General features: G+C 72.4%; 54 protein-coding genes, 2 tRNA genes, 1 other RNA gene and 1 pseudogene (1 of these 58 running past the window's edge). 24 read left to right on the top strand and 34 right to left on the bottom strand.

Annotated elements, in window-relative coordinates; genetic code table 11:
* Positions 1 to 485, top strand: the final stretch of a protein-coding gene (locus ACFV1W_RS17545) for an alpha/beta fold hydrolase (RefSeq protein WP_380417451.1). The gene continues 508 nt to the left of window position 1, outside the view; 485 of the gene's 993 nt are visible here — the last part of the coding sequence; the start codon falls outside the window, past its left edge; it ends in the stop codon at positions 483 to 485.
* 143 nt (positions 486 to 628) lie between these two features.
* Positions 629 to 838, top strand: a complete 210-nt coding sequence (locus ACFV1W_RS17540) for a hypothetical protein (RefSeq protein ID WP_380417449.1) — start codon at positions 629 to 631, stop codon at positions 836 to 838.
* A 94-nt stretch (positions 839 to 932) separates the two neighbouring features.
* Here ACFV1W_RS17540 and ACFV1W_RS17535 read toward each other — a convergent pair whose 3' ends face one another.
* From ACFV1W_RS17535 to ACFV1W_RS17505, 7 genes are all read right to left on the bottom strand, one after another.
* The gene (locus ACFV1W_RS17535) at positions 933 to 1,631 is read right to left on the bottom strand and encodes a metal-dependent hydrolase (protein ID WP_380417508.1); all 699 of its coding nucleotides are present in this window, start codon (positions 1,629 to 1,631) and stop codon (positions 933 to 935) included.
* Between the two features lie 141 nt (positions 1,632 to 1,772).
* A complete protein-coding gene (locus tag ACFV1W_RS17530) occupies positions 1,773 to 2,957 on the bottom strand; it encodes a MarP family serine protease (protein WP_380417447.1) in 1,185 nt (394 codons plus the stop codon).
* 46 nt (positions 2,958 to 3,003) lie between these two features.
* Complete coding sequence (locus tag ACFV1W_RS17525) at positions 3,004 to 3,735, bottom strand: NUDIX hydrolase (protein ID WP_380417506.1); 732 nt, start codon at positions 3,733 to 3,735, stop codon at positions 3,004 to 3,006.
* On the bottom strand, positions 3,735 to 4,700 hold the full coding sequence (gene nth / locus ACFV1W_RS17520; protein WP_380417445.1) for an endonuclease III: 966 nt from the start codon (positions 4,698 to 4,700) through the stop codon (positions 3,735 to 3,737). Before nth ends, ACFV1W_RS17525 begins: the two co-directional genes overlap by 1 nt.
* 9 nt (positions 4,701 to 4,709) lie before the next feature.
* A complete protein-coding gene (locus ACFV1W_RS17515) occupies positions 4,710 to 5,042 on the bottom strand; it encodes a hypothetical protein (RefSeq protein ID WP_380417443.1) in 333 nt (110 codons plus the stop codon).
* Complete coding sequence (locus ACFV1W_RS17510; protein ID WP_380417441.1) at positions 5,039 to 5,539, bottom strand: MarR family winged helix-turn-helix transcriptional regulator; 501 nt, start codon at positions 5,537 to 5,539, stop codon at positions 5,039 to 5,041. The genes ACFV1W_RS17515 and ACFV1W_RS17510 overlap by 4 nt, the downstream gene beginning before the upstream one ends.
* A gap of 39 nt (positions 5,540 to 5,578) precedes the next feature.
* Positions 5,579 to 7,264: an FUSC family protein gene (locus ACFV1W_RS17505; RefSeq protein ID WP_380417440.1), complete on the bottom strand. Its 1,686-nt coding sequence runs from the start codon at positions 7,262 to 7,264 to the stop codon at positions 5,579 to 5,581.
* 141 nt (positions 7,265 to 7,405) lie between these two features.
* Here ACFV1W_RS17505 and ACFV1W_RS17500 point away from each other — a divergent pair, with 141 nt between their 5' ends.
* Both ACFV1W_RS17500 and ACFV1W_RS17495 read left to right on the top strand, forming a co-directional pair.
* On the top strand, positions 7,406 to 8,194 hold the full coding sequence (locus tag ACFV1W_RS17500) for an alpha/beta fold hydrolase (RefSeq protein ID WP_380417438.1): 789 nt from the start codon (positions 7,406 to 7,408) through the stop codon (positions 8,192 to 8,194).
* A gap of 116 nt (positions 8,195 to 8,310) precedes the next feature.
* Positions 8,311 to 8,937, top strand: a complete 627-nt coding sequence (locus tag ACFV1W_RS17495; RefSeq protein ID WP_380417436.1) for an RraA family protein — start codon at positions 8,311 to 8,313, stop codon at positions 8,935 to 8,937.
* Positions 8,938 to 8,956: 19 nt separating this feature from the next.
* Here ACFV1W_RS17495 and ACFV1W_RS17490 read toward each other — a convergent pair whose 3' ends face one another.
* Complete coding sequence (locus tag ACFV1W_RS17490; protein WP_380417434.1) at positions 8,957 to 9,775, bottom strand: isocitrate lyase/phosphoenolpyruvate mutase family protein; 819 nt, start codon at positions 9,773 to 9,775, stop codon at positions 8,957 to 8,959.
* A 113-nt stretch (positions 9,776 to 9,888) separates the two neighbouring features.
* Here ACFV1W_RS17490 and ACFV1W_RS17485 point away from each other — a divergent pair, with 113 nt between their 5' ends.
* Both ACFV1W_RS17485 and ACFV1W_RS17480 read left to right on the top strand, forming a co-directional pair.
* Positions 9,889 to 10,926, top strand: a complete 1,038-nt coding sequence (locus ACFV1W_RS17485) for a DUF5937 family protein (RefSeq protein ID WP_380417432.1) — start codon at positions 9,889 to 9,891, stop codon at positions 10,924 to 10,926.
* Positions 10,927 to 11,078: 152 nt separating this feature from the next.
* Entirely contained in the window at positions 11,079 to 11,753 is a 675-nt protein-coding gene (locus ACFV1W_RS17480; RefSeq protein WP_030288117.1) for a Crp/Fnr family transcriptional regulator, read from the top strand.
* Between the two features lie 161 nt (positions 11,754 to 11,914).
* On the opposite strand, the gene ACFV1W_RS17475 is transcribed toward ACFV1W_RS17480, so the two are convergent.
* The 5 genes from ACFV1W_RS17475 to ACFV1W_RS17455 form a co-directional block, all read right to left on the bottom strand.
* A complete protein-coding gene (locus tag ACFV1W_RS17475) occupies positions 11,915 to 12,748 on the bottom strand; it encodes an MBL fold metallo-hydrolase (RefSeq protein ID WP_380417430.1) in 834 nt (277 codons plus the stop codon).
* A gap of 37 nt (positions 12,749 to 12,785) precedes the next feature.
* Entirely contained in the window at positions 12,786 to 12,959 is a 174-nt protein-coding gene (locus ACFV1W_RS17470) for a hypothetical protein (protein ID WP_380417428.1), read from the bottom strand.
* A gap of 109 nt (positions 12,960 to 13,068) precedes the next feature.
* Positions 13,069 to 13,935 (bottom strand): NUDIX hydrolase, encoded by an 867-nt coding sequence (locus tag ACFV1W_RS17465; protein WP_380417426.1) that lies wholly within the window; start codon positions 13,933 to 13,935, stop codon positions 13,069 to 13,071.
* 63 nt (positions 13,936 to 13,998) lie between these two features.
* Complete coding sequence (locus ACFV1W_RS17460) at positions 13,999 to 14,466, bottom strand: RidA family protein (protein WP_380417424.1); 468 nt, start codon at positions 14,464 to 14,466, stop codon at positions 13,999 to 14,001.
* Positions 14,463 to 14,621 (bottom strand): DUF4177 domain-containing protein, encoded by a 159-nt coding sequence (locus ACFV1W_RS17455; RefSeq protein WP_094743074.1) that lies wholly within the window; start codon positions 14,619 to 14,621, stop codon positions 14,463 to 14,465. The genes ACFV1W_RS17460 and ACFV1W_RS17455 overlap by 4 nt, the downstream gene beginning before the upstream one ends.
* Before the next feature lie 245 nt (positions 14,622 to 14,866).
* Here ACFV1W_RS17455 and ACFV1W_RS17450 point away from each other — a divergent pair, with 245 nt between their 5' ends.
* Entirely contained in the window at positions 14,867 to 15,955 is a 1,089-nt protein-coding gene (locus ACFV1W_RS17450) for an ArsA-related P-loop ATPase (RefSeq protein ID WP_380417422.1), read from the top strand.
* Positions 15,956 to 15,972: 17 nt separating this feature from the next.
* Positions 15,973 to 17,127 carry an ArsA family ATPase gene (locus tag ACFV1W_RS17445; protein WP_380417505.1) on the top strand — a complete coding sequence of 385 codons (1,155 nt, stop codon included), beginning with the start codon at positions 15,973 to 15,975 and terminating at the stop codon, positions 17,125 to 17,127.
* A gap of 168 nt (positions 17,128 to 17,295) precedes the next feature.
* Here ACFV1W_RS17445 and ACFV1W_RS17440 read toward each other — a convergent pair whose 3' ends face one another.
* Positions 17,296 to 17,619: a WhiB family transcriptional regulator gene (locus ACFV1W_RS17440; RefSeq protein ID WP_030240986.1), complete on the bottom strand. Its 324-nt coding sequence runs from the start codon at positions 17,617 to 17,619 to the stop codon at positions 17,296 to 17,298.
* A gap of 504 nt (positions 17,620 to 18,123) precedes the next feature.
* On the opposite strand from ACFV1W_RS17440, the gene ACFV1W_RS17435 reads away from it, so the two are divergent.
* Complete coding sequence (locus tag ACFV1W_RS17435) at positions 18,124 to 20,388, top strand: transglycosylase domain-containing protein (RefSeq protein WP_380417420.1); 2,265 nt, start codon at positions 18,124 to 18,126, stop codon at positions 20,386 to 20,388.
* Positions 20,389 to 20,488: 100 nt separating this feature from the next.
* Here the strand turns inward: ACFV1W_RS17435 and ACFV1W_RS17430 are convergent, their stop codons facing one another.
* On the bottom strand, positions 20,489 to 20,941 hold the full coding sequence (locus ACFV1W_RS17430) for a GatB/YqeY domain-containing protein (RefSeq protein ID WP_380417418.1): 453 nt from the start codon (positions 20,939 to 20,941) through the stop codon (positions 20,489 to 20,491).
* 98 nt (positions 20,942 to 21,039) lie between these two features.
* On the opposite strand from ACFV1W_RS17430, the gene ACFV1W_RS17425 reads away from it, so the two are divergent.
* The 4 genes from ACFV1W_RS17425 (at position 21,040) to ACFV1W_RS17410 (ending at position 23,448) form a co-directional block, all read left to right on the top strand.
* The gene (locus ACFV1W_RS17425) at positions 21,040 to 21,708 is read left to right on the top strand and encodes a CGNR zinc finger domain-containing protein (protein ID WP_380417416.1); all 669 of its coding nucleotides are present in this window, start codon (positions 21,040 to 21,042) and stop codon (positions 21,706 to 21,708) included.
* A 24-nt stretch (positions 21,709 to 21,732) separates the two neighbouring features.
* Positions 21,733 to 22,677 (top strand): metallophosphoesterase, encoded by a 945-nt coding sequence (locus tag ACFV1W_RS17420; RefSeq protein WP_380417415.1) that lies wholly within the window; start codon positions 21,733 to 21,735, stop codon positions 22,675 to 22,677.
* A 99-nt stretch (positions 22,678 to 22,776) separates the two neighbouring features.
* A tRNA-Pro gene (locus ACFV1W_RS17415) sits at positions 22,777 to 22,850 on the top strand.
* Between the two features lie 124 nt (positions 22,851 to 22,974).
* Positions 22,975 to 23,448: a YDG/SRA domain-containing protein gene (locus tag ACFV1W_RS17410; protein ID WP_380417413.1), complete on the top strand. Its 474-nt coding sequence runs from the start codon at positions 22,975 to 22,977 to the stop codon at positions 23,446 to 23,448.
* Positions 23,449 to 23,452: 4 nt separating this feature from the next.
* Here ACFV1W_RS17410 and ACFV1W_RS17405 read toward each other — a convergent pair whose 3' ends face one another.
* Complete coding sequence (locus tag ACFV1W_RS17405) at positions 23,453 to 26,224, bottom strand: AAA family ATPase (protein ID WP_380417411.1); 2,772 nt, start codon at positions 26,222 to 26,224, stop codon at positions 23,453 to 23,455.
* 155 nt (positions 26,225 to 26,379) lie between these two features.
* On the opposite strand from ACFV1W_RS17405, the gene ACFV1W_RS17400 reads away from it, so the two are divergent.
* The 4 genes from ACFV1W_RS17400 to ACFV1W_RS17385 all read left to right on the top strand — a co-directional run bounded on the left by ACFV1W_RS17400 (position 26,380) and on the right by ACFV1W_RS17385 (position 30,918).
* Entirely contained in the window at positions 26,380 to 26,757 is a 378-nt protein-coding gene (locus ACFV1W_RS17400; protein ID WP_380417409.1) for a nuclear transport factor 2 family protein, read from the top strand.
* A gap of 125 nt (positions 26,758 to 26,882) precedes the next feature.
* Positions 26,883 to 28,319, top strand: a complete 1,437-nt coding sequence (locus ACFV1W_RS17395) for an MFS transporter (RefSeq protein ID WP_380417407.1) — start codon at positions 26,883 to 26,885, stop codon at positions 28,317 to 28,319.
* 95 nt (positions 28,320 to 28,414) lie between these two features.
* Positions 28,415 to 30,265, top strand: coding sequence for a S9 family peptidase (locus ACFV1W_RS17390; protein WP_380417405.1), 1,851 nt, complete (start codon positions 28,415 to 28,417; stop codon positions 30,263 to 30,265).
* A complete protein-coding gene (locus tag ACFV1W_RS17385; RefSeq protein ID WP_380417404.1) occupies positions 30,262 to 30,918 on the top strand; it encodes a hypothetical protein in 657 nt (218 codons plus the stop codon). The genes ACFV1W_RS17390 and ACFV1W_RS17385 overlap by 4 nt, the downstream gene beginning before the upstream one ends.
* 5 nt (positions 30,919 to 30,923) lie before the next feature.
* On the opposite strand, the gene ACFV1W_RS17380 is transcribed toward ACFV1W_RS17385, so the two are convergent.
* The 10 genes from ACFV1W_RS17380 to ffs all read right to left on the bottom strand — a co-directional run bounded on the left by ACFV1W_RS17380 (position 30,924) and on the right by ffs (position 40,907).
* Entirely contained in the window at positions 30,924 to 31,715 is a 792-nt protein-coding gene (locus ACFV1W_RS17380) for an SURF1 family protein (protein WP_380417402.1), read from the bottom strand.
* Between the two features lie 129 nt (positions 31,716 to 31,844).
* Positions 31,845 to 32,999, bottom strand: a complete 1,155-nt coding sequence (locus ACFV1W_RS17375; RefSeq protein ID WP_380417401.1) for a hypothetical protein — start codon at positions 32,997 to 32,999, stop codon at positions 31,845 to 31,847.
* A complete protein-coding gene (locus tag ACFV1W_RS17370) occupies positions 32,992 to 33,537 on the bottom strand; it encodes a SigE family RNA polymerase sigma factor (protein WP_380417399.1) in 546 nt (181 codons plus the stop codon). The genes ACFV1W_RS17375 and ACFV1W_RS17370 overlap by 8 nt, the downstream gene beginning before the upstream one ends.
* 336 nt (positions 33,538 to 33,873) lie before the next feature.
* Complete coding sequence (locus ACFV1W_RS17365; protein WP_380417397.1) at positions 33,874 to 34,935, bottom strand: aspartate-semialdehyde dehydrogenase; 1,062 nt, start codon at positions 34,933 to 34,935, stop codon at positions 33,874 to 33,876.
* 28 nt (positions 34,936 to 34,963) lie between these two features.
* Positions 34,964 to 36,244, bottom strand: coding sequence for an aspartate kinase (locus ACFV1W_RS17360; protein WP_380417395.1), 1,281 nt, complete (start codon positions 36,242 to 36,244; stop codon positions 34,964 to 34,966).
* Between the two features lie 361 nt (positions 36,245 to 36,605).
* Positions 36,606 to 37,343, bottom strand: a complete 738-nt coding sequence (locus ACFV1W_RS17355; RefSeq protein ID WP_380417393.1) for a DUF5063 domain-containing protein — start codon at positions 37,341 to 37,343, stop codon at positions 36,606 to 36,608.
* Positions 37,336 to 37,935, bottom strand: coding sequence for a recombination mediator RecR (recR, locus tag ACFV1W_RS17350; RefSeq protein ID WP_380417391.1), 600 nt, complete (start codon positions 37,933 to 37,935; stop codon positions 37,336 to 37,338). The genes ACFV1W_RS17355 and recR overlap by 8 nt, the downstream gene beginning before the upstream one ends.
* Before the next feature lie 170 nt (positions 37,936 to 38,105).
* The gene (locus ACFV1W_RS17345) at positions 38,106 to 38,447 is read right to left on the bottom strand and encodes a YbaB/EbfC family nucleoid-associated protein (protein ID WP_380417389.1); all 342 of its coding nucleotides are present in this window, start codon (positions 38,445 to 38,447) and stop codon (positions 38,106 to 38,108) included.
* A gap of 120 nt (positions 38,448 to 38,567) precedes the next feature.
* A complete protein-coding gene (locus ACFV1W_RS17340; RefSeq protein ID WP_380417387.1) occupies positions 38,568 to 40,736 on the bottom strand; it encodes a DNA polymerase III subunit gamma and tau in 2,169 nt (722 codons plus the stop codon).
* 80 nt (positions 40,737 to 40,816) lie between these two features.
* Positions 40,817 to 40,907: signal recognition particle sRNA small type (gene ffs / locus ACFV1W_RS17335), an RNA gene on the bottom strand.
* Between the two features lie 111 nt (positions 40,908 to 41,018).
* Between ffs and ACFV1W_RS17330 the strand changes: the two genes are divergently transcribed.
* Positions 41,019 to 41,103, top strand: a tRNA-Ser gene (locus ACFV1W_RS17330).
* 184 nt (positions 41,104 to 41,287) lie between these two features.
* Here the strand turns inward: ACFV1W_RS17330 and ACFV1W_RS17325 are convergent.
* The 5 genes from ACFV1W_RS17325 to ACFV1W_RS17305 all read right to left on the bottom strand — a co-directional run bounded on the left by ACFV1W_RS17325 (position 41,288) and on the right by ACFV1W_RS17305 (position 44,873).
* Positions 41,288 to 41,473, bottom strand: a complete 186-nt coding sequence (locus tag ACFV1W_RS17325; protein ID WP_380417386.1) for a hypothetical protein — start codon at positions 41,471 to 41,473, stop codon at positions 41,288 to 41,290.
* Positions 41,474 to 41,561: 88 nt separating this feature from the next.
* A complete protein-coding gene (locus tag ACFV1W_RS17320) occupies positions 41,562 to 42,305 on the bottom strand; it encodes an HNH endonuclease (RefSeq protein ID WP_380417384.1) in 744 nt (247 codons plus the stop codon).
* 175 nt (positions 42,306 to 42,480) lie between these two features.
* The gene (locus ACFV1W_RS17315; protein ID WP_380417382.1) at positions 42,481 to 43,707 is read right to left on the bottom strand and encodes a tyrosine-type recombinase/integrase; all 1,227 of its coding nucleotides are present in this window, start codon (positions 43,705 to 43,707) and stop codon (positions 42,481 to 42,483) included.
* A 10-nt stretch (positions 43,708 to 43,717) separates the two neighbouring features.
* Positions 43,718 to 44,017: a helix-turn-helix domain-containing protein gene (locus ACFV1W_RS17310; protein WP_380417380.1), complete on the bottom strand. Its 300-nt coding sequence runs from the start codon at positions 44,015 to 44,017 to the stop codon at positions 43,718 to 43,720.
* 334 nt (positions 44,018 to 44,351) lie between these two features.
* Positions 44,352 to 44,873, bottom strand: a complete 522-nt coding sequence (locus ACFV1W_RS17305; RefSeq protein WP_380417378.1) for a helix-turn-helix domain-containing protein — start codon at positions 44,871 to 44,873, stop codon at positions 44,352 to 44,354.
* Between the two features lie 408 nt (positions 44,874 to 45,281).
* Between ACFV1W_RS17305 and ACFV1W_RS17300 the strand changes: the two are divergent.
* Positions 45,282 to 46,387 (top strand): annotated as a pseudogene (locus ACFV1W_RS17300) (DnaB-like helicase N-terminal domain-containing protein); the annotation flags it as partial.
* Between the two features lie 619 nt (positions 46,388 to 47,006).
* On the opposite strand, the gene ACFV1W_RS17295 reads toward ACFV1W_RS17300, so the two are convergent.
* Positions 47,007 to 47,582: a GNAT family N-acetyltransferase gene (locus tag ACFV1W_RS17295; protein WP_380417376.1), complete on the bottom strand. Its 576-nt coding sequence runs from the start codon at positions 47,580 to 47,582 to the stop codon at positions 47,007 to 47,009.
* Positions 47,583 to 47,605: 23 nt separating this feature from the next.
* On the bottom strand, positions 47,606 to 49,012 hold the full coding sequence (locus tag ACFV1W_RS17290) for a hypothetical protein (RefSeq protein WP_380417374.1): 1,407 nt from the start codon (positions 49,010 to 49,012) through the stop codon (positions 47,606 to 47,608).
* A gap of 370 nt (positions 49,013 to 49,382) precedes the next feature.
* Between ACFV1W_RS17290 and ACFV1W_RS17285 the strand changes: the two genes are divergently transcribed.
* Positions 49,383 to 49,640, top strand: a complete 258-nt coding sequence (locus ACFV1W_RS17285; protein ID WP_380417372.1) for a hypothetical protein — start codon at positions 49,383 to 49,385, stop codon at positions 49,638 to 49,640.
* Positions 49,641 to 49,680: 40 nt separating this feature from the next.
* On the top strand, positions 49,681 to 50,688 hold the full coding sequence (locus ACFV1W_RS17280) for an NAD-dependent epimerase/dehydratase family protein (protein WP_380417371.1): 1,008 nt from the start codon (positions 49,681 to 49,683) through the stop codon (positions 50,686 to 50,688).
* Here ACFV1W_RS17280 and ACFV1W_RS17275 read toward each other — a convergent pair.
* On the bottom strand, positions 50,685 to 51,557 hold the full coding sequence (locus ACFV1W_RS17275) for a glycosyltransferase family 2 protein (protein WP_380417369.1): 873 nt from the start codon (positions 51,555 to 51,557) through the stop codon (positions 50,685 to 50,687). The two genes, ACFV1W_RS17280 and ACFV1W_RS17275, sit on opposite strands and share 4 nt — an antisense overlap.
* Before the next feature lie 18 nt (positions 51,558 to 51,575).
* Here ACFV1W_RS17275 and ACFV1W_RS17270 point away from each other — a divergent pair, with 18 nt between their 5' ends.
* The 3 genes from ACFV1W_RS17270 to ACFV1W_RS17260 all read left to right on the top strand — a co-directional run bounded on the left by ACFV1W_RS17270 (position 51,576) and on the right by ACFV1W_RS17260 (position 54,873).
* The gene (locus tag ACFV1W_RS17270; protein ID WP_380417367.1) at positions 51,576 to 52,337 is read left to right on the top strand and encodes a hypothetical protein; all 762 of its coding nucleotides are present in this window, start codon (positions 51,576 to 51,578) and stop codon (positions 52,335 to 52,337) included.
* Positions 52,338 to 52,348: 11 nt separating this feature from the next.
* Positions 52,349 to 53,683 (top strand): hypothetical protein, encoded by a 1,335-nt coding sequence (locus tag ACFV1W_RS17265; RefSeq protein ID WP_380417365.1) that lies wholly within the window; start codon positions 52,349 to 52,351, stop codon positions 53,681 to 53,683.
* 305 nt (positions 53,684 to 53,988) lie between these two features.
* Complete coding sequence (locus tag ACFV1W_RS17260; protein WP_380417363.1) at positions 53,989 to 54,873, top strand: DUF4231 domain-containing protein; 885 nt, start codon at positions 53,989 to 53,991, stop codon at positions 54,871 to 54,873.
* The last annotated feature ends 557 nt before the right edge of the window (positions 54,874 to 55,430 follow it).

The following is a 55,430-nucleotide window of genomic DNA, read 5'->3' as shown; positions in this document are numbered from 1 at the left end:
CGCTGCTGACGGACCGCAAGCAGGTGGCCGCCTTCGACCACGTGCTGGGCTTCCAGCGGCCGTGGATACCGGAACGCCGCCTGGTCGCCGACGACGCCGCGCTGGTCGGCCGCTACCTCGACGAGTGGACCGGGCCGAAGAAGCTGGACGAGGCGGCCGTGCACGCGTACCGGCAGGCCATCCAGATCCCCAGCACCGCGCACTGCTCGATCGAGCCGTACCGCTGGCTGCTGCGCTCGATGGCGCGCCCGGACGGCATCCAGTTCGCCCGGCGGATGAAGAAGCCGATCACCGCGCCGACCCTGCACGTCCAGGGCGCCTTGGACCCGGTGCTGCTGTCGCGCACCGCGCTGGGCGGAGGCGAGTACGTGGCGGCGCCGTACCGCTGGCGGCTGATGCCGGGGGTGGGGCACTTTCCGCACGAGGAGGCGCCGGAGGAGTTCACCGCCGAGCTGCTGGACTGGGTCGGCCGCCACAAGGAGTGACGACCGGATAGCCCTTCGGAGGATCGAGGGGAAGGGCCGAACGACCCAACTCCCTTGAAGTTGCACTCATATGACAAGCGCATAGGACAGTTTCGGCAAGTCCGGGCGGTTACTCCCACCGGCCCAGGGGCATCCATTCCGGTATGACCTGGATGCCCGATCGCGACGACGCCCCGCGCGGCCGACGCCACAGCAGTCCCCAGCGCTCCGCACACCGCCCGGACCGGGGGGAGGACCTCGGCTTCGACGGCCTCGACCGCCGTCAGCGCGGGATGCAACGGCAGATGGGCATCCGGCGCATCCTCGGCCGGCGCGCCCGGTGGGTGGGCGCACGACTGCGGCGCGAGACCTGAGGCCCCGCGCCGCTCCGGCGGGCTCCCGCCCGGACGGCACCCCCGAAAGGGGCGGCCCGGTCGAGCCCGTCGCGGGCGACGGCCGCTCAGCCGGTCAGTTCACGATCTGCGGCGACAGCGCCGTGAACCAGAGCAGGACGAAGGTCGCCACCGACATGATCGGCACCAGCACCTTGGTCTCGACGTTGTTGCCGCTGCGCTTGATCAGCACGATCTCGTAGCGCTCCTTGTGCGGCCACAGCAGCGGCGCGCCCTTCTTGGTCAGGCAGTCGCCCAGCAGGTGTGCCAACGTGCCCAGCCCGACCGCGTACGGCAGCCAGCCGGGCGAGTTGGGCATCCAGGTGTTCATCCCGAAGGTGCCGAGCGCGGCCAGGCCTATGACGGTGATCCACGCCTCCGGCCCGTTGCTCGGCGGGCAGAGCCGCAGCGCGCGGATCGCCAGCGCCAGGAGGAAGAACGTCACCGAGAGGGTGAAGTAGCGGCCCAGGAAGGTGACGCCCGCCCAGGTGCCGCCGCCCATCACTGCGACGAACAGCAGCGAGTGGGTGGCGTGCCGGTGCCCGCCGGAGGCCCAGGCCACGAAGCGGCAGAGCGCCTTGGAGACCGGGCCGAGGAAGTTGGCGATCGAGCCGTCGTGGTGGTCGAGGTCCGGCAGCAGCGCCGCGCCCGCGCACAGCACCGTGCCCATCAGTATGTCCGCCGGCTGCAGCGTGGTGTGCAGCAGCAGCGGAGGCAGGAACGGAGCCGAGGCCGCGTACAGCATCGCCCCGCTCACCGCGTGTGAATGACCCATCATCGGACTGCCACGACCTCCCGTTGACTCACTCCGGGACGGCAACCCGGTTGAGCCGAACGGGTGAGCGCGGCCGAGGCTACCAGGGCGGACTGACGGTTCGACGGATCCCGCACCGGCCGCCCGCGAAAGGACGGGAGGTCAGAGCGCGCAGCCCTGGGTGTCCACCCTGGTGGTCGCGCCGCCGCCCGCCGCCGCGTCCTCGCGCACCTCGGCGGAGGTCAGCACGTACCCGGTGTCGGCGCTGTCCAGGGACTTCGCGAACACCACGCCGTACACCTGGCCGTCCGGGGTGAGCAGCGGGCCTCCGCTGTTGCCCTGGCGGACCAGCGAGCGCACCGAGTACACGTCGCGCACCACCTGGCCGCGGTGGTAGATGTCGGGACCGTTGGCCTGGATCCGGCCGCGGATGCGGGCGGGCTGGACGTTGAAGGCGCCGTTCTCGGGGAAGCCCGCGACGATCGCGCTGTCGTTGGTCCGCGCCTCGCCCGCGAAGGTCAGCGGGGGCGCGTTCAGCTTGGGCACGTCCAGGACGGCGATGTCCCGCTGCCAGTCGTAGCGGACCACCGTGGCGTCGTAGAGCTGGCCGACGCCGCCGATCTGCACGGTCGGCTCGTCGACGCCGCCCACCACGTGGGCGTTGGTCATCACCCGGTGCGGGGCGAAGACGAAGCCGCTGCCCTCCAGGGTCTTGCCGCAGGAGGTCGCGGTGCCGACCACCTTGACCAGGCTCTGCCGGGCCTTGGCCACCGCCGGACTGTTGGCCAGCGCTGGGTCGGGGGTGTCGACCTGGGTGATCGGCTCGTGCTCGAAGGGGTTGAAGACCTGCGGGAAGCCGTTGCGGGCGAGCACCTTGGAGAAGTCGGAGAACCAGTTCGGCGCGTCACCGGGCAGCGCGTCCTGGACTCCGCCGAGGATCGCCGAGGTCCGGACCTGCTTGGAGACCGTCGGCAGGGACGTCCCGGCCAGCGCGGAGCCGATCAGCCAGGCCACCAGCAGCATCGAGATCACGTTGACCACCGCGCCGCCGGAAGCGTCCAGCAGCCGGGCCGGGCGGCGGTCGATGTGTCCGCGCAGCTTCCAGCCGAAGTGGGCGGTGACCGCCTGGCCGATCGCGGCACAGAGGATCACCACCACGACGGCCACCACCGAGGCGGTGGTGCCGGGGCTGAGGTGGTCGAGCAGCAGCGGCAGCAGCTGGACGGCCAGCAGGCCGCCGCCGAGGAAGCCGACGAGTGAGAGGACGCCCACCACGAAGCCCTGCCGGTAGCCCGAAACGGCGAATCCGGCAGCGGCGAGGATCAGCAGCACATCCAGGACGTTCACCCGGACACCCTCCCACGCTTCGCGACCGTGCCGCGCCGACGGCCCGTCACGAGCTGCCGGCGTCGCCGCCCGGCAGGGCGCGGGAGTGTTCGAGGTCACCCTGGACGAGCGCGAGCGCGTCGTCCGAGAGGTCGACGATCCTGGACGGGTCCCAGGGCAGCTCCAGCCCGCTGTGGTGCAGCACCCGGTCGATCACCCCGGCGGTGAACCCCCAGACCAGCCGTCCGGCGACCGCGAAGGCCGGCCCGATGTGCCCGGACGGGTGCCGCAGCCGGACCCGGTTCGCCGGGTCGGCGAGGTCGGCGATCGTCACCCGGAACACCGCGCCGGTCTCACCCTGGTCCACCGGCCGCACCGGCGACTCCTCGCGCCACCAGCCCAGCACCGGGGTCACCACGAAGCTGCTCACCGGGATGTACAGCCGGGGCAGCGCGGCGAAGACCTGCACCCCTGCCGGGTCCAGCCCGGTCTCCTCCCAGGCTTCGCGCAGCGCCGCCGCGATCGGGCCGGGACCGTCCGGGTCGCCGTCCTCCGGGTCCAGCGCACCGCCCGGGAACGACGGCTGGCCGGCGTGCGAGCGCAGCGAGCGGGCCCGCTCGATCAGCAGCAGGTCCGGTCCGTCCGGGCCCTCGCCGAACAGCATCAGCACGGCCGCCGCCCGGCCGCCCTCGCGCGGCGGCAGGAAGCGGCTCAGCTGCTCCGGCAGCACCCGCTCGGCCGCGTCCCGGACCGGCTCCAGCCAGCCCGGCAGGCCGCTCCGCTCGATGGCTCCCCTGATCACGCATCCACCCCCAGGTCCGCGACCCGGCCCTGGTGGGCGGCCGCATCGGCACGGGCGGCGGCCTCGCCGGGGAAGTCCGACGGCGGCTTCAACCGCTGGCCGGGCTGACCGCCCATCTCGTACTTGAGCAGCTTGCGGGCCTTCTCCGGGTCCAGTTCACCCTCCCCGTAGGCGGGGCAGAGCGGGGCGATCGGGCAGGCGCCGCAGGCGGGCTTCTGGGAGTGGCAGATCCGGCGGCCGTGGAAGACCACGCGGTGCGAGAGCATCGTCCACTCCGACTTCGGGAAGATCTCCGCGACGGCCAGCTCGACCTTCACCGGGTCCTCCTCGGTGGTCCAGCCGAACCGCCGGGCCAGCCGTCCGAAGTGGGTGTCCACGGTGATGCCCGGGACGCCGAAGGCGTTGCCGAGCACGACGTTGGCGGTCTTGCGGCCGACACCGGGCAGGGTCACCAGGTCGGCCAGCCGGCCGGGGACCTCACCGCCGAACTCGTCGCGCAGCGCGGTGGAGAGACCGATCAGCGCCTTCGCCTTGTTCCGGAAGAAACCGGTCGGGCGGATGACCTCCTCCAGCTCCTCCGGGTTCGCCGCCGCCATGTCCTCGGGCGTCGGGTACTTCGCGAACAGCGCCGGCGTGGTCTGGTTCACCCGCAGGTCGGTGGTCTGAGCCGACAGCACGGTGGCCACCAGCAGTTGGAACGGGTTCTCGAAGTCCAGCTCCGGGTGCGCGTAGGGGTACAGCTCCGCCAGCTCGCGGTTGATCCGCCGGGCCCGCCGCACCATCGCCAGGTGCGACTCCGGCTTCCTCGGCTTCACGGTCGGCTTCGCAGCCTTCGCAGCCCGCTTCACGGGAGGCTTCGCTGCCTGCTTCACGTCCGGCGCCGCGGCCGGCTCCACGGTCGACTTCACGACCTGCTCCGCGGCCGGCTCGGTCGCGGTCTTCCGGGCCTTGCTCTCTGCCATGCACGAAGGCTACGCCGAGCGGCGGACCGCTTGGGGCCGATCAAGGACGGAAGAAGCGGCTGCCGGGGCGGCTGTTGTGCAGTAGGGGCGGTCCAGCTGGGGGAAGAACGGACGATCAGGGTCCTGCCAGCCGAGGACCCGACCGTCGGGCGGCAGGGGCTGATCACCGCACTTCGGCGCCGCCGCCGAGAGGCTGTGGCCGAGCAGGCCGTGCGGCCGGCGGCGCGGCGGTTCGACGGTCAGCGGCACCGAACCGGCGAACGAGCCGGGGATGCCGACCGCCACCAGCGGGACGATGCCCCGGGTGAGGCGGGTCGTCGGATCCGGCCGGGAGGCGTTCACCGCAGCGGGCGGCCGATGGTGCCCTCAAGGGTGTTGAGCAGGCCGGCCAGGGCCTCGGCGAGGCGGTCCTGCTCGGCGGGGGTGAGTCCGGAGAGCAGCGCGCGGTCGTAGGCGACGAGCTCCTGGATCAGGCCGTCGACCAGCTCCCGCCCGGCGTCGGTGAGCGAGAGGTGGACGACCCGGCGGTCACGGTCGTCGGTGCGGCGGCTGACCAGTCCGCGCTCCTCCAACAGCCGCAGGCGCTTGGTGACGGCGGCGCCGGAGGCGAAGCTCTCACGGGCCAGCTGGGTGGGCGTCAGCTCGGCCTCGACCCGGCGCAGGGCGCCGAGGATGTCGAACTCGGCGCGGGTGAGGCCGGCCCGGGTGAGCGGGTCGGGCGTCTGCTGGAGCAGCGCGGCGCAGCGGTTGATCCGGCCGAGGACGGCGATCGGGCCGGTGTCCAGGCCCGGGTAGGCGCGCTCCCACTGGCGCAGCACACCTGCGACGACGTCCTCCACGTGCGCTGCTCCCGTTCTGCGGCCGACCGTCCGTCGATCCTAGACGGCGCGCACTCCGGCGCCGCGCCGCTCCAGGAGGGCCGCCAGCAGGTGGTGGGCGTACCGCTCGGTGTCGGCGGTGCGCTGGTGCGGGAGGGCGGGGCGGCGCCACTCGCCGGCGGCGGTGTCGGCGGCCTCGCGCAGTTCCAGCAGGGCGGTGGCCAGTCCGGTCCGGGCCACCGAGGGTCCGGGGCCGACGGCCGTGACGGCTGCGACGGCCTCGACGGCCGCCCGGGCCTCCCGGGTCGCGGTCTCGGCCCCGGCCAGGGCGCGGGACAGCCGGGTGGCGGTGCGGCGGTTGGTGACCAGCAGGCAGGCGGCGAGGCCGGTGAGCGCGCCCACGCAGGTGTCCAGCCAGCGGTCCGCGACCAGGACCCGGGCGGGCTGGAGGCCCGCGAACTCGGTCATCAGCAGGGCCATCGGGGTGACGAAGACGGTGGCCAGCCAGTAGCTGCGGACGATCGTCGCCTCGGCGCCGCACTGGCACAGCAGCCCCAGCCCGATCATCGCCGACTGCCCCGAATGGGCGAGGGGCAGTGCGGCGGTGAACAGCACCAGGCCGATCAGGTTGCCCAGCACCCGCTGCAGCGCGCGCTGCCAGGAGAGCGTGCTGTTGGCCTGGAACACCGAGGCGGCGGTGACCACCGCCCAGTACGGGCGGCCGACGCCGAACGCCAGTGAGAGCCACCCGGCGGCGGTGCAGCCGACCGCGACCCGCAGGCCGATCGGCAGCAGCGCCGAGCCCGGCCCCAGCGCCCGGCGCAGTGTGCGGCGCAGCGGGGAGCGGGGGCCGGGGCGGTGGGCGCGCAGTTCGGCGGCCTCTGCCTCGGTCAGGTCGAGCAGCGGCAGCGGACGGCCCCGGCGCAGGTCGCGGGCCCAGGCCTCGTACTGGTCGGCGGCAGCGGCGGCTGCTTCAGCGGGCCGCTCGGCAGCCGATCCGGCGCCCGGCCCGGCGGGCGCAGCCAGCGCCGACTCCGCGTGGACGAGCAGCCGTTCGGGGGCGTCGCCGAGGGCGCGCCACCGGGCCGGGGAGGAGAGGGCGAGGCTCTGCCGGGCCGCGGCGACCGCGCCGACCAGGGCGGTACGGGCAGCCGTGTCCGGGGTGCCGGGCGCGGTGCGGGCCAGCCGGGCGGCGGCCTCCAGCGCGCGGGCGGTGGCGATCCGCTCGGGCCCGTACGGGCGCAGCAGCGCGGGGGCCATGCCGACCAGCCAGGCCAGTGCGGCTCCGATCGCGGTGAGCGCCAGGTGCGGCGGGAGGTCGGCGGAGTGCTGCGGGACGAAGGCGCAGCTGGCGGTGGTGAAGGTGATGATCAGGCTGCCGGGCGGGCCGATCCGGGCGGCGTCGCAGGCCAGCTTGTGCAGCGCGGCGAGCACGGCCGCCACCGCGACCAGCACCACGGCGTCGCGGGTCAGTGCGGCGGCGGTGAGGGCGGCGGCGGTGCTGAGCACGGTGCCCAGCAGCACGCCGGCCAGGGTCCGGGCCCTGGCGCGGTAGGGGAGGCCGTGGCCGTACAGCGCGCCGAGGCCGCCGGCCGAGGTGTAGAGCGCGAGGTCGAGTCGGCCGAGGGCGAGCAGGGTGAGGTTGAGGAGGCCGAGGGTCACCACGGCGCTGAGCGCGGGCTTGTGCCAGATGTCCCCGGGCGGGCCGACCCGGAGGGCCTGCCGGAACTGGGCGGATGTGGCCATGGAAAAAGATTAGCAGATAATTTACCCGTGAAACGTCTGCCGTGGAACCGGGAAGGATTTCCTCCCCGGAGCGATGAGTTCTGCGGCGCGCCCCGGTCTACCCCCATGACCGACTCGCACGACGACAGAAGGAACACCCCCATGAGCACTGTGATCTCCGCCGACGGCACCCCCATCGCCTGCACCGTCACCGGCTCCGGCCCGGCCGTGGTGCTGGTGGACGGGGCGATCGGCCACCGCGCCTTCGACCCGGGCATCGCGGTCGCCGAGCAGCTCTCGGCGCACCACACCGTGTGGGCCTACGACCGGCGCGGCCGCGGCGGCAGCGGGGACACCGCGCCGTTCGCCGTGGAGCGCGAGATCGAGGACCTGGCCGCCGTCGTCGCGGCAGCCGGCGGCTCAGCGGCTGTCTTCGCCATCTCCTCGGGCGCCGCGCTCGCGCTGCGGGCCGCCGCCGCGGGTGTCGGGATGAGCCGACTCGCCGTCTACGAGCCGCCGTTCAGCACCGAGGAGGGCCAGGCCGAGCGCTTCGTCGGGTACGTCGCCGAGCTGGAGGGAGCACTCGCCGAGGGGCGGCGCGGGGATGCCGTCGCGGCCTTCATGACCTTCGTGGGGATGCCCGGGGAGATGGTGGACGGCATGCGCTCCGCCCCGGTCTGGCCGCTGTTCGAGGCGGTCGCGCCGACCCTGGCGTACGACGCGGCGGCGCTCGGCGCCCGGACCGGTGCGCCCGTACCGGTCGAGCTGCTGGCCACCGTCGCCGTGCCCACGCTGGTCCTGGACGGCGGCGCCAGCCCGGAACTGCTGCGGGCCCCGGCCCGCGCGGTGGCCGAGGCCGTGCCGGGCGCCGAGTACCGGACGCTGGCCGACCAGACCCACGACGTCGCGGCCGAGGCGCTGGTGCCGGAGCTGCTGAAGTTCTACGCCTGACGGCCATCCGGGCCGGGCCCCCGGATCCCCGTCCGCCTCCGCGCCCTGACCTCACGGGTCGGAACACCTAGTCTTCCCATGGTCCGACCATCGAGGAGATCGAGGAAAGAGGAAGCATGAACGGGGACTTCAAGGACTTCGCGGACATTCCCACCACCACTCTGGCCGATGTCCTGGGCCGCGCCCAGGTCATGGACACCGGTCTGCGTCCGCTCTGGGCGGGCATGCCCCGGGTGGCCGGACCGGCCTTCACCGTGCAGTGCCCGCCCGGCGACAACCTGATGCTGCACGCGGCGATCTACCGGGCCGAGCCCGGCTCGGTGATCGTGGTGGAGTCCGGCGACCTGGACTACGCGCTGGCCGGCGGCAACGTCTGCGCCGTGGCGCAGCGCCGGGGCGTCGCTGCCTTCGTCGCCGACGGCCTGATCCGCGACCTCGGCGAGGTACGGGAGTTGGGCTTCCCGGTGGTCGCCCGGGGCGTCGTCCCGATCCCCGGGGCGAAGAAGCAGCTGGGCGCCCACGGCGTCCCGGTGCGCTGCGGCGGCGTGCTGGTGGCCGCCGGCGACATCGTGGTGGCCGACGAGGAGGGCACCGTGGTGGTGCCCGCCGCCGAGCGGGCGAGGGCCCTGGAGACGGCCCGGGCGAAGCTGGCCAAGGAGGCCGCCGAGACCCTGGACGACTGGGAGGCGGCCCACCGCGCCCGGATCGAGCAGAGCCTCGCCGAGCTGGGCTTCACCGGCTGACGCCTCCGGCAGCCCTGCTTCAGTACAGCCCGTTCAGCTCCCCGAAGCCGAGCGCCCCGTCGAGCTCCGTCAGCGTCCCCGCGCCGAGCAGTTCGACGGCGGCCCGGTGGGCCGTGGTGTACGCGGCCTGGGCGAGGCCGGTGCCGACGCTGACTCGCCGCACCCCCGTGGCGGCGAGTTCGGCGACGCCCGGCCCGCCCGCCCCGGCCATCGCGTTCACCGGCAGCGGGGAGCGCCGGCACAGCTCGGTGAGGGCGTCGAGGTCCAGCAGCCCGGGGACGAACAGGCCGTCGGCGCCGGCCTCGGCGTAGGCCTCGGCCCGGACCAGCACGTCGTCGAGCCCGCCCAGTCCGAACAGGAACACGTCGGTCCGGGCGTTGACCAGCAGCTCGGGCAGTCCGGCCCCGGCTGCCGCGGTACGGGCCGCGCGCAGCCGCTCGACCTGCTCGGCCACCGGGAACAGCGGCCCGCCGACGGCCGTCGAGTCCTCCAGGTTGACCCCGACCGCGCCGACGCCGACCAGTTCGGTGACGGTCGCGGCCACGTCGGCGGGCAGCGGCCCGTACCCGCCCTCGGCGTCGACGGTGACCGGCAGGTCCACCGCGGCGACGACCCGGCGGGCCGCCTCGACCGCCGCCGTCCGGTCCATCCGCTGGCCGTCGCCGTGGCCCAGCGACCAGGAGACGCCGCCGCTGGTGGTGGCGATCGCCCGGGCGCCGGCCGAGGCGATCACCGCGGCGCTGCCCGCGTCCCAGGCGTTGGGCAGGACGAGCACGCCCTCCGCGACGAGCTCGCGCAGCCGCAGCGCCCGGTCGCGGGCCTCGGGGGTGGTGGACATATCGGGTCACCGGCTTTCGTACGGATCGGTGGGGACGCAGGCATCCTGCGCCCCGGCCGCAGGCCGCCACCAGTGATTAAGCTGGGGCCGAATCTTCCAAAGGGGGCCCGCGGATGCGGACGGAACTCCAGTTCTCCACCCAGGACTTGGCACTGACCCGGTTCGCCGTCAGCCCGATGCAGGAGGTGGTGACCAGCCTTCGCGCGCTCGCCCACTCCCCCGTCCCGGCGCTGCACCGCCGCTGGGCCGGGCAGGTGCGCGCCCGGCTGGCCGCCGCCGGGCTCGACCGGGGCCGGCTCGCCGCGATGGTCCCGGCCGACGGCCACCTGCCCGACTTCCTCAACCCCGCCCCGGCGGGTTGCTCGACCACGCTGGCCGAGGAGCTGGCCACGATCACCGCGACCGGCGTCGAACAGGTCCGGGCCGACCTCGACATCCTGGCCGCCGAGGCCGGTGGCCGGCTGCCCGCCGCGCTGGTACCGCTGCACCGCGACCCGTCCGGCCAGCTGCCCCGGCTGGCCGCCGAGATCGAGGCGTACTGGGAACTGGCGCTCGCCCCGTACTGGGCGCGGATCCGGGCACTGCTGGCGGCGGACGTCTTCCACCGCTCCCGGCAGGCCGCCGAGCACGGGCCCGCGCGGATGCTGGACGACCTGCACGAAACGGTTCGCTGGGACGGCACGGCGCTGCGGCTGGAGCGGCGGCACTGCGCCGTCACCCGGCTGACCGCCGGGGCCGGCCTGCTGCTCGTCCCCTCGGCCTTCGCCTGGCCCCGGGTGCTCACCCGGGTGCTGCCGCCGGACCCGCCGCAGCTGGTCTACCCGGCACGCGGCACGGCCGCGCTGTGGGAGGAGCGGCCGGGCTCGGCGGCGCGCACCGACGCGCTGGCCGCCGTGCTCGGCCGGTCCCGGGCCCGGTTGCTGGCCGAACTGGACTCCCCGGCCTCGACCACCGAGCTGGCCCGCCGGACCGGACTGTCCCCGGCCGCCGTCTCCCAGCACCTCACCGCCCTGCGCGCGGCGGGCCTGACCAGCGCCCACCGGGCCGGTCACGCCGTCCTCTCCGCCCGTACGGCGGTGGGCGACTCCCTGTTCGATCGCAACGGACAGGAGTTCGACCGGGCCGCGCCCGCCGGGCGCCCCGCCCCGTGACCCGCCGGTACGAATGGCCCCGCACCGCACCCCCGGACACACCCCCTCCTCATATGATCGGAGCGACATGCGCCATGCTTGGTGATGCAGAACACTGAACGGAACTTGCGCCGGACGGCCCACCCGCCGGACGGCCGAGAAGGAGGAAGCACGTGGACGACGTTCTGCGGCGCGCCGCACTCTTCGCGGCACTCGACGACGAACAGGCCGGCGAGCTGCGCGCTTCCATGACCGAGGTCACCCTCGCCCGTGGTGAGTCGCTGTTCCACGAGGGCGACCCGGGCGACCGGCTGTACGTCGTCGCCGAGGGCAAGGTGAAGCTGCACCGCGCCTCGCCGGACGGCCGCGAGAACATGCTGGCCGTACTCGGCCCCAGCGAGATGATCGGCGAGCTGTCGCTGTTCGACCCGGGCCCGCGCACCGCCACCGCCAGCGCGCTGACCGAGGTCAAGCTGCTCGGCCTCGGCCACGGCGACCTGCAGCCCTGGCTGCACGCGCGCCCCGAGGTCTCGATCGCGCTGCTGCGGGCCATCGCCCGCCGACTGCGCCGGACCAACGACGTGATGTCCGACCTGGTCTTCTCCGACGTGCCCGGCCGCGTCGCCAAGGCCCTGCTGGACCTCTCCCGCCGCTTCGGCGTCCAGTCCGAGGAGGGCATCCACGTCGCCCACGACCTCACCCAGGAGGAACTGGCCCAGCTGGTCGGCGCCTCCCGCGAGACGGTCAACAAGGCGCTCGCCGACTTCGCCGGCCGCGGCTGGCTGAAGCTGGAGGCACGCGCGGTGGTCCTGCTGGACGTCGAGCGACTGTCCCGCCGCTCGCGCTGACGCTCCGAGCGGGTCCGAGTGCTTCCCGGCGGTCCGGGCGCACTCCGAGCACCGCGAAGGGCCCGTCCGATCGGACGGGCCCTTCGGCGTTCCCGGCCGTTCCGTTCCGGTGCCGGCCGTTTCCGACCCGGCTTCGGCCCGGGGTCTGCCCCGGCCCCGGTTCAGTCCTGGTCCGGGATCAGCCCGTGCTCCTCCAGGTAGTCCAGCTGGGCGCGCACCGACAGCTCGGCGGCCGGCCAGAGCGCCCGGTCCACGTCGGCGTAGACCCGGGCGACCACGTCGGCGGCCGTCCGGCAGCCCGCCTCGACCGCGGTCTCCACCTGGGCCAGCCGGGTGGCCCGGTGCGCCAGGTAGTAGTCGACGGCGCCGAGCGCGTCCGCGAGCACCGGCCCGTGGCCGGGCAGCACGGTACGGACGCCGTGTGCGGAGGCCATGGTGTGCAGATGGCGCAGCGAGTCCAGGTAGTCGCCGAGCCGGCCGTCGGGGTGGGCGACCATCGTGGTGCCGCGGCCGAGCACGGTGTCCCCGGTGAGGACCGCGCCGTCGTCCGGCAGGTGGAAGGTCAGCGAGTCCGAGGTGTGGCCGGGGGTGGCGACCACCCGCAGGTCGAGGCCGCCGACGTCCAGCTGCTGGCCGCCGACCAGGCCCTCGGAGCCCAGCCGGTGCGCCGGGTCCAGGGCACGCACCTCGGTGCCGGTGAGCTCGGCGAAGCGGGCCGCGCCCTCGGAGTGGTCGGCGTGGCCGTGGGTCAGCAGGGTGAGCGCGATCCGCTTGCCGCGCTCCTCGGCGAGGTCGATCACCCGGCGCAGATGGCCCTCGTGCAGCGGGCCCGGGTCGATCACCACCGCGAGGTCCGAGCCGGGCTCGGAGAGCAGCCAGGTGTTGGTGCCGTCCAGCGTCATCGGCGACGGGTTCGGCGCCAGCACGCACAGCGCCCGGGCGGTGGCCTCGCCGCCGACCACGGCGGCGGGGTCACCCGGCAGGAGGCCGCTCATGCGTGCCCCTCGACGGTCCGCGCGGTGGTTCGCCCGCTCACCGGCCGCCCTCGCCGTCGCGGTGCAGGACCCGCAGCGGCAGGGCCCGGACGAGGGCGCGCTGGGCGACCTCGACGAACGGGACCTGGCTGGTGCAGGCCGGGGAACGGGGGATCAGTCGGCGGGCGGGCAGCTCGGGGGCCGTCCGGCGAGCCACGTCGTTGTGGTTCATCGGTCATCGGTCCTTTCTGATCGTCTGATCGGCATCTTTTCAGCGGTGGTCAGCGGTCCCGGGGTCAGGGGTCAGGGGTCAGGGGTCCCGGAGCCAGCGGTTTCCCGACTCAGGAGCCCTCCGGGAACTCCCCGTCGATGGTCAGTTCGTCGTACCCGGGCCAGCGGACCGTCATCCGGTCGCCGCGCACCTCGGCCCGGCCCAGCACCGGCTCCAGCCTCCGTCCGGCGGCCGCGGCCAGCGCCTCGGCGGCGGTCCGGACCGGCGACAGCTCGCGCAGCACCGTCACGGTCGGCGGCAGCATGCCGAACCGGCCCTCGTCGTAGCCCCGCACCGCCTCGGTCGGCGTCAGCCAGGCGACCCGGTCGGCCTCGCCGACCTCCAGCGCCGCCCGCTGACCGGCCGGCAGGGCGGCGACGAAGAACCAGGTGTCGTAGCGCCGCTCCTCGAACTCCGGGGTGATCCAGCGGGCCCAGCCGCCCAGCAGGTCGCTGCGCAGCACCAGTCCGTGGTCCCGCAGGAACTCGGCGAGGGACAGCTCGTGCGCCTCCAGCGCGGCCCGCTCCGCGGTCCAGTCGCGCGGCGCTGCGACGCTGTGCGCGTCCGGGCCGGCCAGCAGCACGCCGGCCTCCTCGAAGGTCTCGCGCACGGCCGCGCACACCACCGCCCGCGCCGTCCTGGCGTCCACCCCCAGGCGGCGCGCCCACTCCTCGGGCGACGGCCCGGCCCAGCCCGGCTCGACCTCGGCGTCGCGCGGGTCCACCCCGCCACCCGGGTAGGCGTACATCCCGGCCGCGAAGGCCATCGAGGTGCGACGGCGCAGCAGGTAGGCCTCCGGCCCGTCCGGGCAGTCGCGCAGCAGCACGACCGTCGCGGCGGGCCTGGCCACCGCGGGGGTGAGCAGGCCGGAGTCGACCGCCCGGATCCGGGCAGGCCAGCCGGGCGGCATCGGGAGCGTCGTTGCTCGATGGTCCATGCCCGGATGCTAAGCGCACGGAGGCGGGGTTGGACAGGCCCAACCCCGCCTCCGCGATCACCCTCAGGCGTTCTTGACGCGCACCTGGATCTCGATCTCGACCGGGGCGTCCAGCGGCAGCACCGTGACGCCGACCGCGCTGCGGGCGTGCACACCGGCCTCGCCCAGCACCTGGCCGAGCAGCTCGCTGGCGCCGTTGATCACGGCGGGCTGGCCGTGGAAGTCGGGGGCGGAGGCGACGAAGCCGACCACCTTCACGACCCGCTCGATCCGGTCCAGGTCACCGATCACGGACTTCACGGCGGCCAGGGCGTTCAGCGCGCAGGTCTGCGCGAGCTCCTTGGCCTCCTCCGGGGACACCTCGGCGCCGACCTTGCCGGTGCTCGGCAGCTTGCCGCCGACGACCGGCAGCTGGCCGGAGGTGAACACGAACTCACCGGACTGCACGGCCGGCACGTACGCGGCGACCGGAGCGGCCACCGGCGGCAGGGTCAGACCCAGCTCGGCGAGCTTCGACTCGACCTGGCTCATGCGTTCTTCTCCCGCTTGAAGTAGGCCACCAACTGCTCGGGGTTCGGGCCCGGCACGACCTGGACGAGCTCCCAGCCGTCCTCGCCGAAGTTGTCCAGGATCTGCTTGGTGGCGTGCACGAGCAGGGGCGCCGTCATGTATTCCCACTTGGTCATGGCCAGACTCTAGACGAGGCGTCCCGGCGATCGCCGCCGCCCGCCGACCGGCGTGTGAGGTGGGGCACAAAGGGGGCATGATTCAGTCCTGGCACCCCGGGTGCTCCGGGCATCGGGAGCGCTCCCTGGTTACCCTCGCGAGAGGGCACCCTCATGGAGGGAGCCCCCGTCCGCGCGCGGGCCCCGGCAGGGGCGCCCCGCGGGAGGGGGAGCCCCTAGGGACGGAGACGGACGGAGACGCAAGCGTGGCACGCACCCCCGGCCAGGCGGCCCGGCGCGACCCCGACTGGGAAGGGGTCCGGCTGCACGTGGTCAGCGGCAAGGGCGGCACCGGGAAGACCACGCTGGCCGCCGCGCTGGCCCTGGCCCTGGCCGCCGACGGCGGCCGGGTGCTGCTGATCGAGGTCGAGGGGCGGCAGGGCATCGCCGAGCTGTTCGGGATCGCCGCGCTCCCGTACGAGGAGCGCCGGATCGCCTCGGTCACCCGCTCCCAGCTGGGGCTTCCGGCCGGGGACGCGCCTGCCGGCGGGGCACACGCCGGCGAGGTCCTCGCGCTGGCGATCGACACCGAGCAGGCGCTGCTCGAATACCTGGAGATGTTCTACAAGCTCGGCCGCGCCGGCAAGGCGCTGCAGAAGGTCGGCTTCGTCGACTTCGCCACCACCATCGCCCCCGGCGTGCGGGACGTGCTGCTCACCGGCAAGGCCTGCGAGGCGGCCCGCCGCAAGGGCCCGGACGGGCGGCGCCGGTACGACGCGGTGGTGATGGACGCCCCGCCGACCGGGCGGATCACCCGGTTCCTGAACGTCAACTCCGAGGTCGCCGGACTGGCCCGGATCGGCCCGATACACACCCAGGCGCAGGCCGTGATGCGGGTGCTGCGGTCGCCGGAGACCGCCGTGCACCTGGTCACCCTGCTGGAGGAGATGCCGGTGCAGGAGACGGTCGACGGCATCGTGGAGCTGCGCGAGGCGAAGCTCCCGGTGGGCGGGGTGATGGTCAACATGGTCCGGCCGCCGGTCCTGGACGCGGCGGCGGTCGCCGCGGTGGACGGGGACCACCGCGAGGAGGTGGCGCTGGCCCTCGGCGAGGCCGGGCTGGGGGGCCGCTCGCGCAAGGCGGAGACGGTCCGGGCCGCGGTGGAGCCGCTGCTCGACCCGCTGCTGGAGCAGGCCAGGGAGCACGCCGAGCGGGTCGAGCTGGAGCGCGAGCAGCGCGCCGACCTGCAGCAGCTGCGGATCCCGACGTACGAACTGCCGCTGCTGGGCGAGGGCGTGGACCTCGGCGGGCTGTACCGGCTGGCGGGCGAACTGAAGCGGCAGGGGGCGGCGTGACTCCGGCGGACAACGGCATGGCGTCGACCGGCAGCCGACTGGCGGTCGACGGGCTGATCGACGACCCGAAGACGAGGATCATCGTCTGCTGCGGCTCCGGCGGCGTCGGCAAGACCACCACCGCCGCGGCGATCGGCCTGCGGGCCGCCGAGCGCGGCCGCAAGGTCGTGGTGCTGACCATCGACCCGGCCCGGCGGCTGGCCCAGTCGATGGGCCTGACCGAGCTGGACAACACCCCCCGGGTGGTCAAGGACGTCACCGGCGACGGCGAGCTCCAGGCCATGATGCTCGACATGAAGCGGACCTTCGACGAGGTCGTGCTGGCCCACGCCGAGCCCGAACGGGCCAGGGCGATCATGGAGAACCCGTTCTACCAGTCCCTGTCGGCCGGCTTCGCGGGCACGCAGGAGTACATGGCGATGGAGAAGCTCGGGCAGCTGCGCGCCGCCGAGGAGTGGGACCTGATCGTCGTGGACACCCCGCCGTCCCGCTCGGCGCTGGACTTCCTGGACGCGCCCAACCGGCTCGGGTCCTTCCTGGACGGCCGGGTGATCCGGATCCTGACCGCGCCGGCCAAGGTCGGCGGCCGCAGCGCGATGCGGTTCCTCAACGCCGGGATGGGCCTGCTCACCGGCACCCTGGGCAAGATCTTCGGCGCCCAGCTGCTCACCGACGTGCAGACCTTCGTCAGCGCGACGGACTCGATGTTCGGCGGCTTCCGCGAGCGCGCCGACCGCACCTACCAGCTGCTCAAGGCCCCGGGCACGGCGTTCCTGGTGGTGGCGGCAGCGGAGCGGGACGCACTGCGCGAGGCGGCGTACTTCGTGGACCGGCTCGCCGCGGACCGGATGCCGCTGGCCGGGCTGGTGCTCAACCGGGTGCACAGCACGGGCGCGCCGCAGCTCACCGCGGAGCGGGCACTGGCGGCCGCCGAGGCCCTGGAGGAGAACGGCTCGGAGCACTCCTCGCCCGAGGCGGAGCTGCTCGCGGCCGGACTGCTGCGGCTGCACGCCGAGCGGATGCAGATCATGGGGCGCGAACGGCGCACCCGGGACCGCTTCGTCTCGGTGTACCCCGACGTGCCGATCGTGGAGGTGGCCGCGCTGCCGGGCGACGTGCACGACCTGGACGGCCTGCGGGCCATCGGGGAGCGGCTCAGCGGCGTGGCGTGAACACCCGGAGGGCCGGGTACGGCGGCGGCCGACCGGCTCAACGCGACCGGCGGTGGCCGGACACGGCTGACGGCGGCTCAACGCGACCGGCGGCGGCTGAACACGACCGGCGGTGGGGGACGCCGGCTGACGGCGACCGGCACGGCCTGCACGGCCGGGCCGTCGGACTCAGCCCGCCTGGGCGTAGTCCGTCAGTATCACGCCGGTCGCGAGGGACTCCTCGTACTCGGTGCGGGCCGTCTCCAGCAGCCTGCGCCACGAGATGACCGTCGGGCGGCGGCGCAGCAGCGCCCGGCGCTCGCGCTCCGTCATCCCGCCCCACACCCCGAACTCCACCCGGTTGTCCAGCGCGTCCGCGAGGCACTCCGTACGGACGGGGCAGCCGCTGCACACCGCCTTCGCCCGGTTCTGTGCCGCCCCCTGGACGAACAGTTCGTCCGGATCACTCGTGCGGCAGGCGGCCTGCGCACTCCAGTCGTCAACCCAGCCCATGCCGGCGCCGTCCTCTCCCGATGATTCGAGGCTCCCCCACGGCGGCAACGGCATATTCACCGTTGCCAGTTGAGGACGTTACGGAAGATGGACAGCTTGCAACAGCCCCTTCGGGCTCAATCTCGAATGACCCGATCGGACTATGGGTGTCGGTCATCTCACTCGTTGGAGTGATCGCAGGTCGCGGGCCTTGCCAGGCCGGAGGATCCCACTCTCGCCACAGGCACCGTCACGGAGTGCAACCGTTTACCTGGACACGGCAGGCCTCAGCTGCCTCAAGAGTCGTACAACATCGGGCAATTCGGGCAACTCTCCCCACTCACAAGAGTGAATGATGTTGACGCACCGAAGCTGTCGCAAGCTTGTGACAAGCCTAGGCGAACACCTGCCCCTGTGTGCGGTATTCGGGGACGTAGGGTTCTCCCCATGGCACCGAAGCGCCCACCGACACCCCAGCCCCCAGGCAACCCCGGAGCTCCGCGCCGCAGGAGCAGCGGATCACCGATGGACCACGTCGGCAACGGCGTGAAGTTCCTGGGCGTCAGCGTGCTCTCCGGAGTCCTGCTGGCAGGCCTCGCCCTGCCGGCCGTCGGCGCCATGGGGCTGACCGCCAAGGACACGGCGGAGAGCTTCCAGAACATCCCCGACGACTTCAAGACCCCGCCGCTCACCCAGGCGACCCAGATCTTCGACGCCAAGGGCGGCCTGATCGCGAAGGTGTACGAGCGCGACCGCACCGTCCTCTCCGCCGACCAGATGTCTCCGTACATGCGGCACGCCCAGGTCGACATCGAGGACGCCCGGTTCTACGAGCACGGCGCAGTCGACCTCAAGGGCATCCTGCGCGCGGTCGGCAAGAACGCGGAGAGCGGCACCGCCGCCCAGGGCGCCTCCACGCTGACCCAGCAGTACGTGAAGAACGTCAACGTGGAGAAGGCCGGCGACGACCAGGCCGCCGTCCTGGAGGCCCAGCGCAAGACCCTGGGCCGCAAGATCCAGGAGCTCAAGGTCGCGATCAAGCTGGAGGAGGACCTGACCAAGGACCAGATCCTCACCAACTACCTCAACATCACCTTCTACGGCCACCAGGCCTACGGGGTCGAGGCCGCGTCCCAGCGCTACTTCAGCAAGAGCAACAAGGACCTGACCATCGCCGAGGCCGCCACCCTCGCCGGCCTGGTCCAGAACCCGTCGCAGTACGACCCGGTGCGCTACCCGGACAACACCATCAAGCGGCGCAACACGGTCATCGACAAGATGCTGGAGAACAAGCACATCACCGCCGACCAGGCGAAGGAGGCGAAGGCCGCCCCGCTGGGTCTGAAATACAAGGACCCGCAGAACGGCTGCATCACCGCCCAGGCCGGCATGGGCTTCTTCTGCGACTACGTCCGCCACGTGGTCAAGCAGGACCCGGCCTTCGGCAAGTCCGCCGACGACCGCAAGAAGCTGTGGGACACCGGCGGCCTGAACATCTACACCACGCTGGACCCGGACAAGCAGGCCGCCGCCCAGAACGCCGTCACCAAGAAGGTCAACGTGACCGACCAGGTGTCGGCCGCGGCGACCATGATGGAGCCGGGCACCGGCAAGATCCTCGCGATGGCCCAGACCCGCCCGTACGGCCTGGACCCGAACAAGAACCAGACCGTCGTCAACCTCAACGTCGACGCCTCGATGGGCGGCGGCAACGGCTTCCAGACCGGTTCGACCTTCAAGCCGATCCTCGCCGCGGCGGCGCTGGAGGCGGGCATGTCGAACACCCAGTCGTTCCCGTCCGAGAACAAGATCGACTACCCCCAGGTGTCGACCTGCAACGGCACCTGGAAGAACACCGACAAGCCCAAGGCCACGGTGAAGAACGAGTCGGCCGGCGAGGTCGGGCCGTACGAGCTCAAGCAGGCCATGGCGCTCTCGGTCAACACCTACTTCGTCGAGATGGAGCAGCAGGTCGGCCTCTGCGCGATGAAGCAGATGGCGAACAAGCTGGGCATCACCCAGTCCGCCAAGGGCGACCCGTTCCAGGAGGTGCCCTCGATGGTCCTCGGCACCCTGGAGCTCTCCCCGCTGACCATGGCGAACGTCTACGCGACCTTCGCCGCGCGCGGCAAGTACTGCACCCCGATAGCGATCAACAAGATCACCACGGTCGACGGCAAGGACCTCAAGGTCCCGCAGTCCCAGTGCAGCCAGGTCTTCTCCGAGCAGACCGCGGACTCGCTCAACACCGTCCTGCTCAACGTGACCGAGAAGGGCACCGCGGCCGCCCTCGGCCTCGACGACGGCCGCAAGATCGCCGGTAAGACCGGTACCACCGACGAGAAGAAGGCCGCCTGGTTCGACGGCTACACCCCGTCGCTGGCCACCGCGGTCTGGCTCGGCGGCCCGGCCGGCGGCGTCAAGATGAAGAACATCAACATCGGCGGCAAGCACTTCGACGAGGTGTTCGGCGCCGACGGCCCCGGTCCGATCTGGCAGATGGCGATGAACCAGGCGCTCAAGGGCGCGCCCCTGGAGCCCATCCAGACCACCAACATCCCGGACCCCCAGGCGACCACGCCTCCGCCGGCCGCTCCCCCGGCGGCCGACCCGAACCCCCAGCCGCCGCAGCAGCCGGGGGCCCAGAACCCGCCGCCGGCCGGCCCGGGCAACGGGAACAGTCCCGGTGGGGTGATAGGAGGCGGGTTCACCCTCCCGCCGGGCGTGATCGGCGGCGGGAACGGCAACGGGAACGGCAACGGCGGCAAGCACGGCGGCGGCAACGGCTGACCGGTCTCCCCGCGCGAGTTCCCCATGAACGGCGAAGGGGCGCCCTCCGGATCTTCGGGGGGCGCCCCTTCGGCGTTCGCGGCTCCTGTGCGGGGGTCGCTCAGGCCAGCGCGGCCTTCACCGCGGCGGCCACCCGGCCGCCCTCGGCCAGGCCGTCCACCTTCGGCTTCACCAGCTTCATCACGGCGCCCATCGCCTGCGGACCGCTCGCCCCGCTCTCGGCCACGGCGGCGGCCACGATCGCGGCCAGCTCCTCGTCCGACAGCTGCTTGGGCAGGTAGCCCGCCAGCACCTCGCCCTCGGCGCGCTCCCGGGCGGCCTGGTCGACCCGGCCGGCCTTGTCGAAGGCCTCGGCCGCCTCGCGGCGCTTCTTCGCCTCGCGGGCGATCACCCGCTGCACCTCGTCGTCGGACAGCTCGCGCTTCTCGTCACCCGCCACCTCCTCGCTGGTGACGGCGGACAGCGTGAGCCGGATGGTGGACGAGCGCAGCTCGTCCCGGTCCTTGATGGCAGCCGTGAGGTCCTCCTGCAGCTGCTCCTTGAGCGTCGTCATGGCCACGAGTCTTCCACCTGCGCCGTTCGGTCGCTTGCCATTAACCGCCGACACCCCGGTCCGGTCCGCGACGGCCTGTAACCACTTACCCTGGTTACATGACCGATCGAGACGGAGCACCGGACGCCGCGCCCGGCCTGGTCCTCAGCGCTCCGGGCGGCGGCAGCTTCCTCTTCGACCCCGGCGCCCTCTGCCTCGAACTGCTCACCACCGGCGGCCCCGGCGACCTCTCCCGCTACGAGGCCCTGCACCGCCCGTCCGACCTCGCCGACTGGCTCCCCCGCTCCCGCCTTCGGCTGCCCGCCGGGGCCGTACGGATCACCGCCGAGCAGCTCGCCGACGCCCGCACCCTGCGCGACGCCCTCTGGCGGCTGGCCGCCGCCCGCGCTCACGGCACGGCCTGCAGCGCAGCGGACCACGCCGCCCTCAACCGGGCCGCCGCCCGCCCTCCGCTCGTGCCGCAGATCGCCCCGGACGGCACCGCGGCCGCCCCGCTGCCCGCCGACGGGGCCCAGCTGGTCTCCACCCTCGCCCGGGACGCCATCGCCCTGCTCACCGGTCCGTACGCGGACCGGATCCGGGAGTGCGGGGCGCACAACTGCCGGCTGGTCTTCGTCGACACCTCGCGGCCCGGGCGGCGGCGCTGGTGCTCGATGGAGCGGTGCGGCAACCGCAACAAGGTCCGGGCCCTGCGCGCCCGGCGGGAGTCCGAGGACCCCGACGCCGGCGCCGGTCCCACAGCGGGCCACCGGACGTTCACCAGCTGATCCACCGTCTGAGAGCATGGGCTGATGCGACCGCTGTACTCCGTTCCCCTCGGTGTCGCCGCCGCCGGCGCCGCCTGCCTCGCCTACTCCGTCGGGTACGAGGTGCGTGCCTTCCGGCTCCGCCGGGTCGAGGTCCCCGTCCTGCCGCACGGCGCCAAGCCCGTCCGGATCCTCCAGGTGTCCGACATCCACATGGTGAGCGGGCAGGGCAAGAAGCAGCGCTGGCTGCGGAGCCTGGCCGGCCTGCGCCCCGACCTGGTGGTCAACACCGGCGACAACCTCTCCGACCCGCTCGGCGTCCCGGCCACCCTCGACGCGCTCGGACCGCTCATGGACTTCCCCGGCGTCTACGTCTTCGGGTCCAACGACTACTACGGCCCGGCCCGCAAGAACCCGGCCCGCTACCTCCAGGCCATGCGCAGCGGCGTCCACGGCATGAACAACCCCGACGGCACCGGCAACCGCGGCATCACCGGCGCCGTCCACAACCCCTGGGAGAAGCTCCGGGACGGCTTCGACGCGGCCGGCTGGCTCGACCTGACCAACACCCGTGGCCGCCTCACCGTCAACGGCCTCGACATGGAGTTCACCGGCCTCGACGACCCCCACATCCGCCGCGACCGCTACGCCGAGGTCTCCGGCGGCCCCTCCGCCGACGCCGACCTCTCCCTCGCCGTCGTCCACGCGCCCTACCTGCGCGTCCTCGACGCCTTCACCGCCGACCGCTACCCGCTGATCCTGGCCGGCCACACCCACGGCGGCCAGCTCTGCATCCCCTTCTACGGCGCCCTGGTCACCAACTGCGACCTCGACACCCGCCGGGTCAAGGGCCTCTCCACCCACCAGGCCGGCGGCCACCGCTCCTACCTCCACGTCTCCGCAGGCTGCGGCACCAACCGCTACACCCCGGTCCGCTTCGCCTGCCCCCCGGAGGCCACCCTCCTCACCCTCACCCCCACCCCCCGCTGATCCGACCGGACGCCCGCCCGAAACCGGATTTCGTGTCTCGGCGAGCGTCCGGTAGAGTTCTACTCGTCGCGAAGGAGACGGAGCGACAAACAGAAAGACCGGGGTGTGGCGCAGCTTGGTAGCGCGCTTCGTTCGGGACGAAGAGGCCGTGGGTTCAAATCCCGCCACCCCGACCCAGTGCAGAGGGCCCATCGGAGAGATCCGATGGGCCCTCTGACGTTGTGTCCGGAAGAATCCCCGTGGACCGGGCCAACGCGCGCCCGGCAGTGACGCCCGTCACCTGGGAGGTCCGGGGCCTTGTCGAACGACTTCACTTCCGCTGCGGCCAACGGCTTTGACGGCTTCGGGGCCGTGCCGGGGGTGGAGGTCGGGCAGCTGTTCGCGAACCGGCGGGCGGTCTCCGACGCCAGGGTGCACCGGCCGCTGCAGACGGGAATCTGCGGCACCAGGGAGCGCGGGGCCGAGTCCGTCCTCGTGTCCGGTGGGTACGAGGACGACCGGGACCACGGCGACGAGATCGTCTTCACCGGCCAGGGCGGCCGTGCCGCCGACACGGGCCGGCAGGTCGAGCACCAGACGTTCGAACGGGGCAACGCCGCCCTGGTGACCAGCATGACCGCCGGGAGGCCGGTACGGGTCGTCCGCGCCGAAGGGGGCGGGCGGGGGCCCGGGTACCGGTACGGCGGGCTGTTCCGGGTCGAGGAGTGCTGGTTCGAGAAGGGGAGGTCGGGCCTCCTGGTCTGCCGCTACCGGCTGGTGCTCCCCGGCTGAGCGGTCAGAACACGGTGGGGAGGGCGGTGCGGGAGGTGATGCCGAGTTTGGGGTAGGCCTTGTAGAGGTGGTGGGCGACGGTGCGGGGGCTGAGGAAGAGCTGGGCGGCGATGTCTCGGTTGGTGAGGCCCTGGGCGGCGAGGCGGGCGATCTGGAGTTCCTGAGGGGTGAGGGAGTTCAGGGGGGTGAGGGGGGCCTGGGGCGCGGGGGTGCCGGTGGCGGAGAGTTCGGTGCGGGCGCGGGCGGACCAGGGGTGGGCGGCGAGGCGGTCGAAGGTTTCCAGGGCGGCGGTGAGGTGGGGGCGGGCGTCGGTGCGGCGGCGGGTGCGGCGGAGCCATTCGCCGTAGAGGAGGGCGGTGCGGGCGTGTTCGAAGGGGCGGTGGGTGGTGGCGTGGAGGTCGAGGGCGGCGCGGTAGGCGCCTTCGGCGAGTTCGTCGGGGCCGAGCAGGGCCTGGCAGCGCATGCGTAGGGCTTCGGCCCAGGGGCGGTCGGCGGCCGCGGTCCAGCGGGCGAAGCGTTCGTAGGGTTCGGCGGCGCGGTCCGGGGTGCCGAGGCGGACGGCGGCCTCGACCAGGTCGGGGACGGCCCGGGTGGCGCTGACGTGGTGGCGGTGCGGGCCGGTGGTGAGGGCGTGGAGGCGGTCGGCGGCGCCGGCGGCGCGGCCCTGGCCGAGGTCGAGCAGGGCGAGCGCCCACTGGGCCCAGGGGTGGCCGGCGGCGGGGGCGGCGGTCTGCCGGCCGGTGGTGGCGAGGGCGGTGCCGGCCAGTTCGGTGCAGCGGTCGGTGCGGCCGTCGAGCGCGGCCAGGTAGGCGAGCAGTGCGCTGAGCTGGCTGACCCACTGGTGCTGGCCGGTGTCCCGGGCGAGGGCGAGCGCCTCGGTGGCGGTGAGTTCGGCGTCGGCGTGGCGGCCGTGGAAGAGCTCGGCTTCGGCGAGGAAGAACTGCAGGGTGGGCATCACCCCGAGGGCTCCCTTGGCACGGGCCTCGGCGACCAGTTCGCCACCGAGGTCGACGGTCTCCTCGTCGCGGCCGAGGATGAGTGTGGCGCCGCAGAGTTGGACCAGGTCGGCGGGGCTCTCGGCGCCCGCGCGGCGGGCGGCTTCGACGGCCTCGCGCGCGGTCGGCAGGGCGGCGGCGGGCCGGCCGAGGGCCGGGAGGACGGCGGCGGGCAGGTAGCGGGCGAGCGGGGCGACGGGGTCGTCGGCGGCCAGGGGGAGGGCGGCGAGCCGGTCGAGCACGTCGGCCACCGGCTCCTCCCCCGCGTACCAGGCTGCGTGGAAGGCCTGGAACAGCATCCGGGCGGCGTGGGCCGGCTCGACGGCGGAGCCGTCCACGGCAGTGCCGTCCACGGCGACGCGGTCCACGACGAGGGCGGCGTCGAGCAGCAGCCGGTAGGCCGTCGGGTACGAGCCGCGCCAGAAGTGCGCGGTGGCCCGGACGTGGTCCAGCAGGGCGTGGGCCAGGGGGTTGTCGGTACGGGCGGCGGCCTCGTCGGCGAGGGCTTCGGCGTGGGCCAACTCGCCTTCCTCGGTGGCGGCTTCGGCGGCCAGGACGAGGCGGCGGGTGGCGCCGTCACGGTCGGGGGTGAGCCGGGCGGCCCGTTCGTACGCGGCCGCGCCGCCGTGGCCGCCGCGCCGGCCGGCGCGAACGGCGGTGCGCTCCAGCGCGTCGGCGAGGGCGGCGTCGGGGGCGGTGGCGGCTAGGGCGAGGTGCCAGGTGCGGCGGTCGCCCTCGGGGAGGGCCTCGGCGATGGTCCGGTGGGCCGTCAGCCGCTGGTGGTGCGGGGCGCGCTGGAGGACGGCGGAGCGCAGCAGCGGATGGCGGAAGACGATCCGGCGGTCGGGGGTGACGGTGACCAGGCCGGATTCCTCGGCGGGGGTGAGGTGTTCGGAACCGACGCCGAGCGCGGACGCGGCGGCCAGCACGACGTCGAGTTGGCCGCTCTCCTCGGCGGCGGCGACCAGCAGCAGGGTCTGGGTGGCCGGGGGCAGGCCGGTGACCTGGCCGTGGAAGGCGATCAGCAGCCGGCTGGTGAGCGGCAGACCGCCCGCGGTGTGCGCCTGCGGGCCGGTGTCGACGGGGAGTTCGGTGAGGGCGAGCGGGTTCCCGGCGGCTTCGGCGAGCAGTCGGTCGCGGACGGCGGCGGGCAGGCCGGGGCCGGCCCGCTCGGCCAGCACCCGGGTGGCGTCGGCTTCGGCCAGGGCGCCCACCCGCAGTTCGGGCAGGCCGAGTCGGCGCTCGTCGGGGGCACCGCCCTCGGTGCGGGCGGCGAGCAGCAGGGCGACGCCTTCGGCCTGGAGGCGGCGGGCGGCCAGCAGCAGGGCGTCCAGGGAGGCCTTGTCGAGCCACTGCACATCGTCGACCACGCACAACAGAGGCCGGTCGGAGGCGAGTTCGGCGAGCAGGCCGAGGGTGGCCAGGCCGACCAGCAGCCGGTCGGCGGGGCCGACGGGCGGCTCGGTCGAAGCCGAACCCTCGCCGAGGCCGAACGCCGCCTCCAGCGCCCGCCGTTGCGGCCCCGGCAGCACGTCCAGCCGGTCCAGGCCGGGCGCCAGCAGCAGGCTCAGGCCGGCGAAGGGCAGTTCGGCCTCGTACTCGACGCCCGCGGCCCGGACCACCCGGAACCCCTGCCCGGCCCGTGCCACCGCGTCGTCCAACAGGGCGGTCTTGCCGATCCCGGCCTCGCCGCGGAGCAGCAGCGCCCCGCTGCGCCCGTTCCGTGCTCGCGCCAACAGGCCTTCGACGGCGGCCCGTTCGTGTTCCCTCCCGTACAGCATGCCCCGACCCTACCGAGCCGACCGCCGGTACCCGGGCGCAATACCTACGCAGGCAGGTACGGATACGTGACCGATTCGCCCGCGGCCGCCCGTCCCTACCTTTGTGAGCAGCGGGAACGGCCCGCCAACCACCCACTGGAACACGGGAGATGACCATGACCGAGATCACCGCCACCACTCTCCAGCAGCTCGCCGAGCGCTACCTCGCGGTGTGGAACGAGACCGACCCGGCGGCCCGCCGCAAGCTGATCGACGAGGTGTGGGCCGAGGACGGCCGCTACACCGACCCGCTGGCCGCGGTGGTCGGCCGGGACGCGATCGACGCGCTGATCGGTGCGGCCCAGGCCCAGTTCCCGGGCCTGGAGTTCACCCTCGGCCCGGTGGACGCGCACCACGACATCGCCCGGTTCACCTGGAACCTCGGCCCGGCGGGCGCCGAGCCGGTGGTGATCGGCTTCGACGTGCTGGCGGCCACCCCGGAGGGCCGGATCGCCACCGTGCACGGCTTCCTGGACCGCGTGCCGGGCGCCTGAGCAGTCCGGAAGGCCTGCGACCGGGGCGCCGCACCCCCACGGCGGCGCCCCACCCCGGAGGAGAGCGATGGACGAGAGCGATGGACGAGAGCGATGGACGAGAGCCCGATGGAGGAGAGCCCGAGATGAGCACCGCCCTGGACGCCCGGCGACCCGACGGAGCCCCGGCAGCCCCGGCAGCCCCGACGGAGCAGCCACCCGCCCCCAGGGGGCTGCTGCCGGTCGTCCTGACCGCCACCTTCATGACCGCCCTCGACACCTTCGTCGTCAATGTCGCCGTCCCCTCCGTCCAGGCCGATCTGGGCGCCGGCCCGGCGGTCGTCCAGTGGGTGATGGCCGGCTTCGGCCTGGCGGTCGCCGTCGGGCTGGTCACCGCCGGACGGCTCGGTGACCGCTACGGCCGCCGCCGGGTGTTCGCGCTGGGCCTGGCCCTGTTCACCCTCGCCTCGGCGGGCTGCGGCCTCGCCCCCACCGCGGCCGCGCTGGTCGGCGGCCGGGTCGCCCAGGGCCTGGCGGCCGCACTGATGGGCCCGCAGGTGCTGGCGATCCTGCGGACGGCGTTCAACGGCGCCGCGCAGGCCCGGGCCTTCGCCCGCTACGGGCTGACCATGGGCATCGGCGCGGTGTTCGGCCAGCTGATCGGCGGGCTGCTGATCCGCGCGGACCTGCTGGGCCTCGGCTGGCGCAGCTGCTTCCTGATCAACCTGCCGATCGGCCTGGCCGCCCTGGCCGCCGTCCGCCGTTGCCTGCCGGAGTCGCGCGCCCCGCAGCGGCCGGGTCTGGACCCGGCCGGGGTGCTGCTGGTGTCCGTCGCGCTGACCGCCCTGGTGCTGCCGCTGATCCAGGGCCCCGGGCTGCACTGGCCGCTGTGGACGGTGCTCTGCCTCACCGCCGCCGGCGTCCTGCTCGCCGCCTTCGCCGTCCACCAGCACCGGGCCACCACCACCCACGGCACCCCCCTGGTCGACACCCGGCTGTTCCGCAGCGGCGCCTTCCGCACCGGGCTGCTCGCCCAGCTCGCCTTCTGGCTCGGCCAGGCCTCCTTCTTCCTCGTCCTCGCCCTGCACCTGCAACTGGGCCGCGGGCTGGACGCGCTGGGCTCCGGGCTGGTGTTCACCGCGATCGGCCTCGGCTACCTGCTCACCTCGAACGCCACCCACCTGGTCACCGCCCGCCTCGGCGAGCGCCGCACGATCGCCGTCGGCGGGCTGCTGATGGCCGCAGGCCTGGGCCTGCTCGCCCTCGCCGCCTACGACGCGGCGGACGCGAGCGTCTGGTGGCTGGCGCCCGGGCTGTTCGTCGACGGCTTCGGCATGGGCCTGGTGATCGCGCCGGTCACCACCGTCGCCCTGGCGGCCGTCGAGCCCCGCTTGGCCGGTGCCGCGGCCGGCGTGGTGGCCACCGTGCAGCAGGTCGGCGGGGCCGTCGGGATCGCGCTGATCGGCCTGGTCTACTACGGCGCCGGCGACCCGGCCGCCGCCTTCGGCCGCAGTGTGACCGCGCTGGCGGTGCTGGAGCTGGTGCTGGTGGGACTGGTCGGGCTGCTCCCGCGCCGTTCGTGAACACAGCACGTGGACAGGGCGGGAGCCCGGGCGGGTGGGGGCGGACCCCCACCCGCCCGTTCCGTTCCGTCCCCCCGATCGGGTTGGATGGTCGGATGAGCGAGGAGAAGAGCGCCGTACCGGCGTGGGAGCAGCGGTTCCGGGCGGCACGAGTGTCACTGCCCGACTGGGCCGAGGACGCCCCCGACCGGGCGCTGTACGTGTCCAACGCGACCGGCACCTACGAGGTCTACGCCTGGGACCGGGCCACCGGCACCCACCGCCAGGTCACCGACCGCCCGAACGGCACCACCGACGCCGAGCTGTCCCCGGACGGCGAGTGGGTCTGGTGGTTCGACGACCACGACGGCGACGAGTTCGGCGTCTGGCGCCGCCAGCCGTTCGCGGGCGGCCCGGACGAGGAGGCCGTGCCCGGCCTCGCCCCCTCCTACTCGGCCGGACTGGCCCTCGGCCGCGACGGCACGGTGGTCGTCGGCCGGTCCACCGACGAGGACGGCACCACCCTGCACCTGCGCCGCCCCGGTGCGGCCGAGCCGGTCGAGATCTACCGGCACGAGGAGTACGGCGGTGTCGGCGACCTCAGCCACGACGCCACCCTGCTCGCCGTCGACCACACCGAGCACGGGGACGCGATGCATTCCGCGATCCGGGTCGTCCGGCTCACCGGCGGCGGGGTCGAGACCGTCGCCGAGCTGGACGAGGTCACCGGCCGGGACGAGCCTCGCGGCGTCGCCTGCCTGGGCTTCGCCCCGGTCGAGGGCGACACCCGGCTGCTGGTCGCCCACCAGCGCACCGGCCGCTGGGAGCCGATGATCTGGGACGTCGCCACCGGCGCCGAGACCGCCCTGCCGCTGCGCGACGAGCAGGGCCGGGAGCTGCCCGGCGACGTCTCCGCGCAGTGGCGTCCGGGCGCCGCGGAGCTGCTGGTCGAGCACGAGTACGAGGCGCGCAGCGAGCTGTTCACGTACACCCTCGCGGACGGCCGGCTGACCCGCCTGGAGACCCCGCGCGGCACCGTCGGCGGCGCCACCGCCCGTCCGGACGGCACCGTGGAGTACCTGTGGTCCTCCGCCGCCGAGCCCTCCGCCGTCCGCTCCACCGCCGGGGCGGTCGTGCTGCGGGCGCCCGGCCCGGTGCCACCCGGTTCCGTCCCGGTCGAGGACGTCTGGGTGGAGGGGCCGGGCGGTCGGGTGCACGCCCTGGTGCAGCGCCCGCGCACGGCCGGCCCGGGCCCGTACCCGACCGTGTTCGAGATCCACGGCGGTCCGACCCACCACGACAGCGACTCCTTCGCGGCCGGCCCCGCCGCCTGGCTGGACCACGGCTTCGCGGTGGTCCGGGTCAACTACCGCGGCTCGACCGGCTACGGCCAGGCCTGGACCGACGCGCTGCACGAGCGGGTCGGCCTGATCGAGCTGGAGGACATCGCGGCCGTCCGGGAGTGGGCGCTCTCCAGCGGCCTGGCCGACCCGCGGCGGCTGGTGCTCACCGGAGGCAGCTGGGGCGGCTACCTGACCCTGCTCGGCCTGGGCGTGCAGCCCGACAGCTGGTCGCTGGGCGTCGCCGCCGTGCCGGTCGCGGACTACCGCACCGCGTACGCCGACGAGATGGAGGCGCTCAAGTCGCTGGACCGCACGCTCTTCGGCGGCACCCCGGAGGAGGTCCCCGAGCGCTTCACCGCCTCCTCACCGCTGACCTACGTCGAGCAGGTGCGGGTGCCGGTCTACATCAGCGCCGGGGTCAACGACCCGCGCTGCCCGATCCGGCAGATCGACAACTACGTCGAGCGGCTGGAGCAGCTCGGCAAGCCGCACGAGGTGTACCGGTTCGACGCCGGGCACGGCTCGCTGGTGGTGGAGGAGCGGATCAAGCAGCTTCGGCTGGAGATCGACTTCGTCCGGCGGCACCTCGGCGTGCCGGGCGGGAGCACGGGAGAGGCCGGGTGAGGCGTCTGCTGACGCTCGCGGGGGCGGCGGTGGCCGGAGCGCTGGTGCTCAGCGGCTGCTCGGGCTCGCACGGCGACGAGGCGGACTGCCCGCCGCGGGTCGTTCCGCGGCCGGCGGGCCCGACGGCGAGCACGGGGAGCCCGGCGACGGGCGTTCCGACGGCGGCCGCCACCGCGACGGCCGCGCCGTCCGCCGCCCCGTCCGCCGCCCCGACGGGTTCGGCGACGAAGGCGAGCGCGCTGGGCGACGGGTCGGTCGGCGGCTCGGTCGCCGTCCGGGCGTCGTACGAGCCGGACGCGACGGAGTCCACGGGCGGGGAGGACGACACGGCCGAGCGCGGCCGGTCCGGCTCGCACGGGTCCATCGGCTCCAGCGGATCGAGCGGATCGAGCGGCTCCAAGGGTTCGTCCGGCTCGAAGAGCGGCGGCACCACACACCACCACATCGACCACCGCGATTCGACCACCGTGGTAGGCAACGGCCACTGCAGCGGCGGCTCCGCACCGGTGGACGACGACGGCACGGGGGCGCCGTTCGGCCCCGGGCCGAGTACGACGGCCCCGTCGCAGTCGCCGACGCCGACCGTGGTGCCGGCACCGGTCGCGACCCCGGCCAAGCCGCCGGCCACTCCGACCGGCAAGCCCTCCAAGTAGGCCGGTCAGTCCAGGACCGGGTCCAGCCCCAGGGCCCGGTCCTGCTCCGCCTCCGCCTCCCGGCGCATCAGGCGGAACCACATGAAGATCACGAAGCCGGCGAAGACGAACCACTCCAGGGTGTAGCCCAGGTTCTGGAACGCCCGCAGGGTGAGTCCGTCCCCGCCCTGCGGCTGGACGGTCGGGACTGCGGTCAGCCCGGCGGGCACCTGGTCGGCGGCCACCCAGCCGTCGTACCAGCCGTCGTACTCCAGCACGTTCAGCAGCGAGGCCCGGTTGATCATGCCGAGCTGCCCGGCGGGCAGCCCGCCCGCGACCGCGCCGTTGCTGCCGACCGACTCGTTGGCCTGGAGCCGCCCGGTGACGGTCACCTGCCCGGTGGGCGCGGCCTCGGCCGCGGGGGCGGAGCCGGACGGGGTGCCGGGCGCCCAGCCCCGCACCACGGCGACGGCGTGTCCGTCCGCGGTGCGCAGCGGGGTGAGCACGTAGTAGCCCTGCTTGCCGTCCAGCACCCGGTTGGGGACGAGGAGTTGGTGCTCCGTGTCGAAGGTCCCGGTCACCGTGACGGGCTTGCCGACGGTCTCCGTGCTCACCTGCGGGGTGGCCGGGCCGAGCAGCGCGTCGATCGGCCGGGTGTCACCCGAAGCGGTGAGCGACGCCTTGGTCTCCTGGTGGGTGGAGACGCGGTCCTCGAACCGGCCGAGCTGCCAGGAGCCCAGCCAGACGCACACCACCACGGCCGCCGTCGCCAGGGCGGTGCCGCCCAGCCAGCGCGGAGTCAGGAGGAACCGGTACACACCCCCCACGGTAACCATTCCTCACACCGCCCCGGACCACAGGGTCCGCCCGGCAGGCCGGGTCGACGGCCTGGACGATCTCGTGCGGGTTCGGCGCGCCGGTCGCCGAACCGGCCGGGGCGGGGCCGCTCAGCCCGCCGCGGGCGTCCCGGTCGGCTGGGCCGCGGAGCCGCCGGCAAGCTGCACCCCGCCCCGGTAGAGCGTTCCGCCGCACCCGACCGGCAGCGAGGCCGTCGCGGCCGCCGGGCTGCCCGGGGCCGGGGTGTGGGCGATGGTGGCGGTGGTCTGCGCGGAGGTGGGGTTGCCGCTCGGGGTGGCCGTCGGGCTCGGCGCCGAGGTGGTGCCGGAGGTGGGCGAGGAAGTGGCCGGCGGATTGACGCTGGGCGCGGCCGAGGCGCCGGAGGCCGGGGCGGCGCCGGAGGCGGCCGCGGGGGCCTGGGTGGTCAGGGAGGCCTGGTTGGCGCCGGTGCTCGGCGCGGCGGTGCCGCCGCCGGAGCCGCAACCCTGGTCGGGGATCCACGCGAACGGCACCCGGTACCCCGCCTGCGGCGCGAGCACCGGCGGTTCGGCGTCCATCGCGGGCAGGCTGCCCGCCGGGTCGCCCGGGGCGTGGTCGGCGTTGCGGACCCGGCTGCGGTCGGCGCCGCTGACGTCGGTGACGGACACCGCGCCGGGCCCGCCGAGGCGGCAGCTGTGTCCGGAGACGTTGTACACCGTGAAGGAGCCGTAGATCCGGCCCTGGGCGTCCGCCGGGCCGACCTGTGCGGTGCCCTGGCCGAGGTCCGTCCGGGTGCAGAGCGGGAGGATCCCGCCGTTGCCGGTGCCGGTGGCCCCGGTGGGGGTGGCGGTGCCGGGGCGGGTGGCATCCGCGCCGGGACTGGGCGAGGCGGCGCCCGCGCCCGGCACGGAGGCGGTGCCCCCGCCCCCGGTGCCGGTGTGCACTCCGGCACCGGTGGTTCCGCCGCCGACCGCGGCGCCGCTGGGTGCCGCGAGGGTCGCGCCGTCGGCGGTCGTGGAGCCGGGCCCGCCGGAGAGTCCGAGGTGGTCGCCCTCCTGGAGTACGGGCAGGGCGATCGCGACCGCCAGGGCCAGCGCCGCCGCGCCGGTCCACGCCCCGCGCCTGGCGGCCCGGCGCCTGGGTACGGCCTGCCGGAGCCGGGGCAGGGCGCCGGCCCCGGGCTGGATCCCGGCCACCGCGTGCCGCATCAGCTCGCGCAGCGCCCGTTCCTCGGTGGACAGACCGGGTACGTCGTCCTCCGGCCACTGCCCGGCGCCGTCAGCCATGTCCGGCCTCCATCTGGATCCGGAGGGCGGCGAGTCCGCGCGAGCCGTACGCCTTCACCGAACCGAGTGAGATGCCCAGGGCCTCGGCGACCTGCGCCTCCGTCATGTCCACGAAGTAACGCAGCACCAGAACCTCCCGCTGACGGCGTTGCAGACCCTTCAGCGCGGCCTTCAGCTGGTCGCGCTCCAGGGCATCGTAGGCACCTTCTTCTGCACTGGCCATGTCAGGCATGGGCTTCGGCAGCAGTCGCAGGCCCAGGATCCGGCGGCGCAGCGTGGAGCGCGACAGGTTGACCACCGTCTGCCGGAGGTAGGCCAGGGTCTTCTCGGGCTCGCGCACCCGGCGCCGGGCGGCGTGCACCCGGATGAAGGCCTCCTGCACGATGTCCTCGCAGGTGGAGAGGTCATCCAGGAGCAGCGCGGCGAGCCGCAGCAGCGAGCGGTAGTGCGCCTGGTAGGTCGCGGTGAGCAGGTCCTCGCTGGTACCCGCGTCGGTACCGGCACCGGAGTCCGCCGCACCGGGTGCGGCCGCCGTCATCTGGTCTTCTTCCGGCCTACTCGACGACCACGGGGCGCGCGACGGGAAGGTCACCACGGCCCGCGCCGAGATGCCCGTCCCTGCCCCCACCATCACGTTCGCCACGCCCGTTGGACACTCGATCCCCTGTCATGGTTGCCCAGCCCGGGGCCCATTCTTCCGCATCGGCGGAAGAGGCCTCCAGGGGATTCCCACGGGATTCCGGACGGATTGTGTCGAGGAGCGGACACAGGTCCGGACATCCTCGGGCACAAAGGGCCCTCCGGACCGGTCCGATGACGGCTCCCCGGGCTGCTAGACCGTCAGTCGGGAAGGGCCGCCGATCCGGGCCGGCCGTCAGGTGGGGTCGACCGTCAGCTCGCCGGCCACCAGTTCGGCGATCTGCAGCAGGTTGAGCGCGGCGCCCTTGCGCAGGTTGTCGCCGCAGAGGAAGAGGTCGAGCGCGTCCGGTTCGTCCAGCGCCCGGCGCACCCGCCCGGCCCAGACCGGGTCGGTGCCGACCACGTCGTTCGGGGTGGGGAACTCCCCGGACGCTGGGTCGTCGTAGAGGACGACGCCGGGCGTCTCGCGCAGGATGTCCTGGGCGTGCTCCTGGCTGACCTCGCGCTCGAAGCGGGCGTGCACGGCCAGCGCGTGGGTGCGGACGACCGGGATGCGCACGCAGGTCGCCGAGACCCGTAGGGCGGGCAGGCCGAGCACCTTGCGGGCCTCGTCGCGCAGGCCCAGCTCCTGGGCGGACCAGCCGCCCTCACGCAGGCCGCCGGTCCAGGGCACGGCGTTGAGGGCGAGCGGGGCGGCGAACGGCCCCTCATCGGTGATCACCGCGCGCAGGTCGCCGGTCTGCCGGCCGACCTCGCTGCCGGCCACCAGGGCGGTCTGCTCGCGCAGCGCCGCCACGCCGTCCCGGCCCTCGCCGCTGGCGGCCTGGTAGGTGGCGACCACGAGCTGCTCCAGCCCGTACTCGGCGTGCAGCGCGCCGATCGCCACCACCAGCGCGAGCGTGGTGCCGGCCGGACTGGCCACGATGCCGCGCGGACGGATCCGCAGCGCGGCCGCGTTGACCTCAGGGACGACCAGCGGCACGTCCCCGGCGGTGCGGAAGGCGGCCGAGTCGTCGACCACCACGACGCCCTTGGCCGCCGCGATCGGCGCCCACTGGGCGGAGACCGTGTCGGGGACGGCGAACACGGCGACGTCGATCCCCGCGAAGGCCTCCTCGGTCAGCGGGACGACCTCGACCGGCTCCCCGCGCACCACCGGCGTACGGCCGGCCGAGCGCGGGGAGGCGACGAGTCGGACCTCGCCCCACACGTCCTGACGGAGCGAGAGCAGGCCGAGCAGCACCTCGCCGACCGCGCCGGTGGCGCCGACGACGGCGAGGTTGGGCCGCCGGGTCACGTCCGGGAGCCCCTGCCCGGCTGCCGGGTCATCGCCCGGTGCCGCCGTAGACGACGGCCTCGTCGCTCTCGCTGTCCAGGCCGAAGGCGCTGTGCACGGCGCGGACCGCCTCCGGGACGTCGTCGGCGCGGGTGACCACCGAGATGCGGATCTCCGAGGTGGAGATCAGCTCGATGTTGACGCCCGCGGCGGACAGCGCCTCGAAGAAGGTGGCGGTGACGCCCGGGTTGGAGCGCATGCCGGCGCCGACCAGCGAGATCTTGCCGATCGCGTCGTCGTAGCGCAGCGACTCGTAGCCGATGCCCTCCTTGACCCGGCCGAGCGCGTCGATGGCCTTCTGGCCCTCGGTCTTCGGCAGGGTGAAGGAGATGTCGGTCAGGCCGGTCGACGCGGCGGAGACGTTCTGCACCACCATGTCGATGTTGACCTCGGCGTCGGCGATGGCGCGGAAGATGCGCGCCGCCTCGCCCGGCTTGTCGGGCACGCCGACGACCGTGACCTTGGCCTCCGAGGTGTCGTGGGCGACTCCGGAGATGATGGCCTGCTCCATCTCGCCCCCTTCGGGCTGGTTCGGGTTGTCGTTGCTGACGATCGTCCCGGGAAGACCCGAGAAGGACGAGCGTACGTGAATCGGGATGTTGTAGCGGCGGGCGTACTCCACGCAGCGGTCGAGCAGCACCTTGGAACCCGACGAGGCCAGCTCCAGCATGTCCTCGTACGCGATCCAGTCGATCTTGCGCGCCTTCTTCACCACCCGCGGGTCGGCGGTGAACACGCCGTCCACGTCGGTGTAGATCTCGCAGACCTCGGCCTTGAGCGCGGCGGCCAGCGCGACGGCCGTGGTGTCCGAGCCGCCTCGGCCCAGCGTGGTGATGTCCTTGCTGCTCTGGGACACGCCCTGGAAGCCGGCCACGATCGCGATGTTGCCCTCGTCCAGGGCGGTGCGGATGCGACCCGGCGTCACGTCGATGATGCGCGCCTTGTTGTGGACGGAGTCGGTGATGACACCGGCCTGGCTGCCCGTGAAGGACTGGGCCTCGTGACCCAGGGATTTGATCGCCATGGCCAGCAGCGCCATGGAGATGCGCTCTCCAGCGGTCAGCAGCATGTCGAACTCACGGCCGGCAGGAAGCGGTGACACCTGCTCCGCGAGTTCGATGAGCTCGTCCGTCGTGTCGCCCATCGCGGACACCACGACGACGACCTCATGGCCGGCCTTCTTGGCGTCAACGATTCGGCGGGCAACGCGCTTGATGCCCTCGGCATCCGCAACGGATGAGCCGCCGTACTTCTGCACGACAAGGCCCACGTGCGCTCCTCGACTAGTGTCGTTTTCCGGGGGCGCCAGGCCCCCGTACCCCCGGGGGAAAGGGGGGTGCGGTCCGCGCCAGTCTACCGAGCAGGGGTACCCCGACCGGCGCCTTCCATATGATGAGACGGCCGTTTCAGCACGTGGGCGGCGATCCGGACGGTTCCACCGGCAGGTCTGCGGGGCATTCGGTGCGGTTCCGCAGAATCCTCGGACTGGTGCCCGTCACCGCGGTCGGATTTCTTTTCCGGGCGGATTGCTGAGGCATTCGTCACAATCCGCCTCCGCTTCGGCACCTGCCCGCCGTGGATCACCGGCCGGACATCGCGGTGGTGGACCTGCGGCGGGGCGGGCGTCGGGCCTACCGGCCGGCACCGAGTTCCGCCGCCATCAGGTCGCCCGCCTGCTGCTCCAGCTGCTCGTCGGTGAGCCCGTCGTCGTCGGTGTCCGCGCCGTCCGGCGCCGCACCGATCGGGCTGTCCAGCCGGACGTGGGCGATCAGCGACTGCAGCGCCCGCAGCACCGCCGTGCAGGTCGTGCCCCAGTTGGAGAGGTACGAGAACTGCCACCACCACAGCGCCTCGCTGACCCGGCCCTCGCGGTAGTGGGTCAGACCGTGCTGGAGCTCGCTGACCACACCGGCCAGGTCGTCCGAGATGCGGAAGGCGTTCGGCTTCTCCGGCGGGCCGTACGGGTCGAAGACCTCGTGGTAGACGTCGATCGGCGCGAGCAGTTCGGCGAGGCGCTCGCGCAGCTGCTCGCCGTCCGGCTCCGGCCCGGCGTCGGGCTCGAAGCGGTCCTCCGGGACGACGTCCTCGATGGCGCCCAGTCGGCCGCCCGCCAGCAGCAGCTGCGAGACCTCCAGGAGCAGCAGCGAGACCGCGCTGCCCGGTTCGTCGCCCTTGGCGACCTCGGTGACGGCGAGCACGAAGCTCTCCACCGAGTCGGCGATCTGCACGGCGAAGTCGTCCGGCTCGGAGCCGTGGCCGTGGGTGTGCGGACCGTGGGTGTGCGGACCGTGGATGTGCGGGGCGTGGGCCTCCGGCTCCGGGTGGGGCTTCCGGCCGTGGGGCTGCTGGTTGATCGTCCGGTCAGACATCGAGCAGTCGTCTCCCTTCGAAGGCGCGGCCGAGGGTGACCTCGTCCGCGTACTCCAGGTCCCCGCCGACGGGCAGGCCGCTCGCCAGCCGGGTCACCTTCAGGCCCATCGGCTTGCAGAGCCGGGCCAGATAGGTGGCGGTCGCCTCCCCCTCCAGGTTGGGGTCGGTGGCCAGGATCAGCTCGGTGACCGTGCCGTCCGCGAGGCGCGCGAGCAGCTCGCGGATGCGCAGGTCGTCCGGGCCGACGCCCTCGATGGGGCTGATCGCGCCGCCCAGCACGTGGTAGCGGCCGCGGAACTCACGGGTGCGCTCGATGGCGACGACGTCCTTGGGCTCCTCGACCACGCAGATGACGCCGAGGTCGCGGCGCGGGTCCAGGCAGACCCGGCACTGCTCGGCCTCCGCGACGTTGCCGCAGACCACGCAGAAGCGGACCTTGTCCTTGACCTCCAGCAGCGCGTGCGCGAGGCGGCGCACGTCGACCGGGTCGGCCTGCAGCACGTGGAAGGCGATCCGCTGGGCGCTCTTGGGCCCGACGCCGGGCAGCCTGCCCAGTTCGTCGATCAGGTCCTGAACCACGCCCTCGTACAACGTCGCGCCTTCCCTCGGATGGTCGGTGTGCTCCTGGTCGGAGGTGCTCCGGTGCCATCATCCAACGAATCGGGCGCCGGACACACCGGCCGACGCCCGACTCCCACAGAAATCACATGAGGAACGTCCTGGAAGGGACGTCCCGGGAGGGCTTCCCGGACGGGGAAGTCCTAGAACGGCAGACCCGGGATGCCGCCGCCGCCCAGGCCCTGGGTGAGCGGGCCCATCCGCTCGGCCTGCATCTTCTGGGCCGCCTGGGTCGCGTCCCGGACGGCCGCCAGGATCAGGTCGGCCAGGGTCTCGGTGTCCTCCGGGTCCACGGCGGCCGGGGCGATGGTCAGCGCCACCAGCTCGCCCGAGCCCGTCACCGTGGCCTCGACCAGGCCACCGCCGGCCGTACCGTTCACCTTCGCCTCGGCCAGCTCCTGCTGGGCCTTCGCGAGCTCCTGCTGCATCTTCTGCGCCTGCTTGAGCAGCTGCTGCATGTTGGGCTGACCACCACCGGGAAACACGGCTCACTCCTTGCTGTCACGCGGTACTTCGTTCGTCACCGCCGAGCCTACGGGGCCGGGCCCGCCCGTGGGGACAGTGTCCGGGCGCCCGATGCCCCACCCGGTCCTGCCGGGCCCCGCTCAGTTGCCCCGGTGGTGGATCTCCTCCAGCACCGTGGCGCCCAGCTCGCGGATGATCAGCTCCTGGCCGGAGAAGGCCTCCTCGTTGAGGTCCGGGTCGTCCTCCTCCGGGATGTCGTCCTCCGGAGCCACCGACCGCACCGGGCGGGCCGGGGGCACCGGCGCGGCGGGCGGCGGGGCCTGTACCGGCGCGGGGGCCGGGGCCGACGGCTGGGGCTGCGACCGGACCGGGGCGGGCGCCTGCACCTGGGGCTGCACCGGGGCGGGGGCGGCCGCCGGCGGCGCGGCGGCCGCGGGACGGGCCGGGGCCCCCCAGCCACCGCCGGCCGAGGCGGTCGCGGTCGGGGCCGTGCCGCCGCCTCCACCACCGCCACCGGACGGGTCGACGATGCACTCGATCCGCCAGTCCACGCCCAGCGCGTCGGACAGCGCCTGGCGCAGCACGTCGTCGCTGTTGCTGCCGACGAAGCTGTCCCGGGCGCCCGCGTTGATGAACGAGACCTGGAGGGTGCTGCCGTCGAACCCGGCCACCTGGCCGTTCTGGCTGAGCAGGATCCAGGTGAAGCGGCGGCGGTTCTTCACCGCCTCCAGGATCTGCGGCCACAGCTGCCGGACCTGCGCCGCACCCTGCTGGGCGGCCGCGGACGGCTGGCCGCCGGGGGCCGGGGCCGCAGCGGCGGGGACGGGGGCGGCCGGCTGGACCGGGGGCGGGGTGGGCGCGGGCTGCGGGGCCGACTGCGGCTGCGACTGCACGGGCGGCGCGGCCGGGGCCGGGGCGCCGCCGGCGGGCGGGAAGCTGCGGGGGATCGGCCAGGCGCCCGGGGCGGGCCCGGCGGGGGCCGGAGGCGGGGTCGCCTGCGCTGGAGCGGGTGCCGGGGCAACCGGCGCGGCGGGCATCGCCGGCGCAACGGCCGGCGCGGGTACCTCCACCGGCACCTCCACCACCGACGGGGCGGCCGTCGGCACGGCGGCCATCGGCGCCGTCCCGGCCGGCGCGGCGAAGCCGCCCGCGGCCGCCCGGCGCTCCAGCTTGTCCAGGCGCGCCTGGAGCGACAGCTCGTCGCTGTACGCACCGGGCAGCATCACCCGGGCGCAGATCAGCTCCAGCTGGAGCCTCGGCGCCGCGTTTCCGCGCATCTCGGTGAGCCCGGTGTTGACGATGTCGGCCGCCCGGCTCAGCTCGGCCGCGCCGAACGCGTCCGCCTGCGCCTGCATCACGGCGATCCGGTCCGCCGGGGCGTCGATCAGCCCCTTCTCGCCCGCCTCCGGCACGGTGGCGAGGATCACCAGGTCGCGCAGCCGCTCCAGCAGGTCGGTGACGAAGCGGCGCGGGTCGTGCCCGCCCTCGACCACCCGGTCGATCACCTGGAACACCGTCGCGCCGTCGTGCGCGGCGAAGGCGTCCACCACCTCGTCCAGCAGTGCCGAGTCGGTGTACCCGAGCAGCGCGGTCGCCATCTGGTAGGTGACACCGCCCTCGCCGGCCCCGGCCAGCAGCTGGTCCATGACCGACATCGAGTCACGCACCGAGCCCGCGCCGGCCCGTACCACCAGCGGGAACACCGGGTCCTCGACCTGGATGCCCTCGCGGCCGCAGACCTCCGCCAGGTAGTCGCGCAGCGTGCCGGGCGGGACCAGCCGGAACGGGTAGTGGTGGGTGCGGGACCGGATCGTCCCGATCACCTTCTCCGGCTCGGTGGTCGCGAAGATGAACTTGAGGTGCTCCGGCGGCTCCTCGACCACCTTGAGCAGCGCGTTGAAGCCGGCCGAGGTCACCATGTGCGCCTCGTCCAGGATGAAGATCTTGTACCGGCTGTGCACCGGCGCGAAGAAGGCCCGCTCGCGCAGCTCGCGCGCGTCGTCCACACCACCGTGCGAGGCGGCGTCGATCTCGATCACGTCGATCGAGCCGGGGCCGCCGGTCGCGAGGTCCCGACAGGACTGGCACTCCCCGCAGGGCGTCGGCGTCGGCCCCTGCTCACAGTTCAGGCAACGGGCCAGGATGCGCGCGCTCGTCGTCTTGCCACAGCCGCGCGGCCCGCTGAACAGGTACGCGTGGTTGACCCTGTTGTTGCGCAGGGCCTGCTGGAGCGGAGCGGTCACGTGCTCCTGCCCGATGACCTCCGCGAAGGTCTCGGGGCGGTAGCGGCGGTACAGGGCTAGGGACACACCACCGACGATATCGGGACGGGCCGACAAACGCGTCGCCCCTTCGCCCCCGGCCCCGGCCGGGACGCCCCCGGGAACGCAAAGACCCCCCGTGCACCCGCCAGAGCCCTCCTACCCTTGCTGCCTTCCGGCCCTGGGGGGGTTCAGAGAGATGACGCCACACGAGGGGCTGACCCCCACACTACCGGATCCCGGCCCCGACGATCCACAGGCCACCCCCGCCCTCCGGCCTGCGGGATAGCTGGTCGCGAGCACCCCAAAACATGTACTAAGCTCTCCCACGGAGGATTCGCCTAGAGGCCTAGGGCGCACGCTTGGAAAGCGTGTTGGGGGCAACCCCTCACGAGTTCGAATCTCGTATCCTCCGCCTCCGCCCGCCAGGGCAAACGAAGGCCCGGACCGCTCAGCGGTCCGGGCCTTCGTCGTTCCGTGGTTGCAGTTTTGGTTGCAGTTGGGATCTGTAGACGGACGGGCCTTGGTCCTACCAGGCGAGCAGGACCAGGGCGCCACGGAAGAGCTACGTCGCCTACATCCGATTCAGCGAGCCGTCGTTACTGGCGCCACCGCGCCCACAGCCAGGCAATCCCAGACGCGATAGCCGCGCCGACCGCCTGAGCGATCTCATTGCCAGCCGCGACGCCGTAACCGGCGGTGTAGCCGACGGCAACAGCAGCCGCCAGGAGCTCGAGCCTGGGCGGACGCTCGCCCTCGAACAGCGCAACCTGCATACTGAACATGGTTCTCCTCATTAGACGGGGTGGAGCCGGCCGCCGGGCCCGTGGATCTGTGGAAGGTGACACGGAGTCCGGCGGAAGTATTTTGTGGCTACAGCGCGGAGTCGCCAGCCTTCGGCGATTGAGCCGCCTCATCGTCGCCAAGTTGGCCGTTCACAACCTCGCCGAGTCTCTCCTTGAGCGACTGGGCGCGGTCCGCCGGCAGGCGGCGGTAGGCCTGCCAGGCCCGCTCAGCAGGCGAAAGCGGACGTCGCCCCATAGCCATCCACGCCAGCAGGCGAGACTGCTCGCGCAGGGACAGACCCTCCAACTGCATCCAGACGTCGTCTCCTCCGGGGGTCTCGTCCAGGCCACGGGTAGCGAGGGCATTGCAGTTTGCACAAAGGGTGATCAGGTTGCCGAGGTCAGCCTGACCGCCTTCCGAAAGCGGCACGGCGTAGGCAACGTCCAGGAACCGCTCGCCCGGCGCCTGACCACAACGCACGCAGCTGCATCCATCCCTCGCAAGGGCTTCGAGGCGCGCAGAGCGCGAACGTCGCTGACGGGCGGCACGAATCGACGGGTCCCAGACCGCCGCCCCGGCCCGCACGAAGAGCATTTCGTGTGCCTGCAGCGAGACCTGCGTGAGCTGCGTTTCGATGACCCAGTCATCATCGCGAAGGTCACGCATTCGACGATCGACCTGAGCCGCGTTCGGAAACGCCGCTCTCAGCTGCTCCCGGGTGAAGACGCAACCCTCACCGACCTCAGCGAGAAGCCAGAGGGCCACGCGCACCTTGGTGCCCATACGCTCGTCGCGCCAGTCAGGGCGCTCGCCCTCGTCACTCTTCGCCACGGGACTCCGCCCCCCTTTCTCAACGATCCGGCGCATGCCGGTCTTGCCGAGGGATATCAAACCAGAGTCGGCAGGCTTCGGCAAGACTCGGCAGACTTCGGCAGATATCGGCAGTCACCCCGGGAACGGCAAGGGCCTCGACCATTCAGTGGTCGAGGCCCTTGGCGTTGAAGAGCTACGCAGAACGGCCAGCCGCCCAGAGCAAACCGCCGATCTTGTCGGCGGTGTCCTTGAGGACAGGGGCCGTCAGGTGCTGGTACCGCCGGCGCATCCGAGCGGACTTGCCAGGCTCCCACCCCATGATCGCGTCGACGACCGCATCGGGAACGCCGAGGATCAGCAGGACAGTGGCAGCGGTGTGGCGGGCATCGTGGAGCCGACCATCGCGAACATTCGCGGCCTTCAGCAGGTCCTTCCACCGGTGGTAGTCGGTGTTGGGGTTCAGCGGCTGGCCGGTCGGAGAGGTGAAGACGTACCCCTTCTCCTCCCACAGGTCGCGGGCAAGCCGCCGTTCGCGGTCCTGCTCAACCTTGTGCCGCGCAAGCAGGTTCATCAGCTCGTCGGGGACACCGATCGGGCGCCTGCCCGCACGGGACTTGGTGTCCTTGGTCTCGCGACGGATGCTGATCTTCTGCGGGCAGTAGCCCGGCTTGCGCCCACAGCGGTCACCGCAGCCGTGATGGTAGCGGGGCCGCAACCGTCCACGCCGCACGCGGATGACGCTGGCTTCGAAGTCGACATCGGTCCACTGCAGGCCCAACACCTCGCCCTGCCGCAGGCCGAGGGCCAGGGCAATCACCCAACGGGCGGCGTTCCGCTGGCGCTCCGCTTCGATGAGAAGCCGCTGCACCTCCTCGACCGAGTACGGCTCGACCTCCTCTTCCTCCAACCGCGGGGCCTTGGCGACCGTCGCCGGGTTCTCAGTGATGTGCCGACGGCGCTTCGCCTCGTTGAGCGCCGCGCGCACCGTGCGGTGGACCTGGTGCGCGGTGCCGGCGGCGCTGCCGTTGTCCCGCATCTTCTTGTAGAAGCGTTCCAGGTGCTCCGGCTCCAACTTCTCCAGGCGGTGTGCACCGAGGCCGGGGATGAGGTGGTGGTTCACGGCCACGCGGTAGCCATCGATGGTGTTCTCGGAGACATGCAGAGCGGCGATGTTCTCGACCCAGTGGGTGAGCCACGTCTTGACGGTCCAGGTCTGGCCGGTCTTCCGCACCGCGCCGGAGTCGCGCTGCCGTTCCAGCTCGCGGACCGCCTTGGTGACATCGGCTCGGGTCTTACGGGTGACGTGACGGCGGTCGGGACGACCGTCGTCCTTGACTCCGACGGTGACGTAGCCGTGCCAACGACCGTCCTTGGCCTGGTGGATGGATGATGCGCCGTTGGGCTGACGGGAGTTCGCCATGTCTGCCCCCTCAGGCCGCAAGGTCGAGGCCGGCGGAGTGAAGGCGCTTCGCGAGGAACGCGCCCACCGCCTCGGCGGGTATCCGGCGGAGGCTTCCGATCTTCACGGAGGGGATCTCGCCGGAGACGACGAACTCGTACATCTTCGTTCGCCCGATGCCGAGTCGGCGGGCAGCCTCCTCGACGGTGAGCGCGACCAGTGTGGAGTCGGCCGCAGCCCCGTCCTGATCAGCGATCAGGCGGAGGAGCACGTGCTCGGTGGTGCCGAGGGCGTAGGCCACTCGGGAGAGCTCGAAAGACGTTTCGGACATGGGTGTCCTATCCCAGCGGCGCTTTCGGCTATGCGCCACCGTTGTCGATGTTCCAGGGATGGGCGATTGGTGGTTCGGGTCCGCGTGGCGACCCCCGGCGTTCGTAGCGCCGAGAGGCTGCGGAGGGCATGGCTGGTCGAGGGTTCACTGGCTGGCGAAGCCCGTGGTCGGACCGGCGGGACGGGACGTTAGCCGCAGATTCCGGCCGCACCAAACCGCCGGATGCCCGGCATGATGCCGGTCATCATCGGATCGGCGACGGGACTGGCGTGCGGAAGCAGCGACGGATAGCGGGCGGCCTCAGGTGGTCGGGGCACGCCCTCGGGTGCTCTGGCTACGTCTCGGTTCCTGGGTCGCCGAGACCTCCGGTGCCGGAGGCGCCCGGCGGGAAGTTCGGCGAGCGGTAGTCGTCATCGGCCGCGTCCGCCACGACCCGGGTGATCATCGCTTTGATGAGCTCTTCGAGGTTCGGGTGGGCACGGCCGTAGGAGTCGAGCGCCTCGCGGGCCCGGTCCATCTCCTTGCGGGCGGCGACAGACTTCTGCCAGCTCTCGGCGAACTCCGCCAGCAGCCGCTTCACGTGGGTGTTCGCGGCGATCTCGGGTGGTCCGACCAGGTTGTCCAGGGAGATGTCGAAGACCTTGGCGAAGCCGATGGCCTCGTCCAGGTTGACCCTGCGGCGTGGCTCGCCGCTCTCGATGCGCCACACCGCCGACTGGTTGAGCGGGTAGCCGGCCTCGGTAAGGCGCTCGGCGAGCGTGGCGGTACTCCACCCGCGCGCCTCGCGCTCCATCTTGATGCGCCGAGCGACGTTCTCCTCCCCCTCCAGCCGTTGTCGCCGGTCTTCGTCAGCCACGGCCAACCCTCCATGCATCGTCGATAAGCCCATTTGCAATGCGTCGAGCACGACGTTAACTTGATGCAAGATGAAACGCAACTGAGCCGAACTGCATCGGCCAGCCGGGCCAGCCACCCGGCATCGCGACGAAAAAGGCCCCCAGTGCTACGAACACCGGGGGCCACAGCAGAAACCTCGAACCGCCCATCCCTGGAACAGTCGACAACGGAGGAACCGGGTAGCCGCCCGAATCCTCCGAGTGAGGACACCGCTGTGGACAAGCCTACGGCCCCGCCGCCTGGCCCGTCAGCCCACGACCGGCGACGGGACCGCCGCGCGTCGGAGCCAAGCCCCGCGCCCGTCGGCACCACCTTCGGGGAGCCGCCGCACAACATCGACGCCGAGCAGGCGGTCCTCGGCGCGTGCATGCTGAAGCACCAGGCGGTGGATCAGGTACGGAGGACGCTGGACGCGGGCGACTTCTACCGGCCCGCCCACGAGACCATCTGGCGCGCGATCCTCGCCCTGCGCGCAGAGGACGCCCCGACTGATCCCATCGCCCTCACAGACCACCTGCGGGGCAAAGGAGATCTCTCCCGCATCGGAGGTGCGGCCTACCTCCACACGCTGGTCGCCGTCGCGCCGCCCTCGACAGACAGCGCCGACTACTACGCGCAGATCGTGCGCCGCGACGCCCAACTGCGGACCCTGCACGCCACCGGCATCCGCACCGTCCACCACGCGCTGACCCCAGGTGCCGACCCGGATGAGATCCGCACGGCCGTCGAGACGGAGATCCGTGCCGAGCGCGAGCGCGCCCTGGCCTCCGGTAGCAGTCGCCTGGCCCGCTACATCGTCAACGGCTGGGACTTCGTCACCAAGACCGGCGCGGACAAGGAACCCCTCTGGGGCACCGCGAACAGACAGCCTGGGCCGCCGGTGAAAGCCTGATGATCGTCGGCGCACCCGGCGTCGGCAAGACCACCCTCGCCCACCAGGTCGTCCTCGCCCGCCTCGGCCTGCAAGCCTCCGTCCTCGACCTGCCCGTCGCCGAGGGAGAGCGTGTGCTCTACCTCGCCATGGACCGCCCCCAGCAGATCGCCCGCGCCATGGCCCGTCACATCACCCCTGCCGACGAAGCCCACCTGCGTGACCGGCTCGCCGTGTGGCAGGGCCCGCTTCCCACCACCCTCGACAAGGAGCCCGACCTGCTCGCCGAACTCGCCGCCGCCCACCGCGCCGACACCATCGTCATCGACAGCCTCAAGGACGCGGTCAGCACCCTCGTCGACGACTCCCTGGCCGTCGCCTTCAACAACGCCCGCATGCGCGCCCTGCGCGCGGGCGTGCAGGTCATGGAGCTCCACCACCAGCGCAAGGCAGCCGCCGACGCCCCACGCGGGATGCGACCCACCCTGGACCGGGTGTACGGGTCGACGTGGCTGACCGCCGGAGCGGGCAGCGTCCTGTTCATCGCCGGGGAGGCCGGCGACCCGGCGGTCACCATCCACCACCTCAAAACCGTGACCGGCAACCAGCGGACAGCACCGACCGGGCGCATCGCGCGTCCGGTCGGCAGCCGGATCACAGCCCCGCCAGGCACCGACGGCCGGGCGTGGACCGATCACGGGACCGTTCACGCGCCTCTCTTGCGAACGGCCCGGCGAAGGCCGTTCACACCGTCCACGTCGAGCGAAGAAACCGCAGGTAGAGCGATCACGGAGGCGTACACGCCGTCCACTCGACCCAGCGTTCACGCGCGAGCCCCCTCCTTAGAAGGGGGCTCGCGTGTACGCCCCACCGTGAACGCCCTACCTTCGAGCAGGTCTTCGAGCTTCCACCGCCCACCGGAACGTCCGTGATCTGACCTACGCAGGTCCAGGATCAAGAGCATTGCCAACGCCCCCAGATACCTCCGGCGACATCAGAGTCCCCGTGATCCGGACTCCGCGCAGAGAGCCGGAAGCCGGAGCAAGTTGTGAGGTAAGGAGTCCTTACCCCATGGCCCGCTCCTGACGGAGCAGGCTGTCCGCCCGCCGCGCGCATCTGCCCTCGCCCAGGGGTGCGAGGACAGACTTCGGAGCCAAGGCCAGCGGGAGAGTTCCCAGAGGTGCTGCACTGCCAGACCCATAGGCGCAGATCCCCCGGGGCTCAGCCCTCGTGATCGCCAGCGATTCCCAGCACGCCGTTCGATGACCACTCGCGTTCCAGGATCGAGTAGGTGATCGAGTCGCGCCAGGCGCCGTGGACGAAGACGTGGTCGCGGATTCGCCCGTCCTCGGTCATGCCGGCTCGCAGCAGGGTGCGCCCGGAGGCCTCGTTGAGCGGGGAGCGAGCGGCCCAGATGCGGTGGAGGCCGAGGACGTTGAAGCCGAGGGCGCACAGCAGGTGGACGGTTTCCGCGCCGAGGCCCTTGCCCCACTCGGCCGGGTGGAGGGCGAAGCCGATGGTGGCGGCCTCCTGCGGCTCGGTGGCCAGTCGGGCGTACCCGATCAGCCGGTGTTCGCCGAGGCGGGTGATGGCCAGGCAGTACTCGGTCCTGGGACTGGCGTTCGCGGCGGCGATGGAGCGGGCGGTGATCGCCTGGACCTGCTCGCGGGTGCGGGGTTCGAAGCTGAGGTGCCGGGTGGCCTCGGGGTCGCCGTAGATGGCCAGGAGGTCGTCGGTGTCCTCGGGTTCGACTTCGCGCAGGGCCAGGCGGGGGCCGGCCAGGTGGACTGGGGTCATGGCTGCGGAGCCTATCCGTGGGGTCACCGGACGAGGACTGAGGTCGGGGTCGCAGTGAAGGCCTCGATCTCTTGCTGCAGGTTGACGCCCACGATGCCGTTGCGACGGCCATCGGCACTCAGCGCGGCGTGGACGCGCTGGGCGCTGCTGACGATGCCGAAGTTCCGTTGCTCGATGGGGAGGTCGAGCACCGGGCGGACGGCTTCAACAGCACCTTCGACCTCGCCTCGGGCGATGCGGGCGAGGGCGAGGTCGGTCTGTGCGCCGGCCTCGTCGCCGAAGGCCCACTCGTCCTCGGAGGCGTCGCGGTAGGCGGCGACGGCGGCCTCGGACTGGCTCTCGCCGAGTGCGGCGTCCTCGCCGAGCTGCACGGTGGCCTCGGCGACGTAGTAGAGCTGGCGGGGCACGGGGAAGGTCATGATGCCGCCGAAGGCGTCGAGGTCGTCGGGTTCGGCGGCCGCGCGGGCGTCCTCGGCCTGCTGGATGGCGGTGCGGGTGGCCTCGCCGTCGCCGAGGAGGGAGTGGGCGCGGGCGGAAAGGCAGGCCAACCAGACGCTGGTGGTGCCGCGGACGTCGCTGGCCGCGCTCTGCCCGAGGGCGGCGTAGTCGGCGGCCTCGCCGGGGCGGCCCGCCCAGTAGGAGATGAGCGACTGGAGCGAGCGGACCCAGGCGCGCATGGCGTGGTGGTCGGCGTTGTCGGCGCAGACGAAGGCGGTGCGGGCCTGCATCATCGCCGCGTTCGGGTTGCCCAGGTCGTGGCTGGCCTTGGCGAGCATGCCGGAGGTGATCCCAGCGAGCAGGTACAGCTCCCGAGCCTGCAGCGGCTTGACGCGGCCGTGCTCCAGCAGCCGGAAGGTGAGGTCCTGGACCTCGACCAGGTCACCGAGCAGGGTCGGCAGCGCCAGCTTCGGGTAGGCGACGGTCAGCCGCCGTACCTCGTCGTGGATCTGTCCCAGGGTCTCCGGGCCGATGCTGCTACCCTCCGCCATCGCGGTGAACCGAAGTGCACGACGAGCCGCCATTGCGACCTGCCTTTCCAATTCCATCGTGCCCGCGTCGAAGCGGGTCTCGCTGCTGGACGGGCCGCCGGCAGGCAGCGCCGCTGCCTGCTCGGATGAGAGAAGGACAGGGCCCGACCGTGGCGGCGGGACGACGAACGAGCCGGCGACCGCAGGCGCCGACAGAGAAGCGGCCGGTGCAGGCGCGAGGAGCACGTCGACGCTGACGCCGAACATCGCCTCCAGCACCCGGCACTGGTCCGGGTAGGGGCGAGTCTTCACCGCGCCGCCGTACCAGCGCTCGAACTGCCGCTTGGAGACCGACAGGCCCCGGAGCCGGGGGTCGTTTTCCTGCTCGGCGGCCGAGTTCGCCGTTGCCTCGAACCGAAGGCGGAAGGTCTCGTAGACCTGCCAGTGGCGCTGCAGCGTCAAGACCCTTAAGCGCGTGGGAGTTTCGGCCACCGCGGATCCCCTCCGTCCCCGTTCGTCTGCTCTGACGATAGCCGTGGCTGGTCCACAGGAAACCCGTCCGGAGGACTCTCAGGCCAGATGACGGCAGCCATGACGGTGGTCATGACGCACCACGTCGTCGACCACGCCAACCAGCGCCCGGCGACGACGCGGCCATGACGGCAGCGACGTCGTATCGATGCGTGGCCGCCCGCCGCCATGCTGACGGCACTTCGCAATCCGCGCACAGCTGACAGCGAAGAGTGAGATCGGGGCGGCTTGAAGCACCTGCCGATCACCCCGTCCAGCACCACCGGCGCACCGATCCGCGGCCGGCAATGGGAGGGATCCGATGGACAACGTCACGACCCGACGAACGGCGGAAGCGCGGCCCTCGGCGGATAGCGAGGCGAGCGCAACTGCTGAAGAGGGCCGCGCCGCTCGCGTCAGGCGCCGTCCGGGTCTGACCATCCGCACGTTCAGGGTGGCGCAGGACGGCACCCGCTACGACGACTCCGGCGTGATCGCCGCCAACCCGGGCCCCGACGAGTACGTCGCCCGGATCGAGGTCTGGCCCGACTGCGCCTGCCCGCGGCACCGCGCTAACTGATTCGCCCACACTCCACGCTCACTACAGGAGGGAGCACCTCATGTCCCTTGAACAGCTCGCAGGAAAGACCGTCCTGGTCACCGGGGCCGGCGGCCTGATCGGCAGCCGCATCACGGCCCAGCTCCGCCGACTCGGCGCACGCGCCATCTCGGTGTGCAAGCTCGACGCCTATCCGCCCGAGGTGTACCGCGAGCGCTTCGGCATCGACACCTTCAACCCGGACTTCATCGTCGCCGACATCGCCGAACCGGGCCTGATGAACCGAGTGATCACCGAATGCGACTACGTGATCCACGCCGCCGCACTGGCCGACGTCGCCGCCTGCACGCGCCGCCCGCTGGACGCCATCGACTCCAACATCATCGGTACCCAGCACGTCCTCGACGCCGTCGCCGCCTCCACCCGGGTGCAGCGCATGGTCTTCGTCTCCTCGGCCAGCGTCTACGGCAACGGCAGCCCGCAGTTCGTCGAGGACGCGGCAGTCGCGCCGGTGTCGGTGTACGGGAACAGCAAGGTCTGGGGCGAGTACCAGACCGCCGCCATGCTCGGGGAAGCTGACCGCTCCTACGCGATCGTGCGGTACTTCTCGGTCTACGGCGACCCTCAAATCGTGAAGGAGAACAGCCACTCCTGGGTGGTCGCCTGGTTCACCATGCGGGCCGCGCTCGGCCTGCCGCTGCAGCTCAACGGCGGCGGCCACCAGATCCGTGACCTGGTCCATGTCGGCGACATCGCCACCGGGACCCTGCACGCGCTGACCTCGCCCCGCGCGCACAACGAGACGGTCAACATCGGTACGGGCACTGGCACGTCGATCCGGCAGGTCGCCGAACTGGTCCGCGCCCACTACCCCGGCACGCAGCTCATTGAGACACCGATGCCGCCCGGCGACCCCGAGGGCGGGTACGCCTCGGTCGAGCGGATGGAGGAGCTGCTGGGCTGGCGGCCGACCACCAGCATCGAGGAGGGCGTCGCCCGCTACGTGGCCTGGCTGCGGGCGAACCCCGGCGCGATCCCGGAGTGGATGCGTCGGGCGGCTGCGGCCTAGATGATCGGGGGCCGGCCGAGCCGGGTCATGGTCCACACCGTGCGCCAGCGCATCGGCTTGCGCCGACCGCACGGTGTGCGCCAGCCCTCGGCGAAGCCCGAGAACCACGCCTTCAACCCAGCCGCGTTCCGGGTGCGGGCGACGGTGAGCACCACCCACACGCCGAGGTAGACCGGCACCAGCACGGCGGGCAGGTGACGGCGCGCGAGGTACACGCGGTTGCGGGCGTTCACCCGGTAGAAGAACGAATGCCGGGTCGGGCTGGTCCGCGGGTGCTGCAGCAGCAACTCCGGCGCGTACAGAACCCGCCAGCCCGCATCGAGCGCCCGCCAGGCCATATCGGTCTCCTCGTGCGCGAAGAAGAACGCGTCCGGCCAGTCCCCGACCTGCCGCAGCATCTTCGTCGAGAGCCCATGGCCGCCGCCGAGGAAGCTGGTCACCTCGCCACCGCGCATCGGATCGCCGGCCCGCAGCCGGGGAACGTGGCGGCGCTGGGTCAGCCCGGTCTCGTCGGCGATCCGGAAGGACACGATGCCCAGCCGGGGGTCGGCCTCGTACAGGGCCTCGATCCTCGCGAACACGTCGTCGGCGACCAGCAGACCGTCGTCGTCCAGGTCGATCACCACGTCCACGTCACGCAGGTGCTCCAGCGCCACGTTCCGGCCGCCGGTCACCCCGAGGTTCTCGGCCAGTTCGACGCCCTCTACCCACGCCGGGAGCTCCGTCAGCGGACAGCCCTGGGCAACCACCACGACCTGCGCGGCCGGGACGGTCTGCATCTCCACCGAGGCCAACAGCTCGGCCAGTTCCTTCGGCCGCGTGCCCATGGTCAGGACCGCCACGCCCAGCTTGATGCCCACCGAACCCATCCCTTCGAGGAAGCAGACATGACCGCACGAACGCACCGCTCGGGCGCCGCGTCGCTCAGGGAACTCGCCGAGAGCCGGATGCTTCCGGACCACCAGGTCATGGACCAGTCCACCCTGGAGTGGATCGCCGGGATGCGGCCCGAGGTCTCCGCCGCGCCGCCCACCCTGCCACACACGCCGCTCATGCTGGTACCAGATGTCACCTGGTTCACGGAGCCCCGGTGCGCCGACTCCATTCACGGCGTCCGGCACAACGCCCGCGTCTCGCTGCTCTCGTCGATCCTTGCCCAGGAGTACGGACTCGACCGCGACCACAGGGCCGCGCTGTGCGCCGCCGCAGCCGTCCACGATTGCCAGCGCCACAACGACCGGGACGACCCAGGCCACGGCCGACGGGCAGCGGCCTGGTTCACCCGCAACCAGACCGCCGTCACCAGCCTGGTCGGACGGGAGCTGCCGCAGGACGTCCTCGCACAGGCCGCCACCGCCATCAGCCTCCACGACGTGCCGTACGAGCGCTTTAGCGTGCAGCAGGACCAGCTCTACCAGCGAGCACCGCACCTGATCGACCTACTCAAGGCTGCCGACTGCCTGGACCGCTACCGGCTCCCCCTCGCCCGCTGGTGGCCCGACCCGTCGCACCTGCGGCTCGTGCCGCCGGCCTGGCTCCATGCCGTTGCCCACGACCTGGTCGTCCGCAGCGAACGGGCCCGCCTCGACGGTGCAAGCAACCACGGAGCACTCATCCACGCCCGCCAGATCCTCGACCCCGCCAAGTAGGAGGCCACCTCATGCACGCCGAATGGGACAACGCCCACACCGACCACACCACCACCCCCACCCGCCCCGGGCCCGCCGGCCTCACCAAGACCGAAACCGACTGGCGATCCCACCTCGAACACGAGACCCCCAACGGCTGGCTCCTGCGCAGCAACGCCATGACCGAGACGCTCACCTCCGGCCGCCCCATCCACCTGATGCACACCACCGTCGCCCTCGACGCCATCCGCGCCAGCGGCCACCTCTACGCCTCCACCGGCTGCCTCGTCGCCGCCCTCTACTGCGCGCCACTCACCTCGGAGCCCGCCGGCCTGCGCCCCCACAACCTCGGCTCCTACCTCCTGGAGACCAAGAAGCACACCCGCACCCTCGTCTTCGAGATCACCCCCGACGCCCCGGTCCCGCCCAAGGGCATCGACTACCTCCGCCTCGGCGCCATCCACCTGCGGACCTACCTCACCCACCGCAGCTTCCTCACCGAGCACGAGGACACCCAGCTCCGCCAGACGGTCCTGCAGCGTATCCAGGCCGCAGCGCCCTTCCTCGACACTGCCCTCGCCAACGCCACCGGAACACCAGCGCCGGAGGCCGACTTCATCGACCAACTCGCCGCCACCGTGCCAGCCTTCCCGTTCCTCGGCTACCTCTACTTCGAGGTGCTCTCCGAGTACCTGATGCTCCACTCCACCAGCCGCGAGACCAAGGCATACGCGCAGCTCGGCGAGATGAACAACCGCCTCTACAAGCAGCTCGCCTTCTCCACTGTGGAGGGCATGGACAAGCTCTTCGACCTGTCTCGCTTCCACCCGAGATACGACCGGCTCATTGAGCTCATCGGCCAGGTCGAGGCCGGGCTGACCGCCGGGGTCGCTCGGTACGTGCGGGAACGCCTGTCGCATCTGTTCGCTGCCGTAGCGCTCACCCCGGACCAGGACACGACATCCTTCACGTTCCACCGCTCGGAGTTCGACGCTCTCGTCGAAACAGCGCCAGGACTGATGGGGCAGCTTGTCTTCCGCGAACTACGGGTCATCGACCGCTACCCGCAGCTCTACCTCGCCTTCGAACAAGCCAAGGCCTTGGAGGCGTGGGCCTACTGGAACACCGAGGGCATCCCGGCACCCTTCAACGGCACCTTCCCGAAGGGCGAGATCGGGATCAACCCGGCTTACCCACGCGCCAACTGCACAGTGTGGGTCGCCGACACCTGCGAGCGAGGACTCCTGCACCCGGTCGAGCAGCTCGACGTGAGCTTCCTTCCCCGGCTTGCTGAGCTCTCCCTGACCGCCATGCGCAGGGATCAGACGGGGAAGGCAGCAGGACACCGTCGGAGCATCTCCACATAGGTAAGGGCCCGAGGCGGTTCCGTCCGCAAGTTCTTGCAGGGAACCGCCTATCAGCCTCCGCCAGGTGAGCTGGGTGGGGGCCGTCAGCAGGTTCCTCGCCCGCTCTCGGCAAAGCGTCTACGCCCAAAGTGGACGTTGACCCACCGGGACCTCATCAGGTTCACATCGAATCGAATATTTCAGCGACCCCATTAATAACTTTCGAAACATTCTTCACATGAGTTCACTGCACACGCACCCACCCTTGTTCGCCAATGATCCGTGCCCTACCCTCCGAGAAGTCCAGTGAGGCAACAGGGGGGTCTGTGACAGCGGGTGCAGGTGTTTCCGAAGGCGGGCAAAATCCGCCCGAATACCGGCCGATTTTGACACCGGCGGAGGAGCGGCGCCTTCAGGAGGATTACCGAAGGAAGGTCAAGGAGTTCGACCAGCTAGAGGTCGATATCCGCGGGGCCCGCACCTTCCAGCGAATCTTCCTGCTGAGCATGCTTGGCGCGATCGCGCTGGCATTCCTGCTGGGCTATACGGTGATCATCGGCCTCTGGAATACGCAGCCGCTGTTCACAAGATATGCGGGACTGGCGATCGTCGTCGCCCTGTGGGTCGCAATGGGCCGACTCCTGTGGACCAACCGCAAGAAGATTGCCACCAAGTCCGGCGAGCTACGCAATGCGTTGCAAGATCGCCAGACCGCCGCAGCCCAACTCCCACTGGATTCCCCCTCAGGCCTGCGGATCTACCGCGAAGCTTCGCTGGAGATCATCGACCAGTACCGGAAGGGCGCCAACAGGAACCGTCGAGTCCACAATTTCTTCCAGGTGATCATCATCACCGGGTCAATCGTGACGTCATCGCTCACCGCTATGAACGACGGAAACAGCGCCACGCTGAGGTTCGGAACTGCCTTCCTCAGTGGATTTGTAGGAATATCGGCGGGAGTGACCGGATACTTCAAGTTCCGGGAGCGCGGCTACAACCTCCAGTCGACTGCCGATGAGATCGAGAAACATTACAACGCTTCACAGTTCATGCTCGATGAATACGCCGGAAGCGATCCAAATAGTCCCCTCTCCGAGGACGAGCGACTGCGAATGTTTGCTCGATTCGTCGAGCGCTTGAAGGAAGAACAGCGAAAACGAGAACTACAGCTTGAGCAATCCAGCTCAGCGAGCGAGGAGCATGCCAGCTGATGGGCACGAGGCGCAGAATGACATGGCCAGTCTTACGTTTCCTGCTCGCACCAATCCAACATTGGCGAACCCGCCGACTAATGGGGGCCCACGGCTCAATTTCGTACGCGACTGCCTGGTGCCTGATAGAGCTGGCGCGCTCCCCCTCCGAGCTCCCGTACGTCCACAACCTCGCCGCCCGGATGGAGGTGCTAGGCATGCCGGCGCCAGGAGTCACTCTCGATTCCTGGGACGCTCTGGCCCCCGCAGAGCAACGCCGCCGCCTCGCTTGGCTAGAGCGCCATGGGGCAACCCCACTTGCCGCCATGGGGCTTACGCGCGGAGCTGTCGAACGGGCGAAACTACACGTCGTGGAGTGGGGCCTGCCGGGCGGGCATCGAGCCATCGCGGTCACGGCCAGCCGGAGCGTTAGGCCTGAGTAATTGGCATGCGAGCGCGAGGGTAGCTGACGGGTCGAACGTGTGTCGGCAACGGGTGAAACGAGGACCACGGACAGCGGATCAAAAGCGGGTCACTTCGTGATCTCTTGATCATCCTGACTTCATGGGTAGCGGGAG

Origin of the sequence: Kitasatospora sp. NPDC059648 (assembly GCF_042734825.1) — a bacterium.
Lineage (GTDB): Bacteria > Actinomycetota > Actinomycetes > Streptomycetales > Streptomycetaceae > Kitasatospora.
Note: the sequence above shows the minus strand (reverse complement) of the source record. Positions and strands in the feature narration are given on the sequence as shown.

Coding starts and splice junctions, on each gene's coding strand:
- ACFV1W_RS17540 (WP_380417449.1), top strand. CDS start 629: ATGACCTGGATGCCCGATCGCGACGACGCCCCGCGCGGCCGACGCCAC.
- ACFV1W_RS17535 (WP_380417508.1), bottom strand. CDS start 1,631: ATGGGTCATTCACACGCGGTGAGCGGGGCGATGCTGTACGCGGCCTCG.
- nth (WP_380417445.1), bottom strand. CDS start 4,700: ATGGCAGAGAGCAAGGCCCGGAAGACCGCGACCGAGCCGGCCGCGGAG.
- ACFV1W_RS17505 (WP_380417440.1), bottom strand. CDS start 7,264: ATGGCCACATCCGCCCAGTTCCGGCAGGCCCTCCGGGTCGGCCCGCCC.
- ACFV1W_RS17500 (WP_380417438.1), top strand. CDS start 7,406: ATGAGCACTGTGATCTCCGCCGACGGCACCCCCATCGCCTGCACCGTC.
- ACFV1W_RS17495 (WP_380417436.1), top strand. CDS start 8,311: ATGAACGGGGACTTCAAGGACTTCGCGGACATTCCCACCACCACTCTG.
- ACFV1W_RS17490 (WP_380417434.1), bottom strand. CDS start 9,775: ATGTCCACCACCCCCGAGGCCCGCGACCGGGCGCTGCGGCTGCGCGAG.
- ACFV1W_RS17485 (WP_380417432.1), top strand. CDS start 9,889: ATGCGGACGGAACTCCAGTTCTCCACCCAGGACTTGGCACTGACCCGG.
- ACFV1W_RS17475 (WP_380417430.1), bottom strand. CDS start 12,748: ATGAGCGGCCTCCTGCCGGGTGACCCCGCCGCCGTGGTCGGCGGCGAG.
- ACFV1W_RS17470 (WP_380417428.1), bottom strand. CDS start 12,959: ATGAACCACAACGACGTGGCTCGCCGGACGGCCCCCGAGCTGCCCGCC.
- ACFV1W_RS17465 (WP_380417426.1), bottom strand. CDS start 13,935: ATGGACCATCGAGCAACGACGCTCCCGATGCCGCCCGGCTGGCCTGCC.
- ACFV1W_RS17460 (WP_380417424.1), bottom strand. CDS start 14,466: ATGAGCCAGGTCGAGTCGAAGCTCGCCGAGCTGGGTCTGACCCTGCCG.
- ACFV1W_RS17455 (WP_094743074.1), bottom strand. CDS start 14,621: ATGACCAAGTGGGAATACATGACGGCGCCCCTGCTCGTGCACGCCACC.
- ACFV1W_RS17445 (WP_380417505.1), top strand. CDS start 15,973: ATGGCGTCGACCGGCAGCCGACTGGCGGTCGACGGGCTGATCGACGAC.
- ACFV1W_RS17440 (WP_030240986.1), bottom strand. CDS start 17,619: ATGGGCTGGGTTGACGACTGGAGTGCGCAGGCCGCCTGCCGCACGAGT.
- ACFV1W_RS17435 (WP_380417420.1), top strand. CDS start 18,124: ATGGACCACGTCGGCAACGGCGTGAAGTTCCTGGGCGTCAGCGTGCTC.
- ACFV1W_RS17430 (WP_380417418.1), bottom strand. CDS start 20,941: ATGACGACGCTCAAGGAGCAGCTGCAGGAGGACCTCACGGCTGCCATC.
- ACFV1W_RS17425 (WP_380417416.1), top strand. CDS start 21,040: ATGACCGATCGAGACGGAGCACCGGACGCCGCGCCCGGCCTGGTCCTC.
- ACFV1W_RS17420 (WP_380417415.1), top strand. CDS start 21,733: ATGCGACCGCTGTACTCCGTTCCCCTCGGTGTCGCCGCCGCCGGCGCC.
- ACFV1W_RS17405 (WP_380417411.1), bottom strand. CDS start 26,224: ATGCTGTACGGGAGGGAACACGAACGGGCCGCCGTCGAAGGCCTGTTG.
- ACFV1W_RS17400 (WP_380417409.1), top strand. CDS start 26,380: ATGACCGAGATCACCGCCACCACTCTCCAGCAGCTCGCCGAGCGCTAC.
- ACFV1W_RS17395 (WP_380417407.1), top strand. CDS start 26,883: ATGAGCACCGCCCTGGACGCCCGGCGACCCGACGGAGCCCCGGCAGCC.
- ACFV1W_RS17390 (WP_380417405.1), top strand. CDS start 28,415: ATGAGCGAGGAGAAGAGCGCCGTACCGGCGTGGGAGCAGCGGTTCCGG.
- ACFV1W_RS17375 (WP_380417401.1), bottom strand. CDS start 32,999: ATGGCTGACGGCGCCGGGCAGTGGCCGGAGGACGACGTACCCGGTCTG.
- ACFV1W_RS17370 (WP_380417399.1), bottom strand. CDS start 33,537: ATGACGGCGGCCGCACCCGGTGCGGCGGACTCCGGTGCCGGTACCGAC.
- ACFV1W_RS17355 (WP_380417393.1), bottom strand. CDS start 37,343: ATGTCTGACCGGACGATCAACCAGCAGCCCCACGGCCGGAAGCCCCAC.
- ACFV1W_RS17325 (WP_380417386.1), bottom strand. CDS start 41,473: ATGTTCAGTATGCAGGTTGCGCTGTTCGAGGGCGAGCGTCCGCCCAGG.
- ACFV1W_RS17315 (WP_380417382.1), bottom strand. CDS start 43,707: ATGGCGAACTCCCGTCAGCCCAACGGCGCATCATCCATCCACCAGGCC.
- ACFV1W_RS17310 (WP_380417380.1), bottom strand. CDS start 44,017: ATGTCCGAAACGTCTTTCGAGCTCTCCCGAGTGGCCTACGCCCTCGGC.
- ACFV1W_RS17295 (WP_380417376.1), bottom strand. CDS start 47,582: ATGACCCCAGTCCACCTGGCCGGCCCCCGCCTGGCCCTGCGCGAAGTC.
- ACFV1W_RS17285 (WP_380417372.1), top strand. CDS start 49,383: ATGGACAACGTCACGACCCGACGAACGGCGGAAGCGCGGCCCTCGGCG.
- ACFV1W_RS17280 (WP_380417371.1), top strand. CDS start 49,681: ATGTCCCTTGAACAGCTCGCAGGAAAGACCGTCCTGGTCACCGGGGCC.
- ACFV1W_RS17275 (WP_380417369.1), bottom strand. CDS start 51,557: ATGGGTTCGGTGGGCATCAAGCTGGGCGTGGCGGTCCTGACCATGGGC.
- ACFV1W_RS17270 (WP_380417367.1), top strand. CDS start 51,576: ATGACCGCACGAACGCACCGCTCGGGCGCCGCGTCGCTCAGGGAACTC.
- ACFV1W_RS17265 (WP_380417365.1), top strand. CDS start 52,349: ATGCACGCCGAATGGGACAACGCCCACACCGACCACACCACCACCCCC.